Raw genomic sequence first — 56,474 nt, 5'->3', positions numbered from 1 at the left:
GTGTCGCTTCAGCGAAGCAGGGGCATGACAGCGTCCAAGAACTCGACCGAGTTCTGGTTCTCCTGAATGGTGATCTGCGTCAGCTCCAGCCGCTCGCGCCGCTCCTCGATGGCGTCGGCGATCTGCTGCGGCTCGCCCCGGAGTGTGAACGGGTTGTTCGCGAGGGACTGCTCGGGAATGTGGAACCACTCCTCGCAGATCCGGCGGTCCGCAGCCTCGACCTCGGCCTTGTTCTTGCACAGGACGGCATAGTTCACCTGCACGCCGACCTTGACGATGTTGCGTGGCCGTCCTGCCTTCTCTGTCTCGTCACGGAGCAGAGCGACGCGCGGAACGTACTCGTCGACCACCGCCCGACCGCGGGCCCCCTGTCCCTCGTTGTGCTGCTCGTTCATGAGAACCGGCGCGGGACCTGTCCGCTTGGCCCTCGGCAGGCCGATGAAGTCGACCTTGTCCGCGTACTTTGCGGCGAGCGACACCATCCGGTTGCCCGCAGCACCGACCAAGATCTGCGGCGGGGTCTCCGGGAGCGGGTTGAGAGAAAGGTCGACCGCCTCGAAGTAGCCACCTGTCACCGTTGCCTTGCGCTCCGGCCCGTAGAGCTGGGTGGCGATCTTCAGGACATCCTCCAGCCGCGACACACGGTCGCCGTCGCGGGGGAAGTCCATACCCATCGCGTTGAACTCCTCGTTGCTCCACCCGGCGCCGAGGCCGGCGGTGACCCGATCGCCGCCGGCGAACTGGGCGAGCTGGCTGAACTGCCGCAGCAGGAGAGCGGGGTGAAGCCACACCGCGTTCATCACGATCGTCTGAACCTCGAGCTTGCTTGAAAGGGCCGTGACGGCCGCAAGAGTCGTCAGCGGCTCGCCGATCGGAATCCCCTCCGCGCGCTCCCGGCGGTCTCCGAAGATGTGGTCCCAGAGGCTGATGCCAGCAGAACCTGCAGCTTCCAGCTGCCTAACGCGCTCAGCGAGCTGCGCGCTCGTCGACCGACCCGCGAAGTAGGTCAGTTCGGTGAAGATCTTCACGACATGTCCTTTCAGTGTGAAGTTGAGCGACAGTGTCGTCACTCGTGTGGGGTGGAAGATGCCGCCGCGCGCGTCGGAACCGCGCTGACGAGATGTGTACGGCGCAGAGAGCTCCGGACGCGAAAGATATTTGCCTTAGCTCGTGCGAGCGCTCGGGCGCGAAGCGCGACCCGAGTGCTTCCGGTCGGCTGCGCCGTGGGCGGCGAGGAATTGGGCGATGTATCGCTCAAACTCAGCGACTCGATCGATCTCGGGGTTGAGCAGCCACTGGAGTTGCAGCCCGTCGAGCACCGCGATGATCAGGCGAGCCGCCGACAGATCGTCCATAGAGGCATCCAGCTCGCCATCCTCGCGCGCCTGACGGAAATGACGAGCGATCGCCTCCTCGCTCGTGCGGTAGCGCTCGATGAAGAACTCATGCGCTGGATGCGCGGGGCTTGTCGACTCCGCGCTGAGCGTTACGTACAGACGAATGACGCCCTCCGTCGCGCTGTCGACAGCGACTACCTTGCGCAGATGGTCGAGGATGCCGAGACCTCGAACGTCGTCGGCGCTTGCGTTGATTGACTCTCGAAGAGCGAGCACCTCGAGGAGCAGCTCTTCCTTCGAGGGGAAGTAGTGAAGCAGGCCGGCCTTGCTGAGCCCGACCGCGGACGCGATCTCCTGGATCGACGAGCCACGGAAGCCGCCCAGCGAAAAGCTATCGAATGCGGCTGCGACGATCTCAGCACGTCGCTTCGCTGCGCCGGCGTAGGGGCCCCGAGGTCTGCTCATATCTGCAAGGTAGCGGAGCGCGGCACAAATTGCTACCGTTCGGTTGGTATAAATTCGAAATCCAGACGTCGATCGCAGATCAGACGTCGACGACGGGAGAAGACGATGCAGTTTCCTGACGACGTAGATCCGGCCACGCTGCGGTCCGGCCCGCAGTTGCGTTGGGCCGTGCTGGGTCCCGGGGAGATCGCGTCAGATATCACGCGTGCGTTGCACGCGCACACGAACCACCGCGTTGTCGCGGTCGGATCGCGGTCACTGGCGCGCGCGGAACGGTTTGGGCAGGCGCACGAGGTGGAGCACCGTTTCGGGTCGGCACTTGAGGCGATCGAGTGCAAGGAAGTCGATGCGGTCTACGTCGCGACTCCCAACTCGACCCATCTCGATCTTGCGACGTTGGCGTTGGATGCCGGAAAGCCCGTGCTGATCGAGAAGCCCCTCGTCCTGGACGGCGCTGAGGCGCGGCGTCTCGCCGCGAAGGCCGCAGATGCTCGGGTGTTCGCGATGGAGGCGATGTGGACACGGTATCTGCCGCAGTATCGGATGCTTGCGCAGTTGATGGAGGAAGGCGCATTCGGTGAGATCGGCTTGGCAACGGCCCACGTCGGATGGAACATGAGCGGAAAGTCGCCCGACGACAAGATCTTCGACCCGGGACTCGGTGGTGGCGTCGGACTGGACGCCGGGGTGTACGCCCTGTGGTTCACCCACTTCGTCCTGGGCTCCCCATCGCACAGTCGTGCGCTCGTCGCCCGCAACCGCACAGGTGTGGACGAGCAGATCTCCATCGCCTTGCAGTACGCCTCGGGTGCCGTAGGCGCCGCCACCGCAACGATGCGAGTGACGAACTCCGGCTTCGCGTCGCTCCAGGGCGATCGCGGCAGCGCAGAGGTCCTGGACTACTTCGTCTTTCCTGGGCGAATTCGGGTGCAACGAGGCGACGACGTGGCCGTGTGGGCGGACTCCTCAGGTCTGACCGGGCGGGATGGCCTGGTGTGGCAGGCCGTGGCCATGGCCTCATACCTGGACCACGGCCTGCTGGAGTCACCCTTGCACTCGCTCGCCGACTCCGTAGCCGTAGCCGACGTGCTGACCCATGCCCGCGAAGAGATCTCTCGATGAACAAGGAACCCACCATGCCCCAGATCGCCATGTCGGCCTTCAGCGTCCACAATCAGATCGGTCCGCTCCGGATCGCGATGCGGGACGGGAAGGGGGCCGTCGTCCCTCACGTCGAGGATGGACGTCCGCTCATCACGCTCGGCGAGTTCGCCCGCAGGGTGAAGGACGATCTCGGTCTGGGTCTCCTGGAGGTCTGCCAGATCCAGATCGCCGACGAGGATGCCGACGACGTCGTCGACTCGTTCGCGCGTGCACTGGAGGACCACGGCATCGGGATGTTGAACATGCCGCTCGACATCGGCGACCTTGCGGGGAGCGACCGACAGCTCGTTCGGGAAGACGTCGAGGCGCACTTGCCCTGGTTCGACCGCGCGCAGCGGTTGGGAAGCACGTACGTCCGCGTCAATGCGGGATCCCCGATCTCCGAGCTGCTCCCTCACCACGCGCAGCTCGTGGGTGCGCTGGACGAGCTTGCCGACGCCGCCGGCGCACGTGGAATGAAGCTCCTCATCGAGAACCACGGCGGAGCAAGCTCCGATCCTGAATTCCTCCTCGAGCTGGTAGGCCGGATCGGCAGCGATCGCCTAGGCATCCTCCTCGACCTCGGCAACTTCCTCCCGGTCCTGGACGTGCTGGCGAAGGATGGATTGGGGGCAGCACAGGTTCCGTCGGAGGTGCTTCGGCCAGCCATCGAGCAACTCGCGCCCAAGGCAGATCTGATGCACGCGAAGTGCTACGGCTTCGACGACAACGGCACGCCGACTGTGCTGGACACGGGCACGACGATGCAGATCGCGCTGTCGGCGGGATACGCCGGAGCTATCAGTGTGGAGTACGAGGGCAACGCCGCCGATCCGTGGCCTTCTGTGCGGCGCACGCTCGACGTGGTTCGTTCGGTAGCCAGGTCGCACTCTGTCGCAACGGCGTAGAGACCTGCGCCAAGCGGGAAGTCACACCCTGAGATCCTCAACGCCCGAGGAGAAGGAGGTCGCACGATGACGGTCTGCTACGCAGAACGCATCCAGGATCGGTGCGAATGGTGTACCGCTCACTTCGTCGAGACGAGCTCGCGAACGTGAAGCTCACGCCCCAATTCGGAGTGAGGGTGCTCAGCGGAATCGGTGAGGTTGCGCCGGGTGATGACCTCGTGACGCTGCTGACGGATGCCGCAGCGGGAAGCCTCGAGCACGGCGACATCCTCGTCGTGACGTCCAAGATCGTGTCAAAGGCAGAGGGACGTGTCGTCAGATCCAGTGATCGCGATCAGGCGATTGCTGGTGAGACGGTTCGAGTTGTTGCGACTGATTCTCGCCCTGATGGTTCGGTCAGAATCGTCGAGAACAAGCTCGGCATCGTCTGCGCTGCCGCTGGCGTCGATGCGAGCAACACGAGCGATGGGACCGTGCTGCTGCTTCCGCGAGATCCAGACCTGTCCGCCAGGAAGATCGCTGCGGGACTCCGTGAGCGCACAGGTCGACGAGTCGGTGTGATCGTCAGCGACACACTCGGCCGCCCATGGCGGGATGGCCAGACGGATATCGCAATCGGTGCGGCCGGGGTGCGCGTGCTCGACGACCTCCGTGGAGAAGTGGACGCGTCGGGCAAGCCCCTCGTCGCGACGGTGCGCTGCCTCGCCGATGAGATCGCCGCCGCCGGCGATCTCGTGAAGGGCAAGGCGGCGGGATTCCCCGTTGCCGTCGTCTCGGGTCTGGGACGCCTCGTAGGCAGTCTTGACTCGCCGGGGGCACGATCCATAGTCCGTTCCGCCGAGCACGACATGTTCCGACTCGGCACTCAGGAAGCTATGGACGAGGGCTTCGACCTGGGGTTCGCAGCGGGGCTCGCCTCTGCACGTCGGGCCGAGACGCAACTGAGCAGAGGAAACGAGCACTGAAAAGCTGGACGATCGTTGTGCCGGTCAAGGCGTTCGCCGACGCGAAGTCCCGGCTCGGACCGAGCGTCTCCGCGGTCGCACGATACGAACTGGCGCGAGCCTTCGCGCTCGATACCGTCGAGGTTGCGCGGACGGCGAGATCTGTCGACCGCGTGATCGTGGTGACAGGTCAGCCCGATCTGCGCTGCGACGTGCATCACGATGTGGAGGTACTCGACGAGCCGATCGGAGGTGGGCTCGCTGTCGCGATTGCCGCAGGGATCGAACACGCCCGCGGTCATGAAAGCCGTTCGATCGGCGTACTGCTGGGAGATCTGCCGAGTCTGCGCGCCGAGGATCTCGAAGACGCGCTCGCAGCCGCTCACGGGTTCCGGCGTGCGTTCGTTCGAGATGTCGACGGTACGGGCACCACGCTCGCCACAGCCGTGGGCGATTTGCCCTTCACACCGCATTTCGGTTCCGACTCCGCACTCCTTCATCTTCAAGCGGGGTACGTGGATCTCGCCAAGGTCGCCGCCGACAGCATCCACTCGCGGATCAGACTCGACGTCGACACAATGCTTTCGCTCGAGAACGCCCGGCGCCAGGGCCTTCGCCCCCAGACGGCTGCGGCAATCGATCACCTCAACGAGCGCATCACCTTGCCGGCCAGATCATAGAGATGGGCAGCTGGTCCGCGTTTCGGACGGTTGCCACGCAGCGCGGTTATCCCGGGGTTGTGCCGGCTAACCTCCCGCTGCGATCGAACCCAATTCGTGCAGAAGCGGCGGCTCGGCCCCTTCGCGGCGCACGGTAGCTCGCGCGACGGCAAGGGCGTATCCGGTTGCCTCGCGAGCTGCAGCGATCGTGATGTCGCAGCATCTGAGCCCCTCTACGCGACCTGCACGCCGAATCCCGTACAGGAGACCAGACATGAAGGCGTCCCCTGCTCCCACGGTGTCCACGACCGACGTCGGCAGAGCCGGGGAGGAGTAGGTCGTCCCCGCCACCGCAGCGACACACCCCTCCTGGCCACGAGTGAGAATGACGAGCGACACTCCGAGAGCGGCGTAGTGGGCCAACACGCGGTTCAACGGCATATCGGGGTGGAGCCATTCGGCATCCTCGTCACTCATCTTGAGCACGTCCACCATTCCCGCGAACGCGTGCACCTGCGCACGGGCGGACGAAGGATCGTCGATCAGCGAAGCTCGAATGTTCGGGTCATACGACAAGAGCGGACGGTTCGCCCCTTGCGCGGCCAACTCAGCGAACAACTCGAGGACGTGCGATGCTCCCGGCGCGAGAAGCGATGCGATCGAACCGGTATGAACGATCGATACGTCCGCGGGCACCACACCACCGGGCCAATCCCAGTTAATGTCGAATCGGTAGCGCGCGTTGCCAGCCGCATCAAGATCGGCTGTCGCCATCGATGAGCTGCCGCTGTGGACGGAGCCGTCCGAGAGGGCTACACCGGCGTCATCGAGCTCGCGCACCATCCTCGAGCCATTCGCGTCCAGGCCGATGCGAGTGCTCAGAACTGTGGGCACACCCAGGCGGGCCAATCCGAGCGCGACGTTCCGCGGACTGCCGCCACTTCGGGTCGTCGTGCGGCCGTCTGCTCGGAGAACATCGATCAGCGACTCGCCGACGACGAGAACTCTATCCGCGCTCATCGACAGCCACCTCGCCGCGATGGCGCGCATCCGACGCGTAGGTCTCGAGGATGTCGTCGCACACAGCCCGAATGGGCTTCTCGCGCAGCGCACCGGCAATCATTCGCTGGACCTGGACGAACTTTGGATCATCCCCGAGTTCGCCAAACGAGGAGAACGTCGAAGTGCCGCGTTCAGGCGACATGTCGATCGCATCTTCTTCCGCAAGGCGTCGCGCCCACGCACCGATGGTGAGGGCGGAGATCAGCCCTGGTCGTCCTGCGTCGAGGGCTTCCCGCAGTACGGGCAGCAGGAAGACCGAGATCCTATTGGCGGCATCCGCAGCGAGTCGATCTAGAGTGTCGACGACGTAGCCGTTGCGGAAGCGCGAAAGCAACTGCTCGCAGTACGCGTCATAGTCGATGCCGGGGATCATCTCCAGCGTAGGGATCGCCTCACACCGCCAGAACTTCCACAGCAGATCCGTCAGGAGCTCGTCCGCCGCCGCCTCGTGCACGAGCCGGTGGCCGGCGAGCAGGCCTATGTGGGCCAGTACCTGGTGACTGGCATTGAGCAGCCGAAGCTTCATCAGTTCGAACGGAACGACGTCGTCGACGATCTCCACGCCCGCTGACTCGTATTCGGGACGTTCGCACGAGGAATCCTCCAGGACCCACTGGAAGAACTCTTCGCTGCGAACCGGGCGCCCGTCCTCGAGGTCGTACTTCTGAACGAGTCGCGCGTGGTCAGCGGGGGTGGTCGCAGGTGTGATGCGATCGACCATCGAGTTGGGGAACTCGACGTGGGACGAGATCCACTCTGCGAAGTCGGGGTCCACCAGCGCAGCGAGCCCGATCGTCGCTTGACGCGCTACTTCGCCGTTCGAGCGGATGTTGTCGCACGAGAGGACTGAGAACGGCGCGATCCCTCGTCGCCTCCGACGGCGTAGCGCCGCCACGATGTAGCCGAATGCCGTTGTCGGATTCTCCGGGGACCGAGCATCCCTGACGACCGCCGGATGCGTGGGATCGAAGGTTCCTTCTGCGGGGCGCTGGAGATACCCGCCTTCAGTGATCGTCAGCGAAACGATCCGCGTTGCGGGATCGGTCAGTCTCTCCAACACGGCTTCGGGGTTCTCTGGCGCGAAGAGGAAGTCCACGATGGATCCCACGATTCGGACGGTCTCTCCCCCGTCGGGTGCCTTGGTGGTCAGCGAATAGAGGTGATCCTGATCACGCAGTGCGTCGCGCATCGCCTCATCCTGCGGCAGCAGCCCGACGCCGCAGATGCCCCATTCCAAATGCCCCGCGCTGAGCAAGTCGTCCACCACGATCGCCTGGTGTGCACGGTGGAAGTTTCCGACGCCGAAGTGAACGATTCCGATCCCGACTCGGTCGCGGTCGTATCTCGGGACGACGATCCGAGAGTCGAGGGTGTGCAGTGTTCTCGCTGCCAACGGTTGAGCGGTCGAAGTCACGGGTGATCCTCCGGATACATGGGCGGGTGTTGAACACGCAGTCTGAGGTCGGCGCACAGCCCGCTAACGACCAGCGAGCGCGCCGCCGACTCCGCCGGCGCTGAAACGCTGGCCGATGACGATGAACACCACCAGCGGGGGGATGATCATCAGAACGGCGCTCGCCATGACCGACGCCCAATCTGCCCCGCCGGTTTGGAAGAACTGCTGTATTGCCACCGGCATGGTCTTCACCGCGTCTGTCTTCAGGAACACAGTCGCCGCAAGATAGTCGTTCCACGACAGCAGAAAGCTGAAGACGGACGCAGAGAGAATGCCCGGCGCAGAGTTTCTCAGCACAATTCGGAAGAGCGCTTGCACTCGGGAGCAACCGTCCACCCACGCGGCCTCTTCCAGCGACACCGGAATGCTGTCGAAGTAGGACGCCATGGTCCACGTGACCACCGGGATCCCGGCCGCGACATAGACGATCGTCAGACCGAACAAGCTATCGACCAGGCCGAGTTGGGCAAAGAGCACAAAGAGGGGAATGACGAAGACAACCAGCGGAAGCGCTTGGATGACGAAGAGCGAGAATGAATACCCTCCGACTGCACGGGAGCGGCTCCGCGAGACGACGTACCCTCCGAAGGATCCGACCGCAACCGAGATCACAGTGGAGAGGCCACTCACGATGACGCTGTTCAGAAGCGAATTGGGTATGTACGTCTCCTGCAAGACGTAGCGAAAACTCTCCACGCTCCATCCCTGAATCGATGACGTTCCCGACGAGGACGGATGGAAAGCAAGCAGGAACACCACGGCCACAGGCAGGAGGAAGAGCACCGTAAGCACAAGGATCACGGCGAATCGGCCCCACCGACCTGCCTCGGCCCGGCGTCTGTTGGTCCCCGCGCCGTGGGATTGTCCTGCCGTACTCGACGACACCAAAGTCGCCGTATCGAGCGATGTCATGTTAGTGCGCCCTCCTGATGAGCCGGTAGAGGACGATAGAAAGGGTGACGAGCGCGAGTGACATGAGAATGCTCACAGCGATTCCGGGACCCGTGAAGAACTCGCGGAAGACGAGGAGGTACGAAAGCACGGGAAGCGTCGTGGTGGCACCCGCCGGACCACCTCCGGTGAGCAAGTACACCGAGCCGAAATCATTCACCGTGAAGATCGTCATCAGGAGCATGCTCACGTACGTCGGCTTCGCGATCAGGGGCCACGTGATGGAGATGAACTTTCGGAAGGATCCCGCGCCGTCCATCGTCGCAGCCTCATACAGTTCGCGATCGATCGCCTCGAGGGCCGCAGCCGACATGAGCATCATGAAGGGGTAGGCGATCCACACCCGAAAGATACACAAGGTGACGAGCGCCAAGGTCGGATCGGCGATGAAGAGCACTTCGCCCGCCCCGAGCCACCGGGCGATCGTCCGCGCTGGGCTCGAGGGGGTAGATACGAGCCATTGCCACGTTGCCGCGGAAACGACGACCGGAACCACCCACGGCAGCAGGAGAAAGACGCGGAGCACCTTTGCGCCTGGCAGCCCGGCCTTGAAGGTCAAGGCAAGGCAGAGCCCGAGGAGGGCGCTGCCGAGCACGCCGGCCGCGGTGAAGATGAGCGTCACCCGGGTCGCATCCCAGAAACGTTCGTCCTGAAGCACTCGAACGTAGTTCTGGGCACCGACGAAGTCGCCCTGTTGGAGAAGGTTTCCATCGTGAACCGACTGCCCGACGGCGAAGAGCAGTGGGTAGAGGTTGAGAAACACCAGCAACACAAGGGAAGGTGCGAGCAGCGCCGTCATCGTCAAGTCCGGCATCCGCCTCCGTCGTCGGATCGCTGTGCTGCGCCTGGCGACCTCGCGCACGGTCGGAGGTGCCGACAGAGTACTCAGGATTCCTCCTTGACCTGCTCGAGCGCGCGCTGGAGGGGCTCGCAGAGCTCGCGGGCCGTACCGCCGCCTTGGGCAACCTTCTGCGCCCATTCGGTCAGGGCCGGGCTGGCGTCGTAGCGCGCGGTCGCCGACGTGTAGACGGTCCCGAACTCCGACGTTGCGTTCTCACCGTAGAGTGTGCCCGCACGGTAGATGAACGGCGATGACTCTTCGATCGAGGCGGTGATCGACTTTCGCAGCGGAACGAGCTGGGTCACCCCCTGGTCCCAATACTCCTGGATCGCCGTCAAGTACCAGTCGACGAAGTCTTCGCTCGCCTTCTGACTGGGAGTGTTCGTGTACATCATGATCGACTGCACCGAGCCGCTGCATGCGTTGCTTCCGCTCGGACCGCTGATCGGTGGCATGATGTCGAAATCTTCGAGCGTCGCATCATCGACGAAGCCGTACGCGCCTGCATTCAGCACGGAGAGCGCCACGCTGCCGCGCCCGATCTCCGAGTAGAGGTTGTCCGAGGTGTACCCGACCATATCGGGGCGGATGATGCCGTCCTTCGCAAGGCTCAGGAGGAATTCGGTTCCCTCGAGGAACGCGTCACTGAGGCAGTTCACGTTGCCATCGCCGTCGATCACAGGTGCATCGTTGCTCAGAAGCACCGCAGTGAACTGCTTGTAGTTAAACGCGCCCGGCGTCGGAGCGACTCCGAAGCCGCTGATTCCTGCGGCCTTCAGCTTGAGCCCTACGCTGCGCAGTTCATCCCAGTCGGTCGGCGCTGCGACGCCGACAGACTCCAGCAGCGATGGCCGATACCAGTAGGCCAGCATGTCGTATGCCCACGGCATAGCGACGAGCACACCCTTGTACTTCAGGATGTCGAACACGCCGGGCTGGAAGTCATCCAACGTACCGTCGCGCTCGTACCGGGCATAGAGATCATCTGCGGGCGCGATCTGACCCTGGTCGTAGAACTGGTACGGCTGAGTGGACGCCCCCGAGCTGACCGCGGGACCGGTGCCGGATGCGATGGCGGAGCTGAACGTCTGGTACCAGCTTCCCCAGTCGACGGACTGGTAGGCGGCGCCAAAGGATCCTGACGCGGACTTGTATCCGTTGACGAGAGCGGTGCCAGCTGCCACATAGGCCGGCGGGCCCCACACGGTGTCCCAGAACTTGATCGTGCCGGAGCTTTCGGATTCCCCGCCGCCTCGTCCGGGCGCGCAAGCCGTCAGCAGTCCGAGTCCCGCCAGGGCTGTGCCGCCGATCAGCACCGCGCGCCGTGAAATCTCGTGCGTCATTCTTGTACTCCAATCATCGTTGATGGGTCGCGGAAGACGTCGCGCACATGAGCGCGACGAACCGACCCTCAGTGGTTTGTCCTGAGGTCTTGTGAGGTCGTTCCGGGCCTTAGCGCCCGATGGCAGAAATCTTCGCGATATACCTGTCGTACGCAGCGAGCATGTCGAGAGCCGGGTTCAGCAACCACTGCAGCTGTAAACCGTCGAGAAATGCGACCAACTCCTCCGCGGTACTCTGCGGGTCGATACTCACATCCAGCTCGCCATCGAGTCTTGCAATGAGGAGGTTCGAGGCGAAGAGATCGATTGTCTGCTTGTACCTCTCGACGAAGAAGTCGTGAGCCGGGTGTGCGGGGTCGGTTGCTTCCGCACTCATCGTCACGAACAGCGCGACGGCGCCCGGGGTCTCGCTGTTCCGCACGACGATGGCGCGGAGGTGGTCGAACAGACCAATGCCCTGGACCGATGGGGCAATGACGTTCAATCGCTCACGGTAGGCGAGCACTTCGAAGAGGAGATTCTCCTTGCTGCCGAAGTGATGCAGTATGCCCGCCTGCGTGAGACCCACGGTTTCCGCGATCTCCCTCAGCGACCCACCACGAAACCCGCGAGTGGCGAACACCTCCCACGCAGATTGGATCACGGCTTCGCGACGCTCTTCAGTGCCCGCGTAGCGCTTTCGCTTGGTCAGGTCGGTCGACATGTTGACAACAGTAGGAGAGTCTGAACGAGATGTCTACCGACCATTTAGTTTTCGTCAATCATCAGCCCCGTCAGCCGGAGGCTGCATCGCTCCAGCGGTTCACTATTCGGCGTGACGCCGCCAGATTGAAACTACTTGACAACCCCGCGCTGGTGTGATTGAGATATCTAGCACCCATTCAGCATTTGTGAGGTGGGTCCAGCTGTACGTACGCGTGGTTCCTTGCACACCCAGCCCACGGGCAACCGGCTCATAGAGGACCGGGAGAGAAATGATCACACTCGATGTTGCGCAGACTCTGATTGAGGTCGTTGCATCAAGCTCCATCACGCAAGCTGCACGCACGCGCGGATACAGCGCCGCCGCAGTGTCGCGTCAGATGTCGGAGTTGCAGCGCCGGCTTGGAGTGCCTTTGTTCGAGCGGGATGGACGGCGAATCCGGCCATTGCCGACCGCCATCACGCTTGCGGATCGCGCGAGCGCGATGGTCGCAGAAGCAAACGCATTCGACGACTACGTTCGTACCCTCTCCCCCGTACCGAGCACCGGCACACGTCCAGGCTCGGCGGTCGGCGGCGCGTTCGTCTCTCGGGACGGTATGCGACAGAGCGGCGGTCACCCGACCGGACCGGGGGGCCGCTCGTCCCGTCGGTCGGGAACCGCAGATGCTGCGTCCACGATGCAGGACATTGCCGATCGCGTAGGTGTCACCCGACAGCTCGTTTCCATGGTCCTGCGCGGCCTTCCCGGCCCGAGCGCTCTGACGCGTCAACGCGTATGGGTGGCGGCGCGCGAGTTGGGCTATCGGCAGTTGACCTGAGACAGCTCAGAACACATAAGCGATTCGAAGGAGACTCGAAATGGGAAATCTCACTGGTTGGCACGCACTAATCCTTCTGGCCGTGATCTTGCTGCTCTTCGGCGCGGCAAAGCTGCCGGCCCTGGCGAGGAGCTTCGGCCAATCCGCACGCATCTTCAAGAATGAGATCAAGCCTGCGGACGGCGGTGGCACCAACGCCGTGTCGGCCGACGCTCGTCCGTCAGCAGCCGTCGCCGCTCCCGCGCAGGGCACAACCTCGAACGCGAAGACGACCGACGCACCACGACCGACAGAGGCATGAGCCGTGGCAGTCGGAAGATCGGCGGCGTCGTCGGTTGCCGACAGGGACAAGCATCCGACGCGCCCATCCCGTCGCGGACAACTGCCACTTCTCGGGCACCTCACCGAGCTCCGCAAGCGCCTCACCATCTGCGCCGCCGCGATCATGATCGGCATGATCGCGGCATTCATCTTCACCGAACCGGTCATCACATTGCTGACGGAGCCGATCCGCAGAATTGATGCCAGCGCCAACGTCGACGTCGCCGCGCTGAACTTCGATTCCGTCACGTCCGCGTTCGACCTCCGCCTCCGAATGTCGTTCGTGATCGGACTAGTGGCTGCCGCTCCGATCTGGATAGCGCAGGTCTGGCTCTTCCTCGTACCCGCCCTCCACCCGCGAGAACGTCGGTACGCAATCGGATTCCTCGCGAGTGCGATTCCCCTGTTCTTCATCGGATGCGCCGTCGGACTCGTGATCACGCCGCACGCGATCGAGATGATGTCAACCTTCGTGCCCTCCGGCGGCGCGATGTTCTTCCAGGCTTCCCTCTATTACGACTTCGTGCTGAAACTCGTCTTCGTCGTAGGCATCGCGTTCGTCCTGCCGGTACTCCTTGTACTGCTCGACCTCGTTGGCGTCGTCGATTCTCGAAGCATCTTGAAGGGCTGGCGGATCGCGGTCGTGATCGCCGCCGCCTTCGCCGGCGTCGCTACGCCTGCAGCGGACGTGATCTCGATGTTCCTGCTCGCGGCCATCCTCGTGGTCTTGTACTTCGCTGCGGTGGGCGTGTCATTCCTGTTCGATCGTCGGCGAACCAAGCTCCACGCCGCATTCGAGTCGAATCCTTGACATCGAGGGAGAGCAATGTACTTCGGACTCACCATCGAGAAGGTGGCACTTCTAGCCGTCGTGGCCGGAGTGATCATCGGCCCCGATCGACTGCCCTCCTACGCGCGAAGGCTGGCCGAACTCGTCAAGTCGGTCCGCGGCTTCGTCAAGACAGCCTCCAGTCGGGTCCGCGAGGAGATGGGCGATGACTTCGATCACGTGGACTGGCAGAAGCTCGACCCACGGCAATATGATCCGCGCAGGATCATCCGCAGTGCCCTCCTCGAGGATTCCGCACCACCCCCCACGCCAGCCCCGGCCAAGACGGACACTGACAGCGGAACGACCCCATCGCAGCCGGCGCCGCCTACATCCCATCCGGGCGGTGTGAATGTACCGGAGCGGAGTCCGTGACGACTAAACTCGCGTCGGTTCGAACGCAGGCCTCAGCTACGCGACCACCGATGCCTGCCCGCACGCTGCTGAACGAGTGTTGCAAGGGCGGCGCGAGGTGGCCGGCCGGTGAGTCGCCTGACGTGAAGGCGTTAGTGTTCTCGCATCGTCGATTCAGGAGAGCAGAGTGTGAGCAGCCCCACCGGTGCCAAGCGGCCGAGCATGATCGATGTAGCTCGGGCGGCAGGGGTCGCCCATGTCACGGTCAGCAGAGTGCTCAATGAACCCGCGACTGTTCGGCCTCAGACACGCGAGAAGGTCCTCGCCGCCATCGATGCTCTCGGGTATCGCCGCAACGACGTCGCGCGGGCGCTGAAGAGCGGTCGCTCGACGACAATCGGCGTGGTGATTGCCGGCTCGGAGCTGTTCGAGCTGCCCCGGGTGCTGCGCGGCGTCGAGGAAGCTGCCCAGGATGCCGGGTACTGGGTGAACCTCGCGAGCTGGCAGGGTGGGTCGATCGAGCACCTGACCTCGGCGGTGGACAGACTTGCCGACCAGGGGGTGGCAGGCGTAACGGTCATCGCAGATCGCCCGGTCGCGGCGACGGCGCTGGAGCAGATGGCCAGCCGTATCCCGGTCTCGGTGGTGATGTCGGGCGACGTCCGCAATCCGGCGATCGGCTCCGTCGAGCTTGATCAGGAGCTCGGTGCGCGTAAGGCTACCGAGCATCTCCTCCGCTTCGGGCATCGCAGAATCGCGCACATCACGGGTCGGTTGGGCGTGTACGACGCACGGGCTCGGCTCGCCGGGTGGCAGACAGCGATGATCGATGCAGGGCTCGAGGCGAACGACCACGTCGAGGGTGATTTCACCGCGGCGTCCGGATTCTCGCGCGGGCGCGAACTGCTCGAACGCGCGGACCGCCCGACGGCAATCTTCGCAGGCAACGATCAGATGGCGATCGGCGTGTACTCGGCGGCATCCGATCTGGGGCTCTCGGTGCCGCATGACGTGTCTGTTGTGGGGTTCGACGACATGGCGGGCGCCGACTTCCTGACCCCGGCGCTGACGACGGTGCGGCAGGATTTCGTGGCGCTGGGGCGCACCGCGATCGAGGTGCTGCTGGCCGAGGTCGCGGGCGACCCGGCGAGACACCACCTCATTCCCACCTCGCTTGTCGAGCGGGCCAGCGTGGCGGCACCGTCGCGCTGAGGGAGAGGGTGCCAGTCAAACTCGTAGCGTCGCTGCGGGTTCCTGCGCACTGGCACGGCGGTGCTGGACGCGGCGGAAGGTCACCGGTGCTGCGCCCGGCGATCCGGCGTGACTGACACCGATCAGTACGCCCGTGAAGCCGCCGGCGGTCTCCGTGCTGAGTGCGACGTGTGGAAGTTCCGCGATCGGCTCGAACCCGATGGGGCCATCGATCCCGAGCGCGTACGACGTGCGCTCTCCGCGGATCGTCAGCCGCACCTCGCCTGACACCCGGCGACGCCCCAGTTCCCGCACCACCCCGTCGGCAGTGGCCGATGCGACCGCGACGAACCCGGTGTCGTCACGCTCCACTGCCAGCTGAGCGAAATGCCGACAGTTCTGGAACGCGACCACTCCCGGACGAGTGGTCGAGAGTGAGGCGGTGTCGAGGCTCGCAGTGAACTCGAAAGCGTGCGCGACCTGGCGTTGCGCCAGGAATGCCGGGCGCCCGGTCGCTGCCTCCGGTCCCTTCCCGGCGTCGAGCGTCACGGCGTCATCTCGCAGGATCGCCCCGATCGGGCCGCGGATACTGACCCACTCTGTGTCGATGTGCGATTGATCGGTGTCGGCGCGGGTGCTGGCGGCCGGTGCGAGCCCGACCGTGCCGAGGCCCGGCGCGAAGACGGGACCTGCGGCCGACCATTCCACAGGCGTGAGGAACGTCTCGCGCCCGAGCACGTGATGGCCATCGACCGGGCGCACCCCCAGAACCACGCTCCACGAGGCGCCGTCGGGAGTGTCGACGATGTCGGCGTGACCGACGTTCTGGACCGCCACGTCGGCGCCGAGGTGGCGGTGCGTGAGCAACGGGCTTCGCGGGTCGGTACGGTACGGGCCGCGGACGTCGGTCGCCCGGGCCGCGGTGACTGCGTGATTGCGTTCGGTGCCGCCCTCCGCGCCGATCAGCGTGTACACCCCGTCGTGCTTGTAGATATGTGGCGCCTCGCACCATTGTCCGGAGATCGCGCCATGCCAGAGGATCGTCGTCGGGCCGACGAGTGTGAGTGTGGCGGTGTCGAACTCTCGGAGGTAGATTTCGGCGGGACCCGTCGCCGCCACGTTCTGGGTGTCGCGGGCGGCGGTGAACCAGCACCGCCCGTCGTCGTCGAAGAACAGGGATGGATCTATCCCGTTCGCCTGCTCGAGGACCCGCGAGGTCCACGGCCCGCGGGGGTCCTGCGAGGTGCACACGTAGGTCTCGGCGCCGGTACGACCGCGCGCCATCGCGAACACGACGTAGAAGGTGCCGTCGTGCTCGCGGAGCGTGGGTGCCCAGACGGCATCGGCGTGGTCGAGGTCGTCGATGTCGATCCAGGAATCGTTCACGAGGACGTGCCCCACCAGCTCCCAGTGGATGAGGTCGGTGCTGCGGTGGATCGGGATGCCGGGGTGCAAGGCGAAGGTGGACGTTGCGACGAAGTACTCGTCGCCGACGCGGCAGATCGACGGGTCGGGATAGCACCCGGCAAGGATCGGGTTGGTGTCAAGCATCGGTGCTCCTCAGCCGGGCGAGATCAAGAGTTGACGAATGGCAACGTTTCCATCACTATAGACCCTGCTACCGAAAAGCTCGCAGGCAGATGGGATGCTCCACCTGTCGCATCGAAGGGGATGTCCAATGAACACACACAGCGAACGGCGACGCGGAGCACGCTTTGTGCGGGCTGCCGCCGTCGGCACTGTTGCACTGACCGCGCTGGCACTTGCCGGCTGCGCCTCGGGCGCTTCGGGCGACGAGGGCGGAGATGTCACTCTCCAGTTCTGGACCTGGTCGCTGAAGGAAGCCGACCCGGCCGCCCAGGCGATCATCGACCAGTACGAGGCCGAGAACCCCGGCGTCACCATCGAGCTCTCCGAGGTGGGAGGCACGCCGGAGACCTCGTCCAAGCTGCTCGCGGCCGACCGGGCGAACGACGTTCCAGACATCGTGCAGGTCGAGTATCGGGCGATCCCCTCGCTGGTCACCGCGGGAGTCATCAAGGACGTCACCGATCTGCTCGCTGCGGAGGACACGAACGTCGCGGACAACGTGTGGGCGCTCACCACTCTTGACGGTCAGCGCTACGGCGTGCCGCAGGATCTCGGCCCGATGATGCTCACCTATCGCGCCGACCTTTTCGAGCAGTACGGCGTCGAGCCGCCACAGACCTGGGCAGACTACGCCGCAGCCGCAGAGACGATCCACGCGCAGAACCCGGAGGCTTACCTCGCGAGCTTCTCGGCCACGCAGTTCGAGTTCTTCGCGGCGCAGGCCGCTCAGGCCGGCGCCGAATGGTGGTCGACCGACGGCGACGCGTGGTCGGTGGGCATCGACGGCGACGCGTCGCTGGAGACCGCCGACTACTGGCAAGACCTCGTCGACCGTGACCTGCTGAGCGTAGAGCCGCTCCTCACACCGGAGTGGAACGCCAAGGTCAACGACGGGCGCATCCTGAGTTGGGCGGCTGCAGCCTGGGCCCCCAGCGTGATCTACTCTGTCGCGCCTGACACTGCCGACAAGTGGGCATCCATCCCGCTGCCGCAATGGACGGAAGGCGATTCCGCCGTCCCCTTCCTGGGTGGATCGGCGTACCTCGTGCCGGAGAAGTCGGCGCACGCCGAGGCGGCGGCGAAGTTCGCCGCCTGGCTCGGCGCGAGCGACGAAGGGTCGGAGCTTCTGCTGACCCTCGACCTCTACCCGGCGGGAACCGCCGGCCGGGAAGCCACCCTCGAGAACGAGCCGCCGGCGCTGATGCCCGACCAGGCCGACTTCTGGCAGGTCGCGTACGACGTCGTCGACGACACGACCATTCCCATCACATGGGGCCCGAACGTGAACGTCGCCACGAGCAAGTTCAGCGACGCGCTGAGCGAGGCGGCGCTGAACGGCGGATCCTTCCGGGATGTCTACACCATGACCCAAGAAGTCGTGGTCGCCGACCTCGAGAAGTCCGGCTACACGGTCGAGTGATTCGCCGTGGGGGCGTGCCCGGCACGCTCCCACGGTCGAAGGAGAAATAATGTCTGCTCACACAGCGCCCGCCCGGCGGCGCAGCATCCGCGGTCGCGCGGTTGTGCCTTGGATGTTCGCGGCCCCGGCCGTCGTCCTGTTCGTGTTGTTTCTGGTGATCCCGATCGTCTACGCGATCTACCTCAGCTTCCGCGGAACATCGGTAACGGGCGGCGGTGCGTTCGGCCGCCGGGTCGAAGGATTCACCGGCTTCGCGAACTACGTCACCGCCGTTACAGATCCGCAGTTTCTGAACGGCTTTGGAAACGTTGCCATATATGGTGTGATCGCAATTCCCAGCGTTCTCGGGCTGGCGCTCCTGTTTGCCCTCCTGCTCGATGCACCGCGGTCGCGGTCGCGACGCTTCTCCCGGACTGCGATCTTCGTGCCGTATGCGGTCCCCGGGGTGATCGCGAGCCTGCTCTGGGGCTTCATCTACCTGCCCAGCACGAGCCCGATCAGCTACATCTCCCGCGAACTCGGGGGGAGCAGCATCCCATTCTTCGACTATCCGATCCTGTACTTCTCCATCGCGAACATCGCGCTGTGGACCGGTGTCGGGTTCAACATGATCATCATCTACACGTCGCTGCGCGCGATCCCGACCGAGATCTACGAGGCAGCGAGGATCGACGGCGCGAGTGAGATGACGATCGCGCTGCGCATCAAGATCCCCTTGGTGATCCCCGCGATCGTCCTGACCGGGCTGTTCTCCGTCATCGGCACTCTGCAGCTCTACAGCGAGCCGGCGACGCTGCGACCGCTGGCCAACACGATCACCACGACCTGGGTTCCGCTGATGTGGATCTACCAGGAAGCGTTCGTCAACGACAACCTCGGCGTGGCGTCGGCCGCGTCCGTAATGCTCGCCGTTCTGACGCTCGCGCTGTCGCTCGTCATCCTGCGCTTCTTCCAGCGCCGCACGTTCGGAGAGGCCGAATGAGCACGCAGATGCCCACCCGCGAACGCACGCACGAGAAGCCGTCGCGTGCCAAGCAGTTGCCCGCGCACCATGCGCGGGGACGTCGCCGTGGCCGCGGATTCTCGCCGCTGGCCACGACGGTGCTGCTGGTCGGAGCCGTCTACTGCCTCGTTCCCGTCCTGTGGGTGGTGATGGCGGCATCCAAGACCCCCAGCGAGTTGTTCACGACCTTCTCCTTCTTCCCAGGAACGGGTTTCGTCGACAACTTCGTCGCGCTCGCCACCTACGGCGGGGGCATCTACTGGCGTTGGGCGCTCAACAGCCTCCTGTACGCGGGGGTGGGCGCTCTGCTCTCGACCATCGTCTCGGCGATGGCGGGCTACGCGCTGGCAAAGTTCCGGTTCCGGGGCAGCGGAATCCTGTTCGGTGCGATCCTCGCGGGCGTGCTCGTCCCGGGCATCATCCTGGCCGTGCCTCAGTACCTACTGCTTGCGAGCGTCGGGCTCGCCGGAACCTATTGGTCCGTACTTCTGCCGTGCATCATCAACCCGTTCGGCATCTTCCTATGCCGCGTGTTCGCGCAGGCGGCGATCCCCACTGAGACGCTCGAAGCCGCGCGCATCGACGGAGCCGGCGAGATCCGCATCTTCGGGACAATCGTGCTCCCGATGATGATGCAGGGTCTCGTCACGGTGTTCCTGCTGCAGTTCGTGGGAATCTGGAACAACTTCCTGCTGCCGTTCATCATGCTCTCCGACCAGGATTACTACCCGCTCACGCTCGGCCTCTACACGTTCCTGTCGCGCGGCGCCGGCGACAGCGACCTCTACCCGCTGGTGATCATGGGATCCGCCGTCTCGGTGATCCCGCTGATCCTGCTCGTCATGTACCTGCAGCGATTCTGGCGGGCCGACCTGCTGGCCGGCGGTCTGAAGGGATGAAGTTCACCGACGGATTCTGGCAGCTTCGCCCGGGCGTGGAGGCTGTTTACGCACAGGAGGCGTACCACATGCTGCGCACCTCCCGCACACGCGACGGCGACGGCATCACGGTCACCGCGCCGACACGGCAGGTCACTCGGCGAGGGGACACCCTGAACACGCCAGTGCTGAGCGTCACCCTCTCAACGCCGGCGGACGGCGTGATCCGGGTACGCATCGTCCACCATAACGGCGGTACCTCGCAGCCGGGATTCCCGCTCCCGGCCCATGTGCCCACGACGCCCACGATCCACATGACCGATGCCGAGGGCACCCTCACTACTGGACCCCTTGCCGCGCGCATCGCGGCCGGCGCACCATGGAATCTGCAATTCGAGGTCGACGGGCAGCGGGTCACGGGGAGCGGCGCCAAAGCGCAGGCCTACGTGCGAGTCGCGGCGGATGCGGACGTGGATGACGGGATCGTCACCGCCGGCCCAGTGGCGGCATCCGGCTCCTACCTCCATGAGCAGCTGGAGCTGGGCGTGGGCGAGCTCGTCTACGGGCTGGGCGAACGATTCGGACCGCTCGTGAAAAACGGGCAGACCGTCGACATCTGGAACGCCGACGGCGGCACCTCCAGCGAGCAGGCGTACAAGAACGTGCCGTTCTACCTCACCAACCGCGGGTACGGCGTGCTGGTCAACGACCCCGGACACGTCTCGTTCGAGGTCGGCTCGGAGTCCGTCGAGCGCGTCCAGTTCTCCGTCGAGGGCGAGGTGCTGGAGTACTTCGTCTTCGCAGGACCCGAGCCGAAGGACGTGATCGCGCGGTACACCGCGCTGACCGGTCGGGCTCCCGTCGTGCCGGCGTGGTCGTACGGGCTCTGGCTGTCGACGTCGTTCACGACCGACTACGACGAAGCGACCGTGACCTCGTTCATCGACGAGATGGCCGCCCGCGAGCTGCCGGTCTCGGTCTTCCACTTCGACTGCTTCTGGATGCGCGAGTTCAACTGGTGCGACTTCGAGTGGGACCCGCAGGTCTTTCCCGACCCGGAAGGCATGCTCGCACGCCTGCACGACAAGGATCTCCGGGTGTGCGTGTGGATCAACCCCTACATCGCGCAGCGCTCGCCACTGTTCGCGGAAGCCGTCGCGCAGGGGTTCCTGGTCAGGCGGGCGGACGGCTCGGTGTGGCAGTGGGACATGTGGCAGGCAGGGATGGGTCTGGTGGACTTCACCAATCCCGACGCAACCGCGTGGTTCCAATCGAAGCTGCGGCGCCTCGTCGACCAGGGCGTGGATGCTTTCAAGACGGACTTCGGCGAGCGGATCCCGCTCGACGTCGTGTACTTCGACGGGTCCGAGCCCGACCGCATGCACAACCTGTACACCCAGCTGTACAACAAGGCGGTGCACGACGTCCTCGTCGAGTCCCGCGGCGCCCGCGACGCGGTGGTCTTCGCGCGCTCGGCGACCACTGGCGGCCAGTCGATGCCGGTGCATTGGGGCGGCGACAGCACGTCCAGCTTCGCGTCGATGGCGGAGACGCTGCGCGGCGGGCTCTCTCTCGCGCTGAGCGGCTTCGCGTTCTGGAGCCACGACATCGGGGGATTCGAGGGCACCCCGGACGTCGACGTCTACAAGCGCTGGACGGCGTTCGGGCTGCTGGGCAGCCACTCCCGCTTCCACGGCTCAAGGTCCTACCGTGTTCCGTGGATGTTCGACGAGGAGGCCGTCGACGTCACGCGCCGGTTCACCCAGCTGAAGATGCGGCTCATGCCGTACCTGTACCAGGTGGGGCTGGACGTAGTGACGACGGGCGCTCCTGTCATGCGCCCCATGCAGCTGGAGTTCCCCGGCAACCCTGCGGTCGACCACCTCGACCGGCAGTACATGCTCGGACCCGATATCCTCGTCGCGCCCGTCATGTCGGCATCGGGTGAGGCCACCTTCTATCTGCCGCCGGGGTCATGGACCCACCTGCTCACGGGCGAGGTCGTTGAGGGCGATGCATGGCGCACCGAGCGCCACGGCTTCGACAGCCTGCCGGTTTATGTGCGCCCCGGAACGGTGCTTCCGTGGGGCGCGCGCAACGACCGTCCCGACTACGACTACCTCGACGGTCTCATGTTCCGCGTCTTCCCGGGCGGGGAAGGCGTCGCCGCCGTGAAGGTCACCACACCCGACAACCGCAGCAAGACCTTCCGCATCGATCGGTCCCACGTGACCGAGACCGCCCCCGGCAAGGAGATCGCATGACCTCGACCCGCCCCGACTACCGCGACACCGGGCGGTTGTTCCCCGCAGACTTCGTGTTCGGCTCGGCCACGGCTTCGTACCAGATCGAAGGCGGGTTCGACGAGGACGGCCGCGGCCCGTCGATCTGGGACACGTTCAGCAAGACTCCGGGCAAAGTGTGGAACGGCGACACCGGGGACATCGCCTGCGACCACTACCACCGCTGGGAGTCCGACCTCGACCTGATGAAGGAGCTGGGACTCGACGCCTACCGCTTCTCGATCGCCTGGCCGCGAATCTTGCCGACGGGGCGCGGCGCGGTGAACCAGGCCGGGCTGGACTTCTACTCGCGCCTCATCGACGGGCTGCTCGCCCGCGGCATCCGTCCCATCGCGACGCTCTACCACTGGGATCTACCACAGCCTCTGGAGGATGCCGGCGGCTGGCCAGCGCGCGCGACCGCAGAGGCGTTCGCCGATTATGCAGAGGTCGTCGGGCGGGCCCTCGGGGACCGCGTGCACACGTGGACGACCCTCAACGAGCCATGGTGCTCGGCCTACCTCGGGTACGGCCAGGGCGGGCACGCACCGGGGCGTCATGAGCCGGCCGGCGCGCTCGCGGCGGTCCACCACCTCAATCTCGCCCACGGCCTGGGCGTCCAGGCACTGCGGGCGACGTCCACCGGCGATCCCGAGTACTCGGTCACGCTCAACTTCCACGTGCTACGGGGGCAGGGCGATGGCGCTCCGGAGGCGATGCGCCGCATCGACGCCCTCGCCAACCGGGCGTTCACGGGTCCTCTGCTGCGCGGCGAATACCCGGCCGACCTGCTGGCCGACACCGCCGAGGTCACCGACTGGTCGTTCGTGAGGGGCAGTGATCTCGCCGATATCCACCAGCCGATCGACGTACTCGGCGTCAACTACTACTCCACCGCAACCGTGCGCCTGTGGGACGGGATCTCACCGAAGCAGCAGAACGACGGGCACAAGGGCGCGGAGGGCGGCACGGCCTGGCCGGGAAGCGACCGGGTCGTGGAGTTCGTCGAGCAGCCCGGGCCCTACACCGAGATGGGCTGGAACATCGCCCCGGAGGGACTGGAGGAGCTCCTGCTATCGCTGAGCGAGCAGTTCCCCGGGCAGGCCCTCATGGTCACCGAGAACGGTGCGGCGTTCGACGACGTCGTGAGCCCCGACGGGGCGGTGCACGATCCTCTGCGGCTGGACTACCTCCAGCGTCATTTCGCCGCCGCTCACCGGGCCATGAGTCGTGGCGCGGATCTGCGTGGGTACTTCGTGTGGTCCTTGATGGATAACTTCGAATGGGGCTACGGATATGCGAAGCGGTTCGGCATCGTCCGCATCGACTTCGACACGCTTCAGCGCACGATCAAAGAGAGCGGTCGCTGGTACCAGGACCTGATGCGCACCCACGCGATCCCCAGTGTCGAAGACCACGCATGGTCGAAGCCTTCCGCCACGGAACGACTCGAGCAGCTCTCCTGAGTCGGACGAGACCTCAAGACACCGCGGCGCAGAACTGTCCGTTTGAGGTCCCCGATCGTGCGCGGGTCGACTGCGAACGATTGATCGGGTCGTCAGTGTCGCCCGACCACTCGTTGATATGCCGAGACACGCCAGATTGCCTCGTAGCCGCCAGTACCCACCCGTTCGGCGTAGGCCACCAGGCGAGCTGCGTCGTGTTCGTCCGCTTGGTGTCGCACAGGGGTGATCCCGAGCCGTCCGCCACACCTGCGGCGGCCGCGGTCGGTTCCGACAGCGATAGCGGCAGCGCGCTCGCCTCCACCGGCCTCGGCGTGAGCCTTGGCGGAGTTCCGCTGATCGCTGGGATCGCGGTGGCCGCCGGCTTGGTGATGCGCGCGCGGCGAGCGCGACAGGGACGCACCCTCACACCTGGGTGACTAGCCGCGAGACGCTTCGTAGCTCCGTGGCCCTGCCCCGACCGCAACGTTCGCGCGGTGGGGGCAGGGAGCCGAGCCGAAGGTCCGCTCCAGAGCCGACTCCCCGCACGGCGGCACTGCGCGTCGCCCAGCGCCTCAATGAGTCATCCGATCCACCCGCGTACGGCCCGCGCGTTCGCCGGTGCCGTCCCGAGTCGGTCACACTCCCCTGCTTCTTCGATGATCCTTCTCCCGAACACCGCGACACGGGCAGCATGCCGGGGTGCGAAAGTGCGGACAGATCCAAGTCAGTCGATCACCGTCATTCGATCCGTCGAGCACGGCCAGGGGCACCCGGTGGCCCAGTGTTCGCCCGTCGTTTTCGCCTCTCTTATCCGTCGTCGATAGAGGCGAGCCGCTGGATGCCTGGCAGCCAAACTCCCTCCGCTACGTCCCGCCCGATTCCGCCCACATCCCTGAGATGCAGCGGATGACGTGATGGCGTCGGGAGCCGAGTCCGAGCGAGTCCAAGGGCAGTTGTCGGAGATCCATCTCTCGCCGTACCTCGGTAGAGGGTTCGCCGAGAACGAGGAGGCCGGCAATAGGGCCAGTACGAAGTCGCCCAGAGGCATCGCGACTGGGGCCAATCCACACGACGCATCCGTTCCGGTCGGATACGCATTCTGCGACGAGCTCGAGCAGGGCTAGCACACGATGCGGACTCTCGGCGATTAACCGCGGTTCCGGAAGGACGCCGATGGTGATCGTCTGTCTCGTCCGTAAGGCCCGGGCCAAGGGATTCGGCCCCATATAGAGGAGCTCTTCGGCCGCGCGGATAACCTTCGCGCGGGTCGACGCAGAGACGTGCGGTGCGCCGTTCAAGGCCGCGGACGCGGTCGAGGCCGCGACGCCGGCGAGTTCTGCTACATCTGACAGACGCGGGCGTGCGGGCACACGCTTTCGCTGCGTCTCGAGTGAGACCGGCATAGGCGGGCGCTCTCACCGAACCGGATAGTCGACGTACGCGAACGCGGTGCTGTCCGGGGACCAGCTGTTCACGTTCAAGGTTCCCTGGCCCCCGAACATGCTGACCACGTCCCGCGGTTCGCCGCCGTCGGCGGGGATGAGCCTCAGCAGTACGTCGACGTCGGCAGGGTGGCTGACGGTGCCAGGGGCGTAGCTGATGTAGAGGGCCCACTTGCCGGTCGGGTCGAGGTGCGGGAACCAGTTGACCCGATCGTCGAAGGTGAGCTGCTCGCGCTGCCCTCCTTCCGCAGGCATCCTAAAGATCTGCGAGTGGCCCTCCACCGTGGCTTCCTCTTCGGAGTTGTAGTAGAGCCACTTCCCGTCAGGCGAGTACTCGGGTCCGTCAAATGGCACAAGACCTTCACTGAGGTAGCGATCGGGGCCGCCGACTGCGGGAATCGTCGCGAGGTTGCGGCGGCCCCGAGCGTCATCTCCCTCCGGTTCGACGGCGACGTAGGCGAGTGTCTGCGAATCCGGCGACAAGCCATGCAGCCAATACGTGTACCCCCGTTCTGCGGGATAGTCGTTGGAGATCTTCGTGGGCTCGCCACCGCCGATCGGAACGCTGTACAGGTGACCGGCGGCGCTGAAGTAGATAGTCTCACCGTCCCCGGACAGGACATGGTCGTTGTTGACACGGTCGATGCTTCCGGTGTCGACCCGGCGCATCTCCCCACCCTCGACCGGTACGGTGAACAGTCCGCCCTGGCTGTTCACAACGAGGGTGCGTCCGTCCGGCGTCCAGTTCGGTGCTTCGACCACGACGGATGCCTCGAGCACCACCCGATCCGTCCCATCGGTGAGGTCGTGGATCATGACCCTCGATGTCTGTCCGGGCTGGAGGTCGCTTCTTCCCGGGCTGCGTCCGATGATCATTTCTCGTCTCCTTGGTTTTGCTTGTCGGTCACAGGGTCCGCGCGAACGGGTCGAAGTCGACGGGCACGGGCGGCACTGGTGGCACCGAGCTGTTCACCGTGATGAAGGTGCCGGTGCGTGCGGATTCGTCCGCGGCGAGCAGGACCTCTAGAACGTGACGCCCGACCTCACCGGTCGCGATGTGCGGGCGCCCTTCCGCGATCGCCCTCACCATCTCCAGCAGTCCGAGCCCACGACCGGTGACGGCGCCTTCCTGCTCGACTTCGATCCATGGCTGCTCGTACGACACACCGTCGCGCAGCACGCCGAGCGGTTTCACATAAGCCGTGCGGCCGGTGAAGGTGTTCGGGTCGGGGATCACGAGGGAGCCCTCGGTGCCGTGGATCTCGACGACGCCGTGTCGCTCCAGCGCAGAGTCGAAGCTCAGCGTGCTGTGCGCCTGCTGGCCCGACTCGAAGACGGTAAGTGCCTGGAGGGTGGTCGGCACCTCGACGGGGAATCGCGCACCGGCGTTCGGACCGGTGTGGACCTCGCGCTCCGTGCGGGCTTTCATACCCACCGCCGCGACACGATCTACCGGGCCGAGCAGGCTCACAAGGGCTGTGACGTAGTACGGGCCCATATCGAACAGTGGCCCGGCACCCTGCGTAAAGAGGAACTGAGGGCCGGGATGCCACAGATCCGGGCCCTGCGTTTGGAACGAGGTCTCGGCGAACAGCGGTGTTCCGATGAGCCCACTTGAAATGGCGCGCTTCGCCGTCTGTAGCCCGGGACCGAGAACAGTGTCGGGTGCGGAGCCCACGCGGATTCCGGCTGCATCGGCGGCCCTGAGCAGTCCGTCGACGCCATCGAGTTCGAGACCGATCGGCTTCTCGGTCCACACGTGCTTGCCGGCCTCGATGGCCGCCATCGAGACGTCGATGTGCGCCGCGGGGATCGTGAGATTGACCACGACCTGCACCTCTGGATCCGCCAGGACGTCCTCCGCACTCCCCCACCGCGGAACATCGTGCTTGTCAGCCTGAGCGCGGGCACGGTCGACGTTCACGTCGCCGACGTTGACGACCTCCACGTCCGGGAACGACCTCAGGTTCTCCAGGTAGGTGTCGCTGATCACACCGCAGCCGATGATGCCGACGCTCACCGCGCTCACTGGACGAACCCGCCGTCCTTCAGGTACGCGAGGCTCGCCGCGACATCCTCGAAGACGTCACCGGGGGGATTGTCGTACTCGATCACCGCGAAGCCGATGGACCCCGAGCCGGCCTCGAGCGCCGCTGCCAGCGGAACGTCGCCGTCGCCCGCGTGCCTCTGATCCAGGGAATCCGACGAGAACGCCGGAGCGTCGGGAGCGAACGGATTGCTCGCCGGTACGACGCCGTCCTTGACGTGCACGGCGACGAGGCGCGAGCCGAGCCTCGACACGAGCTCGGGCACATCCTGGCCACCCGCGAGCGCCCAGAACAGGTCGAGCTCGATCTCAACGCGCTCGTCGGTGAGTTCCACGAATCGCTCGTACGCGCTCTGGCCGTCAAATGATGCGATGAACTCCTGCGCGTGGTTGTGATAGCCGACCCTGAGGCCGAAGCCCGCTGCGACCTCCGCTGCACGGTTGAGCCGCTCGGCGATGTCGGTGACGCCGTCGAGCGTCAGCCATCGGTCCGCTGTGACGAACGGGTCGATGACGGTTCCGATCCCGATCTTCGCTGCCGCCTCGAAGACGACCTCGGGTGCGGGAGTCGGGATCGAACCGTCAGGAGTCCAGAGCTCATCCGAGAGCAGCGGCGCGTGCCCGGTCGGCGATGCGAGCCCCGCGCCATCGAGGGCTCGGCGGATCTCTTCGGGGCGACGGACGAAGTCGAACGCCTCGATGTTCTCGAGTCCGAGGGCGGCCAGCTTCTCCAGCGAACCGTTCGGGTCGGCGGTGAATTCGGTCGCCAGCGAGTAGAGCTGGACGGATGCAGCGGGCAGGGCCATGGGGGTGTTCTTTCGTGTATCTCGGGCGGGCGGCTGTTCGAGGGTCATTCGACACCCGCGAATCCGGGCGAATACCAGTCCCCCGCTGGTACCTCGATCACGTGGAGGAGAAGGTTGTTCCGCGGAATCCCGACGGCCTCGAGCTCATCGGCGATCGCCGTGAGGGCTTTGCGCTTCGTCGCTGTCGAGGCGTAGCCGATGCCTGCGAGGATCTCGATGAAGATGATGTCCTCCCGCTCCGGCTCCGGATACGCGGTGCCGAAGACGAGTTCGCCCTTCTCGTGCAGGCGGAAGATCTGGAAGAGGTCGGTGGCGGGCATGTCGAAGCCCTTCACCATCCCTTCCAGGAGGGCGGCGCTCAGCTCGGGTAGGCGGTCGCGGTAGGTGCTGTGCAGGTCGACGCGCGCGTGGGGCATGGTGGTACTCCTTCGTATTGGTGGGTGTGACCGTCGACACGATGCGATCGACGGGTCGGTGGAATCAGCGGTCGGCGTCGACCCAATGCTCGGGCGCGGGCCGGAGGGCGTCGATGCGAGTCCAGAAGTCCTCAGGGATGCTGCTCGATGCGGCGTCCAGCGTCGACGTGATGCGCTCAGGTCGACTCATCCCGATCAGGGTGCAATCGACCAGTGGCTCGCGCATCGACGCTTGGATCGCTGCGGCGCCGAGTTCGATGCCGTACTCATCGCACAGGTCGACCATCGCCGAGATGGCGCGGAGGAGCACCGAAGAGACGGGGCGGTAGGCATAGGTGTCGCGCCCGGAGCGAGGAGCGGCGAGGATGCCCCCTCCGAACACTGCGGCGTTGAACACCGCCATCCCGCGGGACTTCGCGTCGGTGACGACGCGCTCCGCGCTGCGGTCGACGAGGGTGAGGCGGTTGTGGACGAGGAGCGCATCGAAGACACCCAGGTCCACGTAGCGCTGCATGGTCGGCGCGTGCCCCCCTGCGACTCCGATCGACCCGATCACCCCGGCGGACTTGAGCTCGAGGAGGGTTTCGACCGCACCGCCCGACCCCGCGATCTCCGCGAAGTCGAAGAACTCGGGATCGTGCAGGTGCACCAAGGGGAAGAAGTCCATGCCCAGCCGTTCGGCGCTCTCTTCGATCGAGCGCCGAACGCGATCGCCGGAGTAGTCACGGCCGCGGGCATCGACTTTCGTCACGACGAGGGTGTCGGTACTGCCGGTGTTCCTGATCGCCGCACCGATGCGCCGCTCGCTCTCGCCGTCGTTGTAGTTGTTCGACGTGTCGATCACCGCGATGGGACTGCGGAGGACTCCCTCGACCAGTTCCACGGCCCGATCCTTGGGCACCTCGTAGCCGAGCACCTCGGGCATGCTCGACAACGGCGCTCCGCCGAGTCCCAGCGCCGAGACTGTCAGTCCTGTGCCACCGGCCGGACGGAGCCATCGCGCCCCTCCCGGGGCGTACGGCGGCGCGAAAGTCGTGTGATCCTCGGGGGTCATGGCATCTCCTTGGTCAGCGCTTCCAGTTGTCATCCGACGGCGCTGGTTTCGGTCGGCGACTGGGATCCGGCCCGATCCCGCCGCATCGCTCCCAGTTGCTGGTGGATGACGAGGGTCGCGGCCCCGACGGCCGCGGCGTCTCGGCCGGACTCCGCGACACGCACCTCGGTGGGGTGTACGTTGCGTGCGAAGGCACGTGTGCGGAGCTCTTCGCGAACGGTGTCGGCGAACAACTCCCCCGCGTGGTCGAGCGCCGGCCCGGTGAGGACGATCCGCTCGAGATCGAGGATGTTCGTCACCGAGATCAGGGCGACGGCGAGCATCCGCGCCGCAGCGACGATCGCCGCCTGGGCGCCGTCGTCGCCGCTTGACGCTGCGATGGCGATGCATTCGTAGTCCGCCCACACGGCGTCGGGCTCGCCGGACAGCGACAGTCGAGCGGTGAGGACATCATCAGTGAGCGCGCCGGCAACGATGTTGCTCGGCGACGCGTAGAGCTCGAGGCACCCACGGCTGCCGCACGGGCACTCGCGACCGTGCGCGTCGACGATGACATGGCCGAGTTCGCCCACGTTCGATGTCGCGCCGCGATAGACATCGCCGCCGGTGACGAGTCCGAAGCCGATGCCCGCCGCGACGGTGACGACCGCCAGATCGCGGGCGGTGGGTGCACGGCTGATCCAGAACTCGCCGAGCGCGCCGCATGTGGAGTCGTTCTCGACCGAGACCCACATGCCGGTCGCGTCGGCGAAGTCGCTCTGGATGGCATGCCAGGCCCACTCTGCCCAGTCATCCGGATGCGTGCTCTGCTGGTACTTATTGATCTCCTGGCGTCCGGGGACGGCGATGCCGATTCCGAGAAGCGTGTCCCGCTTCACCTTGGCGGCCGTGAGGAGCGCGTCGATCGTGGTCAGCGCCTCCGCGATCACCTCGGCGCGGGTGCGGTGCACCATCCCGCCGGCCGATTCACTCTGTGCCACGACGCGACCGGAGAGGTCGGTGAGGACGTAGCGCGTGCGGTAGTTGCTGAGGTAGATGCCGACCGCGTGGCGGGCAGCCCGGTTCAGCTGCAGGAGCGTGGGTCGTTTTCCGCCAGTGGACGTGCCTCGCCCGGTCTCGGCGACCACCCCGTCGGCGATCAGCAGCTTGACGATCCGGGAGATCGACGCCTCGGTGAGTCCGGACTGAGCCGCGAGCTGCACGCGGCTGATGATCCCGGCGGACCGGATCAGATCCAGAACTGCGCCGCTGTTGTCATGCACCGCCATCGGTGACACCTCCATGTGTTCGTCATCCATGAGAACTTCGTTACGTACTGTATCTAAGTTTTGATTTTCGTGCTAGCTTTCCGATGCGGCGACAACCTGCCGCCAAATCTCAGAGGTGAGAAAGAAGGAGACGATGTTGTTTCACAGCATGGGAGGCCGCTCAACGAAGCGGCTCATGGCCGCCGCGGTTTTCGCCGGGACGGCGGCGCTCGTCCTGACTGGGTGCAGCGGTGGCGGGGGCGCCGCCCAGACGGGATCTGCGACCGAGGGATCCATCACGTGGTGGGGGTGGACGCCTGACACCAGCGTGGGCGAGGCGTATATCGCCGCCTTCAACGAGGAGTACCCCGACATCGAGGTCACCTACCGCAACTTCGAGAACGGCGATTACAAGGCGGCGCTCCGCGCCGGCCTGCAGTCGAACTCGGGCCCTGACGTCTTCGACATCGCCCTCGGCGGCGACGTGGCGGACTTCGCGACGTTCGGCGACTTCGGTCTCGACCTCCGCCCCGCGCTCGAAGAGCAACTCGGCAAGGACTGGGAGGATGCCTTCACCTTCTCGAACGACGGACTGACCCGCGAAGACGGCGCGGTCGCCGGCGTGTCGATGGGCGGCGTGGCCGCCGGCATGCTCTGGATCAACCAGACCATGTTCGACGATCTGGGCGTGACCGTTCCCACGACCTACGACGAGTGGGTCGCCGCGTGCGACACCTTCCGCGAAGCCGGCAAGGACTGCCTGGCGATGGGCGCACAGGGCGGCAGCGGCTTCACCACGGAGACCTGGCGCACGATCGTCAACAGCATCGAGCCCGGACTCTGGTACTCGGCACTCGAGGGTGACGCATCGTGGGACGAGCCCGCGTTCCAGGAAGGGCTGGAAGTGCTCCAGTCGATGAAGGAAGACGGCATCATCCGCGACGACGTCACGGGCCTGGCGCAGTACCCCGATGCCAACAACGCCTTCCTCTCTGAGCAGGCCGCGATGGTGCAGATGGGCACCTGGTACGCCCAGTATTCACGCGAGCAGAGCGCCGTCGCATCGATGGAGGCCGCCGGTGTGAGCAATCCCACACCGTTCGTCCAGCTGGCGGTCCCGTTCCCGGCCGTGGGCGGAAACACGCCGGAGATGTTCGGTGAACTCGACTACGGTCTCGCGGTAAACGCACGCTCCGACAGCACCGCCGCCGCCACCACCTTCGCACTGTGGCTCACCACTACCGAAGAGGGTGGGCAGCAGATCGCCAATGCGATCGACCTGATCCCCGGTCTCAAGGGCGTCGAACCCCAGTGGGACGAGCTCGGCCTCGTCGACCCGGACGTGCAGATCCCCGCGATCCAGCAGCTGTACGCGGACGCCGCGGAGATCACCGAGACCCGGAACACGCTGGTCACCCCTGCCCTCTCGCAGGCTCTCGACGCCGCCGTGGTGTCGGTGCTCGAGGGAAGCACGTCCCCTGCCGACGCCATCGCAACGCTCGTGGCGAGCCAAGGCTGACCACCCTCGCGAGAGGAAGGACGGACATGACTGACATGCTCACCAAAGGCGGTGCTGAGGCATCCGTTCCTTCGAGCGGTGCAGGGGCGCGATCGCAGGGTCGCGCCCCAGCAACCCGCCGGCGATCGTCGATGCGGGCGCCCGGATTCCCTTGGATCCTGCCCGCCCTCGTGGTCTCGAGTGGACTCGTCTACTTCTGCATCGGCTACAACGGCTGGGTCTCACTGCTCGACTGGAATGGCATCAGCCCGATCCAGACGTTCGTCGGCTTCGACAACTACCTCACCGCGTTCACGGACCCGATCTTCTGGGGAACCCTGCAGCACACGGTGATCTATTTCGTCGTCACCTTTGTCGCGCAAACGATCCTCGGGGTCGTGCTCGCCGTGCTCCTGCACTCGCGCGTGCGCTTGGCCGGCCTGTACAAGGTGATCATCTTCGTGCCCGTGGTGCTCGCCCCGGCGATCATGGCCCCGGTCTTCCGGATCATGTTCGCCGGCGACGGCCCGGTCAATATGTTCCTCGAGGCGATCGGCCTGGGCTTCCTCGCGCAGCCTTGGCTGGCACAGTCCAGCACCGCACTGGGGGTGCTCATGATCATGCAGATCTGGAACACCACCGGCATCTCGTTCATCCTGTTCTACGCCGCGATCAGCCAGGTCGAGCACGACGTCATCGAAGCGGCCCGGCTGGACGGAGCGGGCAACATCCGCATCATCTGGAGCATCATCGTCCCCTCGGTTCGCGGCACGATCGTGGCGCTGGCGATGCTGAGCGCGATCGGGACGCTGAAGCTGTTCGACATCCCGTACCTGGTCACCACCGGCGGCCCCAACTTCGCCACGGAGTTCCTCGGCACGTACATCTACCGCCAGGCCGTACCGCTCGGCGACGTGGGGTACGCCTCGGCGCTGTCGATCATCCTCCTCGTGCTGGCGCTCGGGATGGCGATCATCCTGAGCCTCCGCGGCAACGAGGAACGCCAAGCAAAGAAAGGAGCGGTGCGCTGATGCTCGAGGCACACACCCGAACCGGCAGGTTCACCCTCCAGGTGATCGTGACCGTGCTCGCGATCCCCTTCCTCATCCCGCTCGTCATCATGGTGCAGGGCTCGTTCGCGGGGCAGGGTTGGGGCAACTACGTCGCGGTCCTCTCGCTTCCGCAGCTGCCGAGCTTCTTCCTCAACAGCGCGATCATCTCGGTGCTCACCATCGCACTGGCGCTGCTGTGCACGCTGCTCGCCGCCTTCGGATTCGCGAAGCTGCAGATTCGAGGGAAGGAGTTCTTCTTCTGGCTACTCCTGGCGGCACTGACCCTCCCCGAGATCGTGCTGGTGACGCCGCTGTTCGTCACCGCCACAACCACCAATCTCTACAACACCTACTGGGCGGTGGTGCTGCCTTTGGCAGCCTTGCAGATTCCCTTCACCGTCCTCATCACGCGGACCTTCATGGCCGGCATCCCTGATGCGCTGATCGAGGCGGCGCGGATCGACGGGGCGAACACCTGGCGCGCCTTCTGGCACGTTGTGCTCCCTCTCACCCGCCCCATCGCCGCCGCGGTGATCGTGCTCACGCTCATCAGCGCATGGAACGCGTACCTGCTGCCGCTGATCTTCCTGCAGGATGCGAACTCGCAGGTCGTCACGCAGGTGCCGAGCTTCTTCCAGGGTCAGTACAACGACGACCAGACGAAGGTGCTCGCCTCGGCCGTGATCACGGCGATCCCGATCATCGTCGCCTACCTCTGCCTGCAGAAGCTCTTCGAGCGGGGCCTGTCGGCCGGCGCTCTGAAGTGAGAACCCGCTGCGGCCGGCCGACCAGTGCTGCCGGCCGCGGCGTCCAACCGAAAGTCGAAGGATTCCATGGCACGCACACTCGCGCAGGGACAGAGCTCCCGCATTCTCACCGTCGACGTCGAGACCGGCGATGTCCGCGTCGTCCACGAATCGACCGAGATCCTCTACGAGGCACCGAATTGGTCGCTGGACGGCTCCGCCCTCTACATCAACGGAGACGGGCACCTGTTCAGGCTCGGACTCGATGACGCCCGCGGCCCCGAGCGCATCGATCTCGGCGATCTACCCGAACTCAACAACGACCACGTGCTGGACCCCGACGGCACGCACGTCTTCATCTCGGCCAACGACTGGCACATCTACCGAGCACCACTTGCCGGCGGCGAAGCCACGCGCGTCACGAACGACAACGACGGCATGCTGCACTTCCTTCACGGGGTGAGCCCCGACGGCGCAACCCTCGCCTACATCGGGCTCGTCGCCCGCGAAGACGGTTCATGGTCGCCGCCGAACGTGTTCACGATCCCTTCCTCCGGCGGCAAGGATGTCCAGCTGACGGACGACGAGTTCCCTGACGACGGCTCGGAGTACTCCCCGGACGGTGAATGGATCTACTTCAACTCGGAGCGCGCTCGCACGCGACCGGGCCACGCACAGCTGTTCCGCATGCGGCCCGACGGAACCGGCGCCGAACAGCTGACAAGCGACGAGCGCGTGAACTGGTTCCCCCACGTCTCTCCCGATGGCACGAAGATCGCCTATGTGAGCTTTCCTCCGGGCACCGAGGGCCACCCGCCCGACCGTGATGTGATCGTCCGGATCCGCGACATCGACCAAAGCACGTCGCGCGATCTCCGGCACCTGTTCGGCGGGCAGGGCACGATGAATGTGCCGAGCTGGTCGCCCGACAGCACGCGGATCGCCTTCGTCGAGTACCCGGTGGCCGACGAGGATCCGGCATGATCCGCATCGGCATCCTCGGCGCAGCCGGCATCGCACCCCAGGCGCTCATCCGCCCGGTCAGGAGGCGTGCCGACATGGAGGTCGTGGCGATCGCGGCCCGCTCGCTCGACGCGGCCACTCGATTCGCCGAGGAACACAACATTCCCCGCGTTTTTCAGGGCTACCCGGCGCTGCTCGCCGCGGAGGACATCGATCTCGTCTACGTGGCCCTGCCGCCATCCGAGCATGCGCGGTGGTCGATCGCGGCGCTCGAGGCCGGCAAGCACGTGCTGTGCGAGAAGCCCATCACGATGGATGCCGCGGAGGCTCGTCACGCGGCAGCCGTCGCCGCGCGGACGGGCCGGCACCTCATCGAGGCCTTCCACGACCATTACCACCCGCTCACCGCGTCGGTCCGCGAAGTCGTGGACTCGGGAGCGCTCGGCTCGACCGTGTCCATCGTTGCCTCGTTCACCGCAGAAAACCCATACTCGCCGACGTCTATCAGGCATGTGCCGGAGTTGGGCGGCGGAGCGCTCATGGATCTCGGCTGCTACCCGGTGCACTGGCTGCGCGAGTTCGGGGGCGCCGAACCCGTCGTAATGAGCGCGACCCACGTGCCCAACGAGCTCGGCGCCGACATCACGATCGACGCCCGCGTCGCATTCGAGTCCGGCCCCCACGCCGGAGCCACGGGGTCGCTGCACGCGAGCATGGCGCCGGGCGTCTCGTTCAGCGCTCCCCTCGTCGTGACGGGCGAGCGGGGCACCCTGCACGTGGACAACCTCGTGCTCCCCCACCGTGGACACAGTGTGACGACCGTCATCGACGGAGTCACCCGCACCTGGACGGTCGCAGGCCAGGAGACCTACGACCACGAACTCGACGCCGTCGCGACAACGCTCCGCACCGGGATGGCGGCCGACACCGAGGGCGCAGACTTCATCGCCACCATGGAGGTCATCGACGCGATGTACGCCGCCGCCGGAGTCTCGCGGCCGCACAGAGGCATCCTCGCGTGAGCGCGGAGATCGCGCTGTTCGACGGGCGCAGCCTGGACGGCTGGTTCTCCGCGCCCCGCGTCTACGGGACCGTATTCCCCGGCGGCCCCGAGCTGCTGGACCTCTACCCGGCCATGCCCCGCGATTACAACGAGCGCGCCGCGCAGCATCCTGCGCACTGGAGCGTGGAGGACGGGGCCATCGTCGGGCGCCAGCCCGCCGATGCGCCGGGGTGGGGCGGCTACCTCGTTAGCGAGCGCACGTTCGGCTCCTTCGAGCTCGAACTCGAGATGAAACCGGACTGGCCCGCCGACACCGGTGTCATGATCCGTCGTCGACGCGACTCCTGGGAGGGCCTGCAGGTGCTGGTCGACCACCGCCAGTCCGGATCGATCGGCGGGTTCTACGGCAACGGCATCTCGGGCCTGCACGGGGTCCCGTTCAACATCGCCGCGCGGCTGGACTCCGATGGCCACGCTGTCGGGCTCGTCGAGGACGACCCGGAGACGACACGAGAACCCCTCACGCCAGCGAAGCGCGCGATGCTCACCAGGGCAGGTGATGTCGCGGCGTTCCTCGGCACCTGGCGGTGGAATGACTGGAACACGTTGCGCGTGCGCTGCGAAGGCACGCCGCCCCGCGTGACGACCTGGATCAACGACGTACTCATCGCGGAGATCGACACCTCGGCCATCGACTGGCCGAATTACGACGCACAGGCCGTGTGGTCCCTGCTCGGCGAGCGCGGTCACCTCGCACTCGAGGTGCATGACAACGACCCCGGCATGGGACAGGGACGTTGGGGGCGCGGCGCCGCGTGCCGATGGCGCGACATCCGACTGCAAGAGATCTGAGCGAACGACATGGATGAACTCACCCGTATCCGGATGCTAGAGCAAGTGCGCGCGGAGCGTGGCCTCCTCACCTTCCCCTCCCTCGATCGCACGACCGCACGCAGGCTCGGCGAGGCCGTGGCCGCGCTCGGCGAGCGGCAGAACATGCCGATCACGGTCGCCGTGCACCTGGGCGAGCAGCACGTCTACCACGCGGCGCTCGAAGGAACGACCGCCGCCAACGACGGCTGGGTCGAGCGCAAGCGCAACACGGTCCTGCACCACGAAGTCTCGAGCTTCGAAGTAGCCCTCACCACCCGCCTGGCGGGGCGGGAGACTTCCTGGCTCGACCCCGGCAGGTTCGCCGTCGCCAGCGGTGCTGTCCCGCTCTGGGTCGGCGAGCTCGTTGTCGGCACCGTCGCGCTGTCGGGGTTGGTCCAGGCGGAGGAATCAGATCACGTGGCCGTGATCCGCGGAATCACCGCGTATCGCCAGGTGGCGAGCTAGAGTCGGCCGAGCACTGGGAGGCATGTGTGACGCCAGCGCCTCGGCATCACAGCGAGAATCGCGGCGTCGTCCCAGCGATCCGCGTCTCCCTGCTGGCAGGGCCCCGCTGGCGCACCCTGGCTTGGCGGCCCGAACTTGAATTCGTGCTCATCGAGTCGTTCTGAACGGATCGAACCCGTCTTCGGCCGCTTGCGCCAAGTAGTCCAGTTGCGCCTTGACGTTTGCTTCCGCTGCGAAACGAGCTGACGGCTCGACATGCGCATACACACGGTCCGTCACCGCGGCGACGGTCAACGAGTGATCGTCCTCGACGTCGGCGAGATCGGCGACTGCATCCGACACGGCCTGCAGGCGTGCCAATCGATGTGCGGAATACGCGGCCAGTACGATCCCCAGATTAATGATCCGCGGCCCGTGAGCAGGAAGGCCGGCAAGTTCGCTGAACTCCTGCAAGCGGCGAAGCGAAGCCAAGTAGTCCCGCAACGACCCGTCTGGGGGAGCGATGATGGTCGTTCCTCGACCAAGAATCGTGTCGCCCGTGAGCACAGACCCGCGCGTTGCGACATCTTGGTGACGATCGAATGGCAGGTGGAAGCACACCGAGTCGGACGTGTGGCCGGGTGTGGCGACGACACGTATCTCTGTCCCCCCGGCATAGATCACCTCGCCGTCAAAGAGAGGGCTGTCACCGCTGCAGAGTGCCGCATCCGCGGCGCGCACCGGAGCGCCGGTTAACTCCTGGATGCGCGGCGCAAGCTCCGCATGATCGCGATGCCGGTGGGTCAGCAAGACCAGCTCCACCCCGGCCGATCCAGTCAGCCGACGCAGGTGCGTCGAATCAGCCGGTCCGGGATCGATGAGAACGGCCCCGGGAGCGGACGGCTCGCGCACTAGGTAGCTGTTGGTTCCCTCCAGAGTCATCGGCCCCGGGTTAGGTGCGAGCACTCGACGTGCAAGCATCGACCATTCTTCGAGCTCACCTGTCATGGTCACCTCCAACGAACAGTCAGGCGATCGGATGCCGGGACGAGCGGGCGGCAGCTGCGAGACTCAGTCTGTTCAACCCTTGATGACTGCGCCATCATCAATGAGATCGAGCAGCAGGTTCACGAGGGCGGCCGGAGCGGACACCATGGCATCGTGACACGTGTCGAGCACGCGGTAGTCGAAGCGAGGATCGACCTCGTGGCGATCACGTGGGAGGTCCAGTGGTACAGGAAACGGCAGCCGCCCGGTGCATTCGATGTATGCGCCCGGGTGGGACCAGGCAGTGCCGACGTCACGAGCCGCGTCGCTGAATGTCTTGATGGGCTGAGCGGTGATCCGAGGGTTCGCCCAGGCAATGTCATCCGGGTCGGTGAGTCCCCAGTAGCTCGCATCCGACACCGGGAGGTACCAGCCGTCACCCAGCTCCCTCACACGCGCTTCCGTCGCCGCGCGTCCTTCCGGCCCCATGAGGTCGAACACCGATTGACCCTCCGCCGGCACCAGAGCGTCGAGGTAGATCAGGCGGTGAACGCGATCCGCGATCTCGTTCATGGCGACGGTCGCGACCATTCCGCCATAACTGTGAGCGACGAGGACGGCGTCGGTGATGTCTTCGAACTGAAACACGTTCACGAGGTCTCGCGCGTGGACGTCGAGACCGACATCTGGCCGCGCCAGGTGCGACCGTTCCCCCAGTCCGGTGAGCGTCGGCGTGTAGACGTCGTGCCCGGCCGCGTGCAGCAGGGGCGTCACCTTGCGCCAGCACCACGCTCCGTGGCGGCCTCCGTGCAACAGAACAAATGGGTGCAACTCATCCACCGGTGACTCCATAGTCGGTCGTGTCGGTCATGCGCACCGGTCGCGAATGCGTCGCTGTTCGGCGATGGATCCACTCACGTCGCGTATTGCCAGCGGCGCCGCCAGGAGTCAGGCGACAACAAGTCGCCTTCGACCTACCTCAGCCCCTGCTGTTGGTTAACCTTATCTTCTTTGGCGATCGAGATGGCAACTCGACCCGGGCGGCGTTCCACGTCGCGGCGATCCAGCAACCGTTTCCCTGGCGCTGAGCGGGTGGGCCAGCAGCGTTGAATTGCCCGAAATCGACGTGACGATTCATCGAATCCCTCCCGCGCAACGTCTTTCTGGTATATAGTTAACCAAGCCGGAAGCCTCCGCGCGGGCATCGGTGCCATAACGCTCTCAAAGATGAGGACCACATGTTGCTTCCGCCCGACGCTTTCCGCGGCGTCATGCCTGCCCCGGCGGACGGACCACGCCGCAGCGTCGTCGTCGGCGCCTCGACCTCTGGCCTTTCCTCAGCACCTCGACCACCTTCCGGGCCGATCCCCTGGCGCGCTGGGCCTAGCCGTCTGCGTCCGACCCGCGGCGCACTCCGCGATCCATGGGTCACCTTTCACAGAGATGAGAGTCGAAGATGATCACGAACAACAGGGCGGGGGGACGCCCGCGGCGTCGCGACCGGAATCAGCCTGCCTCGACGGGCGCGTCGATCGACATTCCGGTGCTCGAGGTGCGGGCCGTCAGCAAATCGTTCGGACCGAATCGCGTCCTCAACGACATCTCACTGACCATCCAGTCGGGTGAGTTCGTCGGGCTCATGGGTCCGAACGGCGCCGGCAAGTCCACGCTGATCAAGATCATCGACGGCATGTACACGCCCGATTCGGGATCCGTGATGATCAACGGCGTCGACGCTAACCGGCATCCCGAACTCGTAGGAGTCGTCCACCAGGACCTCGGACTTGTCGAGAGTATGACGGTCCTCGAAAACCTCTGCCTCGGTCGCGAGCGGCAAACCCGCTCGCTTCTGCGGCGCCCGTGGCGCGAGTGGCGGTGGGCGACCGAGCAGCTCGCCGCGGTGGGGCTCTCCCGGATCAGCCCGGACCGCATGCTTAGCGAGCTCTCCCCCGGTGAGAAGACCCTCGTTGCGGTCGCTCGCCTGCTGGCGCGGGGCTCCCAACTCATCATCATCGACGAGTCCACTTCAACCCTGCCTCAACGGGAGGCGGATTGGCTCCTCGGCAAGATGCGGGCGACCACGACCGAGGGCAAGGCCGTGCTGATGGTGACACACAAACTCTCGGAGATCGTCCGTGAGGCCGACCGCCAGGTCGTCATCGCCGACGGCGTCGTCGCCTTCGATAGCCGGGACAACCTGTTGGGTGTCGACGAGCTGGCGCACCTCGTCAGCCCCAACGCCCGTGAGCACACGGAGGGGTCGGTCCGTCGTGCCGAGGCGAAGGCCGCCTTGGCGGCCGCCAGGAGCGGATCCGCAGATGCCGAGCCGGTGATCTCCTTCTCGGGTGTGTGGTCCAAGGCCTGCGGGCCCCTCGACTTCGATGTGAAGCCGGGCGAGGTGATTGGTGTGACGGGCTCCGTCGGGTCCGGTCTGTATGACATTGCGCACCTCGCGGCCGGTGACCTCAAACCCGCAGCGGGAAGCGTCACAGTGCGCCCCGGTACGCGAATCGCGTTTGTCCCTCCACACCGGGAGAGTCAGGCTGTCTTTCCCCAGCTCCCTGTTTTGTGGAACCTCACCGTGTCGTCGCTGTCGCACTGGCGCGGCAGGATGGGGTTGCTCTCGGAGTCGAAGGAATGGGACGCCGCGAACGTGGTCGCCGATCAGCTCGCGCTCGTGCCCAAAGGCCTGGACGGGCCGCAGGAGGTGCTCTCGGGCGGCAACCAGCAGAAGGTCGTCTTCGGCCGCGGCGTTCTCCAGAGGGCGCACTGCTTCATCCTGTGCGAGCCGACGCGCGGCGTGGATATCGCCGCCCGCCGGGAGATCTATGAACTCGTGCACGGTCTGCAGGCTTCCGGCGTTAGCGCAGTCGTGGTGAGTTCGGACGTCGAGGATCTTGTCCAACTCGCGGACCGAATCGCCGTCATCGAAGACGGCAAGCTGTCGCAGTTCTGGGACACCGACGAGCTCACCGCCGATCAAGTCCTCCGACTGTCCTAGCAACCCGCTCAAACAACCTCCGAGAAAGCGAAGCCTTCCCATGACCGACGACCGCAACGGCACACCCGTGGCCGTGGCTGACGATGTCGCGGCGGTGCCGCCATTGACGTTGGCGACTCCCACTGCGAACCGGGGGTTTTCCCTGCGTTCGCTGTTGACATCCAACTTCCTGTCGACGAACGCGACGCTGCTCGGCTTCCTGTTGCTGTTCTTCGTGATCTACCTGCCTTGGCTGGGTGGTGACTTCTTCGCGGCAGAACCACGCATGTTCGACCTGTTTCAAAGTGTCCCGGTGATCCTCATCAGCGTCGGGCTCATACCCTGCCTGGTGTGCAACCAGTTCGATCTCTCCGCTGCCGCCAACGCCTCCCTCGCGGTCATGCTCACAATCGGGCTGTCGCTCAGGCAGGGACTGCCGATGCCGTTGGTGATTGTGATCGTCCTCGTCGTCGGAGCGGTCGTCGGAGCGATCAATGCGTTCGTCGTGCTCCGCGCTCGGATCACGGCGTTCATCGCGACGCTCGCGGTCGCCGGCGTGCTCGACGGCGTCGCGCTGATCTACTCCGGAGGCTCGAGCATCACACCTCAGGCCGGCGGACCCCAGTTGCCGGAGTGGTTCCCCAAGGTGCTCGGCAGCTTCCAGGTCAAGGCCCCATTCGTGCTCACCTGCGTCGTGCTCGCGGTGCTTGCACTGTCGGCGGCGTTCGTGCTCCATGAGTACGCGTCGCGACTGGGGCGCCGCGGCCGTCTCGTCCGCTACATCGGGTTCCCGGTGATCGCAGCTCTCCTGGTGCTGGTCTTCGCACTCGGACTCCCCCAGCTGATCAACTGGCAGATTCTGATCATGCTCGTGCTTGCCTGGGTCGTCTGGGTCGCGTTGCGCTACACCGTCGTCGGGCGGTCGATGTTCGCCATCGGCGGCAACCCCGCCGCCGCGCGTCTCGCCGGACTGCGGGTTCGATCGATCTCCGCCATCGGCTTCCTCGTGTCCGGGATCATGTCGTCTGCCGCAGGGATCTTCGTCGCCGCGAACCTGAGCACTGGTTCACCGCAGGTGGCCAACGGCTATCTGCTGCCGGCCTACGCCGCCGTGTTCCTGTCAACGGTGCTGTTCTCGCGAGGAAGGTTCAACGTCTGGGGCACCGTGGCCGGCGCCCTCTTCCTCGTGTACGTCGGCATCGGACTCGCCATCGGCGGATTCCCGTTCGCCTGGAGCAACGTGATCAACGGCATCGTGCTCCTCCTAGCGGTCGGTGTCTCCGGTGCGTTCCTGTGGAGGTCGTCGCGGTAGCGACTGCCCACCACGATGAAGGGGTCCGAGAAAGCTCGGACCCCTTCATTCGTGGGCACACGACGCCGCTTCAGCGCGCGGTGCCGCTCACAGGGCGAGGTTCAGCAGCGATGCGGGATTGGCACTGCACATGATCGCGAGCTCGCGCTCCGGGACACCGCCGTTCCTCCACAGCAGTTCCAAGAAGTTGCGCAGCCCGGGGACGGGCCGCACGGGTGGCTCGTCGATCCAGCCGAGATCGCTGGAAAGAATGCAACGGCGGGATTCGATGGCCTCGATCATCGCGGCCAGGGCCTCGGGTGATTTGCCGGCCCCACCAATCGCGCCGTGCTCGCCGCAGCCGAGGGCGACGAACTCGATGTATGCCCCCAGATCGGCGAGCTCGACGCACTGCGCCTTGGACAGGTTCGGTCCGGCGAACGCCTCACCCGCGTGTGTGACGACCACCTTTCCGCGCGCGGCGAATTCCTTGACGATCGCGTGATGCTCGTCAGCCGTGATGTGGCCGGTGGCAAGCACTGCGTCGTGCTGACGTACCAGATCGAAGATCTCGTGCACTTCGGCCTTGATAGCGCCGTCCTCATCGAGAACCGGGATCGGCGGAGGATCGAACCACTCCCAGCCGGGCGCGGAGATGCCCTGGGCGCTGTTGACCGTCGGCAGCCACACGATCTTGGCGCCCATGTGCAGGGCAGAGTCCACCGCTGCGACGTTCAGGCCGCCGCTGATGTGGTCGAGGCAGATTCCGCCGAAGACCTGGAAGTCGGGATGCAACTCCGACAGCGTGGCAGCGACGGCGGGCGACGCGAAGCCGTGCGGCTTCAGCACCAGGGCGGCCTGGCCGCTGTCGATCGCTTCGCGCACGCTTACCAGGGCCGAGGTTCCCGAGGAGTTGTCCAGTCCGTGCTCAGCCAGCTGTGTCCCCATCGAGTCGGGGGAAAAGTGGCAGTGCATGTCAATCGAGTTCTGCACTTGCAGCGCCACGTCGCCTCCTTCAGGGCGTCGGATCGGCCGTCGTCGTCAACGATCGATGAGCCGCTGAAGCTCGGCAGGATAACGTTCCCCGACGAGGGTGATCTCATCCGCCGATTCCTGGATCGTGCGGAGGTCTTCCTCCGAAAGCTCGACGTCAGCGGCGCCGAGGTTCTCCTCGAGTCGCGAGATCTTCGAGGTGCCCGGTATGGGCACGATCCACGGCTTCTGCGCCAGCAGCCACGCCAGCGCAATCTGCGCAGGCGTCGCATGCATCCGCGTCGCGACCATGGTGACGATGTCGACGAGCCCCTGGTTCGCGGCCCGAGCCTCCACTGAGAAGCGGGGCATGGTCGAGCGGATGTCGCCGGAGAGGTCGGCGTCTTTTGCGATCTTGCCGGTGAGGAAGCCCTTGCCGAGCGGGCTGAAAGGAACGAAGCCGACCCCCAACTCGTCGAGGGTGGGGAGGATACGCTCTTCGGGTTCACGCCACCACAGCGAGTACTCACTCTGCACCGCCGCCAGTGGGAGCACGGCGTGTGCGCGCCGGATGGTCGATTCTCCCACCTCGGACAGACCGAACTGGCGGGCCTTCCCCTCGGCGATCAGGTCGGCGACCGTGCCGGCGACGTCCTCAATGGGAACGTCGGGGTCAAGACGGTGCTGGAACAGCAGGTCGATCGTCTCGACCCGCAGCCGACTGAGTGATCCTTCGACGGCGCGGCGAATGTCTGCAGGGCGGCTCGAGAGGCCCGCGGCCTTGCCGTCGGGACCGATGTCGAACCCGAACTTCGTAGCGATCTGGACTTGGTCGGGGAAAGGGGCGAGCGCCTCGCCGACCAGCTCCTCGTTGTGGTACGGGCCGTAGAACTCGGCCGTATCGAAGAAGGTGACGCCGCGCTCGACGGCCGTTCTGATGACGCCGATCATTTCCTGCCGGTCGGCGGACTCGTTGCCGAGGGTGAGACCCATGCACCCAAGTCCCAGCGCGGAAACTTCGAGGCTCGCGCCCAGGACTCGTCTCTCCATGCGGGCGTTCCTAACTTATGCATGATTGCGGGGTGAGACTCGAGCGTAGCTGCAAGGCGAACCTATGTCAATGGTTGACCCTTGTCAGGGGCGTGATCATCGAACGCCCCCGGCGCAGCTCCCGATTTTGCCAGAACGTCAATCTCCGCAGTCGAGAACCCGGCCTCCCGGAGCACCTCGCGCGTGTGCTCACCGTAGCTCGGCGCCGCCCATGTCGGGAGGATCCGCTCACTCCAGACGACCGGATGCCGCACCTCGCGGATGTCGCCGACGACAGGATGGGTGACTTGCTGCAGCAGCCGTGGGGAGAGCTGATCACCCCGAACTAGTGAATCGAGGGTCGCGACTGGCGAGCACGGGATGTCTCGCGCGCGCAGTAGTTCGATCCACTCGGTAGTGGGCTTGTCCGCCAGGTGCGTCGCTACGAGCCTGTACAAGTCGTCGATGTGCTGCGTGCGACTGGCCAGATCGGTGAGGCGCGGGTCGCGTCGCCAGAGTTCGGACTGGCCGACGAGCTCGAGGAAGTTCTTCCAGTGCGCGTCGGTGTAGACGACGCAGCACAGGTAGCCGTCGGCGGTTTGGTACGGCCTCCGATGTGCGGATGTGAGCCTCGGGTACTTCATACCGCCCCGGGCGGGGGTAAACGTCTCCCCGTAGAGGTGATCGGCGAGCACAAGGCTGGCCATCGTCTCGAGCATCGGGATCTCGAGCCGCTGTCCGCGCCCGGTGCGCTCTCGACTGTACAGGGCGGCAGAGATCACGCCGAAGGCGACGACGCCGACCGTGCGGTCCGCGATCGCCAGCGGCACGAAAGCCGGCGCATCGTCGCGGCCGAGGAGCTCCGCGATGCCGCTGGCTGCCTGGATGATGTCGTCGTAGGCCGCGAACTCGGCGTTCGGACCGTCTTGCGCGAACCCGACGATCTGGGCGTAGACGATGGACGGATTGCGCGCCCGGAGCTCGTTGTAGCCGAGCCCGAGCCGTGCGGTCGCAGCAGGACGGAAGCTGCTGAGGTAGACGTCGGTGGTAGCCGCGATGCGCAGCAGCGCCTCGCGACCATCCGGTGTCTTCAGATCTAGCCCCACACTGCGCTTGTTGCGATTGAGCGCGAGGAAGGCCGATCCGAGCCCGGCCTCGTGGCCGGGACCGATCTGACGCGTCACGTCGCCCGATGGCGGCTCGACCTTGATGACGTCTGCCCCGAGATCGGCCAGGTACTGCGAGGCGAAAGGCCCGGCGAACACCGTTGTCGTATCGAGGACGCGTACGCCCGACAGCGGACCCGCTTTCTGGTCCGGGTCAGAACCGCGCTCGCCGGATGCCACGCCTACACCTCCCGCGTCGGCGACACCCGTCCCTGCTGGCGACTCCATGTCATCACCCGGCGAACCCCCGACTCGTCACTCGCCAGTGTCCGACATCGCGACCACGGTGGAATCCGGGTTCGCGGCCTGGCTGTGTGTTGCCGTAATGTGCTGCCGCATCCGCCGTTCTGCGAGTTCCCCATCCTGAGCTTCGATCGCCGCGAGGATCTCGCCATGCACGGCGATCACAGCAGCGCGGGTTGCCGGGGTGTCGTACTCGTCGACCGTCGTTGAAACCGCGACGCCGTATGAGATCGCCTCAAGCGCTGGGATGAGCAGATCGTTGTGACTCGCGAACGCAACGGCTATGTGCCACTTGATGTTGGCGCGAGAGAAGGTCTGGAAACTGTCGGAGGCTTTGATCAGTGCCTCATGCAGCTGGTGGAGCCGCTCCAGGTCGCTGTCGGTGCGATAGACGGCGGCGAGGCGCGCCAGGGCGGGCTCGAGGACCGAGCGGGTCTCGTGCAGCGTACGCAAGGGCAGCTGCCGGCCGCGGATGAACTGACTGAGGCTGACCGTGAGGCTCTCGCGGCCGGGGAGGGTCACAAAGTTTCCGCCGAATCGGCCGGGCTTGGTCTCGACGAGACCTTCGCTGGATAGCGTCTTCAGCGCCTCCCGCACCGCCCCGCGGGTGAGTCCCGACTGGTCGACGAGTTCACGCTCCGAGGGCAGCGGCGAGCCTTCCCCGATCTCGCCGCTCAAAATCGCCTCACGCAACTGAGAGGCGAGCAGGGCGTGCGGCTTGGGTGCGAGCACCCGATCGATCACGGGCGACGTCGACTCGCTGTCGGTTTTCTCCACGATGCTCCGTCCGCGTACGCGATGAATGTCGAGCGCGCAGCGCTGTTTGCTCGCCGCCCGGCCATGGTCAATCAAACCACGAACCCACTGTGCATTGGCGGGTTAGGTTTGGCGTGGCGTAGAACCGTAATCGCCAACGATTAACCGTTGTCTGTGCTAGCGTGACCAGCATTGGCGCTGGCCGCGATGATGCGGCGGGGACGTCGGGATCCCGGAAGAGGTGTGATCGCAGTGACGACCCTCACCTTGTTCCGAGTTGGCAGGACGTTCGCCGACCTCGTACCGATGGATGCTGCCGCGAGCGCTTGGGGAAACGGTGACACCATGCGCGGAATGGCTGTGTCCGCGGCGCTCGCCCGTGCAGCGCGCCGCCACGTGCTCGACATCGACGACCGATGGACTGCGGCGCGGTGGTCGGTGGACTTCGGCCGGCCCGCCCCAATGGCCGAGATCCGCACGAGCGCAAGAACCGTGCGGCAGGGGCGTCGACTATTGCTCGTCGACGTGGAGATGGAGCAGAGCGATGGAACGGTGGTCGCCTGGGGCCGTGGGGCGTTCGTGCGACCGAGCATCGCGGCATCTGGGCACGTCTGGGAGCCCCCACCGTGGCGCGCGGTGCCGCCGGCGACCCTGTTCCCGGACGAGAACCGGCTGTACTGGAGCGACGGCGTCGGCTGGTCAAGTGACCCGGATGACCACCGCGGCGCGACACGGAAGGGGATCTGGCAGCGCCGCTTCGAGATCGTCGCGTCGGAGCCTACTCATCCCTTCCCTTTCGTCGCCGCAGTCGCCGATATCTCGAGCGTGGCCACCCAGTGGGGTGAGCGCGGGGTGCAGCACATCAACCTCGACCTCTCATTGCATGTCGCCCGGCTCCCCGAGGAGACCCCGGAGGGGATCGGGATCGTCGCGATCCACCGGGCTTCGCATGGAGGCCAGGCGATCGGAACGGCCGAGCTGCGTGACACGAAGGGGTCGATAGGCACCGCCGCGGTCTCAGCCATCCAGAACGAGACCCAGGTCACCCCCGATCAGCTGCGCTCAATACACCCGCGTCAGCAGGTCCGTCGATAATCTCACCCTCCTCCGTATGGTTAATTATTTGATGTCTCGAGCTGTTACCGATACATTCAATCCGACGCGTTGGCTCAACGACTCGATGACGAACGGGAGAGAGATGACGGACGACATCTACGTGCAGCTGGCACGAGAGAAGCCGATCGCCCCGGTGCTCGGGGGCGTCTACGCGACCCTTGTGCAGGCACACGATCAGCGGGAAGAGGAATACAACCGCTGGTATGAAGACGACCACTTCATCACTGGTGGCACCAGCGGGCCCTGGATCTTCGCTGGCCGTCGCTTCATGCAGGCCGGGCTACCGGTGCATCGCGACGGGTCGAACGCCCCGGCCGAGGCCGGCTCGTTCATCACGCTCTACTTCGCCCTCGGCGGCCACGTCGAGGACTCGGCGCGCTGGATCCGCGAGATGTGGCATTCCCTCGAGGGGGAGGGCCGCGGCGCGCAGAACCGGAGGCATCTGTACTCGACCATGCACGAGGTGGCGGTCGAGCGGATCTTCGATCCCGAGCCAATGAAGTCCATCCACGCCCTCCACTTCCCCTACGGCTCGATGGCCGTCGAGTTCTACGACGCGGAGGATGCCGGCGACCGCGAACGACTGATCGATTGGCTGAGGGAGGAACTCACCGAGGGCCATCGCGACTCTTCAGGCCAGTGCCTCGGGCTGGTGCCAGCGCCGCTCGAAGATGACCGCCTGGGAAAGTTCGGTTGGGGCACCGACATCCTTCCACGTCGCGTTTGCGTGCTGTGGTTCCTGCACGATTCGGCGCCGGCCCAGTGGCCAGCAGGCTTCGCCGACCACGCGGCGCAGGCCGAGCGCACCGGATTCGCGAGGTTGTCGTATCAGGCCATGTTCCTGCCCACGCGGCCGGGAACCACGACGCCGCTGGCCGGCATCTGAACGCAACGAGGAGTTCACCATGATCAAACGGGCTATCGTCGTCGGAGCGAACGGCGGGATCGGCGGAGCCACGGTGAGTCGCCTCGCCGCCACGGGCTTCGAAGTCCACGCCGTGGGACGCCGCGCCGAGATCGTGGACTCCCCGCCTGCCGGGGCCGCCCGAGGCCATGTCTGCGACGTCGCGAATCCGGATCAGGTGAGGGACGCCTGCCAGGCGGTCCTCAAGGACGGGCCGGTGTCGGTTCTCGTCAACACCGCCGCGGTGATCTCCCGGCAGACCGCCGAGGAGTGCTCGCTCGACGACTTCGAGCGCACCATGGCTGTCAACGTCCGAGCGCCGTGGCTGTTTGCCCGGGAGCTACTGCCGGCGATGCGCGACGAACGCGACGGTGTGATCATCAACATGATCTCGACAGCAGGCATCACTCCGCCGAAGTCGCGCTTCGCGTACAGCACCTCGAAGGCTGCGCTGCGTCAGTTGACCCGCTCGATCGCGACCGACTACGGCCAGTACGGCATCCGCGCGAACATCATCTGCCCAGGGCCGGTCGAGACAGAGATGTGGCGGTCCATGCAGCCCACCGACGTGTCAGACGACGACTACCTGCGTCTCACCGTAAAAGGGCTCGCCCTCCCCCGCATCGGCACGGCGGACGAGGTGGCGTCCCTCGTCGAGTACCTGGCCTCAGATGGCGCCGCGTTCATCACCGGTGCGACGATCGCCGTCGACGGCGGCCGCACACTGCACTAACAACAGGTACATCTGAGGCGACAGCTCGTCATCGGTTAATAATTGTATAAATGCGCCGGTTCCGATACCGTGAAGGAGAGCCGCGGCGCAGATGCCACGGCAGGATTCACAGCAACGACGAAGGAGCGGTCGGCGTGCGAGTGGGCGATGAGGCTACCGCGGACACCGCCCGACCCGCATCCGTCATCCGCGCTCACGCACCCGCGAGCCGCGTCATCGCGGCGCGTACCCTCACCGCCGCTGAGCGTGCAGGCGCACGAGACCCGGGGCCGGTCGCTCCGGCCGAAACAGACGAGGAGAGCAAATGAATTCCCACCTGGATTTGCCGCAGACGAGTCGGGCGGCCGTCGTCACGGCCTTCAACCAGCCGCTCGAACTCTGGGACCTCCCCCTGCCCGAGTTGGAGCGAGGAGCCCTCCTCGTCAAGATCGACGCGGCCACCATCTGCGGCAGCGACGTGCATCTGTGGGACTCGTCGCTGACCAACATCCGCCCGATCAATCTGCCCGTGCTCCCGGGTCATGAGATGTCGGGATCCATCGTCGCGTTCGGCGAGGGCGACCTGCGCCGCGACTCGGCAGGTACGGGGCTCGAACTCGGCGACCGGATCGTCTTCACGCAGGCCCGATGCGGCAAGTGCTTCCAGTGCGCGATCGCGCTCCAGCCGAACCTCTGCGAGAACCGCCTGCCGTATGGCGACAACTGCGAGAAGTACCCCTACCTCGTCGGCAGCTTCTCGGAGTACTGCTACGTCTATCCGACCTCGCGGCGCATCAAGGTGCCCGACTCGGTGAAGTCGGAGTGGGCTTCGGCGGCCAGCTGCGCGCTGCGCACCGTGGTCAACTCGTTCGAGCGCACCGGTCCCATCGAGCCCTGGCAGACGGTGGTCATCCAGGGCTCCGGCCCGCTCGGACTGTTCGCGACCGCGATGGCGAGCCGTCTCGGCGTCGGACGGATCATCGTCGTCGGCGACCCGGCCGACCGCCTGAAGGTCGCGACGCAGTGGGGCGCGACCGAAGTCGTCTCGGTCAGTGCGAACCCGGATCCCGAGGCCCGTGTCGAGGCCGTCCGTGCACTCACCGGAGGGATCGGAGCCGACCTCGTCATGGAGTTCTCCGGAGCGCGCACCGCGGTGCCCGAGGGCATCAAGATGCTGCGCCGCGGCGGTCGCTACACCGTCGTCGGTCAGGTCGGCGCACACGAGGCGTCGATCCAGCCGACCGACATTCAGCGCGGCCACCTGTCGATCATCGGTTCGTTCTCGGCGACCGAGTCGCACTACTGGAAGGCGCTGAAGTTCCTGGAGATCACCCAGGACGAGTTCGACTTCGACCTCATGTTCACCAGGAAGTACTCGCTCGACGACGTGACTCAGGCGTACACCGACATGCGCGCGTTCGAGGTCATCAAGCCGGTTCTCGTCCCGTGAGCGCCGGTCGGCACGCGAAGGAGACGTCATGACAGGCATCCCGGCAGACGAGAGCCCCATCGCCGACTATCGGGGGATGCTCGACTTCAGCGGGCAGGTGCACGTCGTGCTCGGCGCAGGGCAGGGCATCGGGCGCCAGACGGCGCACGCGCTCGCCGGCGCCGGGGCAACGGTGGTCTGCGTCGACCGCAAGCCCGAACTGGCCGAGCGCATCGCCGACGCGGTGGGTGGATCGGCGTGGGGCGGAGACGCCACCCAGGACGAGGTCGTGCGCGACCTGATGGATGCGGTGATCGAGCGCCACGGCCGGCTGGACGGCGTCGTCGACATCATCGGCGTCGCTAAGTACGGCGGGCTGCTCGACATGACGCTCGATGACTGGGCGTGGCACCGGCGGGTCGCGATGAACCATGCGATCCTCGCCGTCCGCTACGGCGTGCCGAAGATGAGCGACGGCGGCAGCTTCACGTTCGTCGCGTCGGTGAACGGCCTGTTCGGCTCGCCGAACCTCGGACCATACAGCTCCGAGAAGGCCGCCATGCTGTCGCTCGTGCGCACCGCGGCCGTGGAGTTCGGGGACCGCGGAATCCGGTTCAATGCGGTCGCCCCCGGAATGATCCGCACTCCGCAGCAGGAGGCGAACCCGGCGTGGACGCCGGAGCTCGTCCAGATCAACGTCGACAACACCCCGCTGCGCAAGCTGGGGAAGCCGTCGGATGTCGCGAGCGTGCTGCTGTTCCTGGCGTCGCCGATGGCGGGCCACATCACAGGACAGACGATCGTCATCGACGGCGGGCTGAGCATCGCGAACTCCGTCGTCGTACCAGGCAGAGAGAAATGAGCGAGGTCGGAATGAGCGAGACGGAGCACCGCGCAGCCGGCACCTCCCCCGCCGCCCCGCTGGCGGGCGTGCGCATCCTCGACGCCGCGACGCTGCTGGCGGGCCCTACCGCGGCGACGTTGCTGTCCGAGTACGGGGCGTCGATCATCAAGATCGAGCAGCCGCGCATCGGCGACACGATGCGCACCTTCCCGCCCTACCGCGGCGACGTCTCGTTGCTGTGGAAGGTGATCGGCAGGAACCGGCAGAGCGTGACCCTCGACCTGCGCAGCGACCGCGGCCGCGACATCCTCAAGCAGCTCGCTCGGCAGAGCGACATCGTGGTGGTGAACTATCGACCCGAGACGATGGCGAAATGGGGCATCGACTTCGACGACCTAGTCGCGGTGAACCCGAGGATCATCATGCTGCACCTCACGGCGTACGGGCGCACGGGGCCGTACGCCCAGAAGCCAGGATTCGCCAGGGTGGCCGAGGCCTTCGCCGGGCTGACGCACCGCACCGGCTTCCCGGGGCAGGAGCCCTCCCAGTCCGGCTACCCCATGCTCGGCGACGGGATCGCCGGTCTGTACGGGGCGTTCGCGATCATGCTCGCGATCCGTCAGCGGGATCTGACGGGCGAGCCGCAGCTGATCGACCTCGGTCTGTACGAGCCCCTCCTGCGGCTCATGGAGGATCAGATCGCTGCGTACGACGAGGACGGCACGGTTCTGGGGCGTATCGGCAATGCGAACCCGATGATCAGCCCGAACGGGCTCTTCCCCACCCGGGACGGGCGCTACGTCTCGATCCCTGCGTCGACGCAGCCGATCTGGCTTCGCCTGGTGGCCCTGATGGGTCAGGAGCAGCTCCTGAAATACGACACCAACAAGATCCGCCTCGAACACCGTGCCGAGGTGGACGCCCGGGTCACCGAGTGGACCATGTCGCACGATCTGAAGGAGCTCGTCGAGCTGTGCGCCGAGGCGGGGATCGCCTGCGGGCCGGTGTACTCGGCGGCGGAAATCGCTGAAGATCCCCACCTGGCATATCGCGAGTCGCTGATCTCGCTCGACGACGAGCAGACGGGGCGACCTGTGCGGATGGCGTCTCCGGCCGGGCGGTTCTCCGGCTTCGAGGCCGAAGTGCGCGAGACCGGTCCGGAGCTCGGCGCGCATACGGACGACGTGCTGAAGAACGTCCTGGAGCTCGGCGACGCCGAGATCGCCGAGCTGCGCACGTCGGGAATCATCTGACGGCGGCTCCGCTGACGGCAAGATCGAGAAAGGTAGGAGACAGATGATCCTCGATTCGCAGGTGCACTCGTGGTACACGGATCGGCCGTCACGGCCCTGGATCCCGGAGTACCGCGTCGCCCATCGGGAGAAGCCCTCCTATCTCCAGCACGCGGGGCAGACCAACAGCCCGGAGATGGCGCTCGCGGAGATGGCTGAGGCCGGCGTCGACGGTGCCCTGCTCACACCGATCGGCGTGTACGGCGTCGACATGGAGCTGGAGCTCGAAGCTTCGCAGCACCATCCCGATAACTTCCAGACCATCGCCCTGGTCGACCACCTCGCCGAGGACGTGCACGCCACGCTGGCCGCCGGCAAGGCGCGCGGGCTCCGCGGCGTGCGCATTCTCGGCCTGCGTGAGCCGGACCGCGTGGCGCGCAACGAGTTCGACCGCCTGCTCGACTCACTCCGCGACCTCGGGCTGGTGGCGACCTTCTCGATGGCGCACCCCGTCGACCCGAAGCTGATGGAGCTGATCCGCCGCTACCCCGAGATCTTCTTCTATGTCGACCACCTCGGCACCGGCTACGCGCCGCCGATCCTCGGCTGGCGGCCGCCGCAGCCATTCGAGCACCTGGCCACGGTGCTCGAGCTCGCGCGCTCGGTGCCGAACCTCGGGCTGAAGCTGTCTGGTGCCCCGTCACTGTCGGCGGAGGAGTTCCCGTTCCGCGACATCTGGGACCCGGTGGTGCAGCTGGTGCGCGCCTTCGGGCCGGACCGCGTCTCGTGGGGCAGCGACTACACCCGCGTTGCACCGCTCAGCAATTACTGGGAAGGCGTGCGCTATCTCGCCGAGATCCCCGGCTTCGGCGAGGAGGAGCTGCAGCTGATGTACGCGCAGACCCTCATCGAGCGCACCGGGTGGAACCCGGCGCCGACCATCGTGAGGAAGTGACGTGCCGACGCTGAACGGAACAGTCGACCCGGCCTTCGCCGGAGTGCGCGACCTCCTGCAGAGAAATCTCGACTCCGGGGCGGAGGTCGGTGCGAGCCTCTATGTCAACATCCACGGTGAGGACATCATCGACCTCTGGGGCGGATGGCATGACGAGGAGCACTCCGCGCCGTGGGGCGAGCACTCGATCGTCAACGTGTTCTCGGCGACGAAGACCGTCACCAGCCTCGCCGTGCTGCTGCTCGTCGAACGCGGTCTGGTGGACGTCAACGCCCCCGTCGCCGACTACTGGCCGGAGTTCGCAGAGAGCGGCAAGGGCCGCATCCTGGTCCGCCACCTCCTCAGCCACACCGCCGGCGTGTCGGGCTGGGAGCAGCCCTTCGTGTTCGAAGACGCCTTCGATATCGAGTCCGCGACGGCGAAGCTCGCCCGCCACCCCGGGTGGTGGGAGCCGGGCACTCTGTCCTGCTATCACGCGAGCACGTACGGGCATCTGACATCCGAGCTGATACGCAGGGTCACCGGGCTGAGCGCGGCCGGGTTCATCGAGCGCGAGCTGGCGACCCCCCTCGAGGCCGACTTCCTCATCGACACGACACCCGCGGATGACCAGCGGATCGCGACCGTGTACCCGCTGCCCGAGGGTCCGGCCCCACAGTCCGCAACCGCCGAGGGCGTGCCGACGTTCTCCGAGTCGATCAACGCGATGACGCGCGCCGGATCGTTCAGCGCGAACATCCAGGTCGATCCGAAGGAGCTGTTCAACTCGCGGCGGTGGCGGGGCGCCGGATTCGCCGGCAGCGGCGGTCACACCAACGCTCGCGGCCTCGGGCGAATCCTCACCGTCATCGGCAACCGCGGCGTGAGCCGGGGCATCCGGATGCTGTCGCCGGAGACGATCGACCTGATCTTCCAGGCGCAGGCGATAGGGATCGACGCCTACTATCGGAAGCCGATCCGATGGGGCATCGGGTATGCGCTGTCGTCAGAGGGCGGCAACCGTCGCGGCCCACTGCCTTTCCTCCGCGCGGACAGCCAGACGTGCTTCTGGTACGGCACCGGCGGCGCGGTGGGACTCGTCGACGTGCAGCGCGGACTCACGATGGCCTACGTCATGAACAGGTGTCAGGAAGGCAAGGACTCCTTGAACGGTGTCTACTACAACGCGGTCTACGACTGCCTCTCGGCCTGACCGATGACCGCTCACGTCGACAGAGAACGCGCGCTCAAGCTCGAGATCGCTCCCCTGACTTTCGAGATGGAGCGCGGGCGGCTGCGCTTCTTCGCCGAGACGATCGGCCTCACGAACCCCATCTACCTCGACCGCGAGGCGGCGCAGCGAGCCGGGCACCGGGACGTCGTCGTGCCCCCGACATTCCTCAGCAACAGTCTCGAACTGCAGATCCCGAACCCGCTCTCCTGGCTCATCGACCTCGGGATCGAGCTGGACAGGACGACGCATGCCGAGCAGGCCTTCACATACCACGCCCTGGCGTACGCCGGCGACGTGCTGACCTTCCGTCGCCGGGTGGTCGACGTGTACACCAAGCGGGAGGGCGCGCTGGAGTTCGTGGTGAAGCAGACCGACGTCGTCCGCTCCGACGGTACGCCGATCCTGGAGGCCCGCTGCACGATCGGGGTCATCCACAAGGCTCGGAAATGAGGATGCCGTGAGCTACGACGATTACGAACTGCTCGACGTCACCGTCGACGGACGCGTGGCGACGTGCGTCATCTCCCATCCGCCGATGAATCTCCTGGTCCCCCGGATGATGGCCGAGCTCGACCGGTTCACGGAAGAGGTCGCCGCCGACGAGGAGCCGCTCGTGCTCGTCCTCAAGAGCGCGACCCCCGGGTTCTTCATCTGCCACGCCCCGTATGAGAACCTCGATCTGCTCGCCGGCGCGAAGGTGCCGGAGTCGCCCGACGAGGTGTCGCTGAACCGCGTCCACGTCATCTGCAACCGGCTCCGGGAGATGGACAAGGTGACCATCGCGCAGATCGAGGGTCGTGCCACCGGCGGCGGGGCGACGATCGCGATGGCGTGCGATCTGCGCTATGGCGTGGTCGGGCAGGCCGTCTTCAACAGTTTCGGCGTCCCGATGGCCACGGGCCTCGGCGGCGGCGCGACGCAGTACCTGCCGCGACTCATTGGGCGATCGCGTGCGATGGAGGTCATCCTCGCCGGGCTGGATCTCGACGCGGCGACGGCCGAGTCGTGGGGGTATCTGACGCGGGCGTTCGTCCCGGAGGAGATCGACGGCCACGTGCGGCGCATTGCAGGACGCATCGCGTCCGCCGCGGCGCCGGTGGTGCGCAACA

The 56,474-nt window shown here is 65.9% G+C and carries 55 protein-coding genes (1 of these 55 only partly in view); 33 read left to right on the top strand and 22 right to left on the bottom strand.

What is annotated here, in order from left to right; translation table 11 throughout:
- Positions 1-8 precede the first annotated feature (8 nt).
- Positions 9-1,028, bottom strand: coding sequence for an LLM class flavin-dependent oxidoreductase (locus tag AC3A46_RS06130; RefSeq protein ID WP_487664316.1), 1,020 nt, complete (start codon positions 1,026-1,028; stop codon positions 9-11).
- Between the two features lie 135 nt (positions 1,029-1,163).
- Positions 1,164-1,802: a TetR/AcrR family transcriptional regulator gene (locus AC3A46_RS06125; RefSeq protein WP_487664315.1), complete on the bottom strand. Its 639-nt coding sequence runs from the start codon at positions 1,800-1,802 to the stop codon at positions 1,164-1,166.
- A gap of 105 nt (positions 1,803-1,907) precedes the next feature.
- Here AC3A46_RS06125 and AC3A46_RS06120 point away from each other — a divergent pair, with 105 nt between their 5' ends.
- From AC3A46_RS06120 to cofC, 4 genes are all read left to right on the top strand, one after another.
- Positions 1,908-2,924 (top strand): Gfo/Idh/MocA family protein, encoded by a 1,017-nt coding sequence (locus AC3A46_RS06120; protein WP_487664314.1) that lies wholly within the window; start codon positions 1,908-1,910, stop codon positions 2,922-2,924.
- Positions 2,925-2,938: 14 nt separating this feature from the next.
- Entirely contained in the window at positions 2,939-3,853 is a 915-nt protein-coding gene (locus tag AC3A46_RS06115) for a sugar phosphate isomerase/epimerase family protein (RefSeq protein ID WP_487664313.1), read from the top strand.
- 146 nt (positions 3,854-3,999) lie between these two features.
- Positions 4,000-4,818, top strand: a complete 819-nt coding sequence (cofE, locus tag AC3A46_RS06110) for a coenzyme F420-0:L-glutamate ligase (protein WP_487664312.1) — start codon at positions 4,000-4,002, stop codon at positions 4,816-4,818.
- Between the two features lie 17 nt (positions 4,819-4,835).
- Entirely contained in the window at positions 4,836-5,477 is a 642-nt protein-coding gene (cofC, locus tag AC3A46_RS06105; RefSeq protein WP_487664311.1) for a 2-phospho-L-lactate guanylyltransferase, read from the top strand.
- A gap of 66 nt (positions 5,478-5,543) precedes the next feature.
- On the opposite strand, the gene AC3A46_RS06100 is transcribed toward cofC, so the two are convergent.
- From AC3A46_RS06100 to AC3A46_RS06075, 6 genes are all read right to left on the bottom strand, one after another.
- On the bottom strand, positions 5,544-6,506 hold the full coding sequence (locus tag AC3A46_RS06100) for a PfkB family carbohydrate kinase (RefSeq protein ID WP_487664310.1): 963 nt from the start codon (positions 6,504-6,506) through the stop codon (positions 5,544-5,546).
- Entirely contained in the window at positions 6,463-7,932 is a 1,470-nt protein-coding gene (locus AC3A46_RS06095; protein ID WP_487664309.1) for a mannitol dehydrogenase family protein, read from the bottom strand. The genes AC3A46_RS06100 and AC3A46_RS06095 overlap by 44 nt, the downstream gene beginning before the upstream one ends.
- A gap of 63 nt (positions 7,933-7,995) precedes the next feature.
- Positions 7,996-8,886 (bottom strand): carbohydrate ABC transporter permease, encoded by an 891-nt coding sequence (locus AC3A46_RS06090; RefSeq protein WP_487664308.1) that lies wholly within the window; start codon positions 8,884-8,886, stop codon positions 7,996-7,998.
- A gap of 1 nt (position 8,887) precedes the next feature.
- Positions 8,888-9,739 (bottom strand): carbohydrate ABC transporter permease, encoded by an 852-nt coding sequence (locus AC3A46_RS06085; protein ID WP_487664307.1) that lies wholly within the window; start codon positions 9,737-9,739, stop codon positions 8,888-8,890.
- 71 nt (positions 9,740-9,810) lie between these two features.
- Positions 9,811-11,109, bottom strand: a complete 1,299-nt coding sequence (locus AC3A46_RS06080; protein ID WP_487664306.1) for an ABC transporter substrate-binding protein — start codon at positions 11,107-11,109, stop codon at positions 9,811-9,813.
- A 109-nt stretch (positions 11,110-11,218) separates the two neighbouring features.
- Positions 11,219-11,812: a TetR/AcrR family transcriptional regulator gene (locus tag AC3A46_RS06075; protein WP_487664305.1), complete on the bottom strand. Its 594-nt coding sequence runs from the start codon at positions 11,810-11,812 to the stop codon at positions 11,219-11,221.
- Positions 11,813-12,083: 271 nt separating this feature from the next.
- On the opposite strand from AC3A46_RS06075, the gene AC3A46_RS06070 reads away from it, so the two are divergent.
- The 5 genes from AC3A46_RS06070 to AC3A46_RS06050 all read left to right on the top strand — a co-directional run bounded on the left by AC3A46_RS06070 (position 12,084) and on the right by AC3A46_RS06050 (position 15,348).
- Positions 12,084-12,632: a LysR family transcriptional regulator gene (locus AC3A46_RS06070; RefSeq protein WP_487664304.1), complete on the top strand. Its 549-nt coding sequence runs from the start codon at positions 12,084-12,086 to the stop codon at positions 12,630-12,632.
- Positions 12,633-12,672: 40 nt separating this feature from the next.
- The gene (locus AC3A46_RS06065) at positions 12,673-12,933 is read left to right on the top strand and encodes a twin-arginine translocase TatA/TatE family subunit (protein WP_487664303.1); all 261 of its coding nucleotides are present in this window, start codon (positions 12,673-12,675) and stop codon (positions 12,931-12,933) included.
- A 3-nt stretch (positions 12,934-12,936) separates the two neighbouring features.
- Positions 12,937-13,764, top strand: coding sequence for a twin-arginine translocase subunit TatC (gene tatC / locus AC3A46_RS06060; protein WP_487664302.1), 828 nt, complete (start codon positions 12,937-12,939; stop codon positions 13,762-13,764).
- 15 nt (positions 13,765-13,779) lie between these two features.
- The gene (locus AC3A46_RS06055; protein ID WP_487664301.1) at positions 13,780-14,157 is read left to right on the top strand and encodes a twin-arginine translocase TatA/TatE family subunit; all 378 of its coding nucleotides are present in this window, start codon (positions 13,780-13,782) and stop codon (positions 14,155-14,157) included.
- Positions 14,158-14,325: 168 nt separating this feature from the next.
- Positions 14,326-15,348 (top strand): LacI family DNA-binding transcriptional regulator, encoded by a 1,023-nt coding sequence (locus AC3A46_RS06050; protein ID WP_487664300.1) that lies wholly within the window; start codon positions 14,326-14,328, stop codon positions 15,346-15,348.
- A gap of 15 nt (positions 15,349-15,363) precedes the next feature.
- Here AC3A46_RS06050 and AC3A46_RS06045 read toward each other — a convergent pair whose 3' ends face one another.
- The gene (locus tag AC3A46_RS06045) at positions 15,364-16,878 is read right to left on the bottom strand and encodes a glycoside hydrolase family 43 protein (RefSeq protein ID WP_487664299.1); all 1,515 of its coding nucleotides are present in this window, start codon (positions 16,876-16,878) and stop codon (positions 15,364-15,366) included.
- Positions 16,879-17,005: 127 nt separating this feature from the next.
- Here AC3A46_RS06045 and AC3A46_RS06040 point away from each other — a divergent pair, with 127 nt between their 5' ends.
- The 5 genes from AC3A46_RS06040 to AC3A46_RS06020 are packed head-to-tail and all read left to right on the top strand — an operon-like array spanning position 17,006 to position 23,966.
- The gene (locus AC3A46_RS06040; protein WP_487664298.1) at positions 17,006-18,337 is read left to right on the top strand and encodes an ABC transporter substrate-binding protein; all 1,332 of its coding nucleotides are present in this window, start codon (positions 17,006-17,008) and stop codon (positions 18,335-18,337) included.
- Between the two features lie 49 nt (positions 18,338-18,386).
- Positions 18,387-19,319: a carbohydrate ABC transporter permease gene (locus tag AC3A46_RS06035; RefSeq protein ID WP_487664297.1), complete on the top strand. Its 933-nt coding sequence runs from the start codon at positions 18,387-18,389 to the stop codon at positions 19,317-19,319.
- Positions 19,316-20,239, top strand: coding sequence for a carbohydrate ABC transporter permease (locus AC3A46_RS06030; RefSeq protein ID WP_487664296.1), 924 nt, complete (start codon positions 19,316-19,318; stop codon positions 20,237-20,239). The genes AC3A46_RS06035 and AC3A46_RS06030 overlap by 4 nt, the downstream gene beginning before the upstream one ends.
- A complete protein-coding gene (yicI, locus tag AC3A46_RS06025) occupies positions 20,236-22,482 on the top strand; it encodes an alpha-xylosidase (protein ID WP_487664295.1) in 2,247 nt (748 codons plus the stop codon). The genes AC3A46_RS06030 and yicI overlap by 4 nt, the downstream gene beginning before the upstream one ends.
- Positions 22,479-23,966: a GH1 family beta-glucosidase gene (locus AC3A46_RS06020; protein ID WP_487664294.1), complete on the top strand. Its 1,488-nt coding sequence runs from the start codon at positions 22,479-22,481 to the stop codon at positions 23,964-23,966. Before yicI ends, AC3A46_RS06020 begins: the two co-directional genes overlap by 4 nt.
- An 842-nt stretch (positions 23,967-24,808) precedes the next feature.
- On the opposite strand, the gene AC3A46_RS06015 is transcribed toward AC3A46_RS06020, so the two are convergent.
- The 7 genes from AC3A46_RS06015 to AC3A46_RS05985 all read right to left on the bottom strand — a co-directional run bounded on the left by AC3A46_RS06015 (position 24,809) and on the right by AC3A46_RS05985 (position 31,008).
- The gene (locus AC3A46_RS06015) at positions 24,809-25,348 is read right to left on the bottom strand and encodes a LacI family DNA-binding transcriptional regulator (protein WP_487664293.1); all 540 of its coding nucleotides are present in this window, start codon (positions 25,346-25,348) and stop codon (positions 24,809-24,811) included.
- Positions 25,349-25,360: 12 nt separating this feature from the next.
- Positions 25,361-26,263: a TolB family protein gene (locus tag AC3A46_RS06010; RefSeq protein ID WP_487664292.1), complete on the bottom strand. Its 903-nt coding sequence runs from the start codon at positions 26,261-26,263 to the stop codon at positions 25,361-25,363.
- A 28-nt stretch (positions 26,264-26,291) separates the two neighbouring features.
- Entirely contained in the window at positions 26,292-27,416 is a 1,125-nt protein-coding gene (locus AC3A46_RS06005) for a Gfo/Idh/MocA family protein (RefSeq protein ID WP_487664291.1), read from the bottom strand.
- Entirely contained in the window at positions 27,413-28,240 is an 828-nt protein-coding gene (locus AC3A46_RS06000; protein ID WP_487664290.1) for a sugar phosphate isomerase/epimerase family protein, read from the bottom strand. Before AC3A46_RS06000 ends, AC3A46_RS06005 begins: the two co-directional genes overlap by 4 nt.
- A gap of 44 nt (positions 28,241-28,284) precedes the next feature.
- Complete coding sequence (locus AC3A46_RS05995; RefSeq protein ID WP_487664289.1) at positions 28,285-28,656, bottom strand: tautomerase family protein; 372 nt, start codon at positions 28,654-28,656, stop codon at positions 28,285-28,287.
- 64 nt (positions 28,657-28,720) lie between these two features.
- Complete coding sequence (locus AC3A46_RS05990; protein ID WP_487664288.1) at positions 28,721-29,710, bottom strand: aldo/keto reductase; 990 nt, start codon at positions 29,708-29,710, stop codon at positions 28,721-28,723.
- 29 nt (positions 29,711-29,739) lie between these two features.
- Positions 29,740-31,008 (bottom strand): ROK family transcriptional regulator, encoded by a 1,269-nt coding sequence (locus AC3A46_RS05985; RefSeq protein WP_487664287.1) that lies wholly within the window; start codon positions 31,006-31,008, stop codon positions 29,740-29,742.
- A 145-nt stretch (positions 31,009-31,153) separates the two neighbouring features.
- Here AC3A46_RS05985 and AC3A46_RS05980 point away from each other — a divergent pair, with 145 nt between their 5' ends.
- The 7 genes from AC3A46_RS05980 to AC3A46_RS05950 all read left to right on the top strand — a co-directional run bounded on the left by AC3A46_RS05980 (position 31,154) and on the right by AC3A46_RS05950 (position 37,557).
- Positions 31,154-32,476, top strand: coding sequence for an ABC transporter substrate-binding protein (locus AC3A46_RS05980; RefSeq protein WP_487664286.1), 1,323 nt, complete (start codon positions 31,154-31,156; stop codon positions 32,474-32,476).
- Between the two features lie 131 nt (positions 32,477-32,607).
- Positions 32,608-33,486, top strand: a complete 879-nt coding sequence (locus AC3A46_RS05975) for a carbohydrate ABC transporter permease (protein WP_487664285.1) — start codon at positions 32,608-32,610, stop codon at positions 33,484-33,486.
- The gene (locus AC3A46_RS05970) at positions 33,486-34,274 is read left to right on the top strand and encodes a carbohydrate ABC transporter permease (RefSeq protein WP_487664284.1); all 789 of its coding nucleotides are present in this window, start codon (positions 33,486-33,488) and stop codon (positions 34,272-34,274) included. Before AC3A46_RS05975 ends, AC3A46_RS05970 begins: the two co-directional genes overlap by 1 nt.
- Positions 34,275-34,340: 66 nt before the next feature.
- Positions 34,341-35,237: a TolB family protein gene (locus tag AC3A46_RS05965; protein WP_487664283.1), complete on the top strand. Its 897-nt coding sequence runs from the start codon at positions 34,341-34,343 to the stop codon at positions 35,235-35,237.
- Complete coding sequence (locus tag AC3A46_RS05960) at positions 35,234-36,238, top strand: Gfo/Idh/MocA family protein (protein ID WP_487664282.1); 1,005 nt, start codon at positions 35,234-35,236, stop codon at positions 36,236-36,238. Before AC3A46_RS05965 ends, AC3A46_RS05960 begins: the two co-directional genes overlap by 4 nt.
- Positions 36,235-37,071: a 3-keto-disaccharide hydrolase gene (locus AC3A46_RS05955; protein WP_487664281.1), complete on the top strand. Its 837-nt coding sequence runs from the start codon at positions 36,235-36,237 to the stop codon at positions 37,069-37,071. The genes AC3A46_RS05960 and AC3A46_RS05955 overlap by 4 nt, the downstream gene beginning before the upstream one ends.
- Before the next feature lie 33 nt (positions 37,072-37,104).
- Positions 37,105-37,557, top strand: coding sequence for a heme-binding protein (locus AC3A46_RS05950; protein ID WP_487664280.1), 453 nt, complete (start codon positions 37,105-37,107; stop codon positions 37,555-37,557).
- 147 nt (positions 37,558-37,704) lie between these two features.
- Here AC3A46_RS05950 and AC3A46_RS05945 read toward each other — a convergent pair whose 3' ends face one another.
- A complete protein-coding gene (locus AC3A46_RS05945; RefSeq protein WP_487664279.1) occupies positions 37,705-38,544 on the bottom strand; it encodes an MBL fold metallo-hydrolase in 840 nt (279 codons plus the stop codon).
- Positions 38,545-38,616: 72 nt separating this feature from the next.
- Positions 38,617-39,363 (bottom strand): alpha/beta fold hydrolase, encoded by a 747-nt coding sequence (locus AC3A46_RS05940; RefSeq protein ID WP_487664278.1) that lies wholly within the window; start codon positions 39,361-39,363, stop codon positions 38,617-38,619.
- 616 nt (positions 39,364-39,979) lie between these two features.
- Here AC3A46_RS05940 and AC3A46_RS05935 point away from each other — a divergent pair.
- Positions 39,980-41,524 carry an ATP-binding cassette domain-containing protein gene (locus AC3A46_RS05935; RefSeq protein WP_487664277.1) on the top strand — a complete coding sequence of 515 codons (1,545 nt, stop codon included), beginning with the start codon at positions 39,980-39,982 and terminating at the stop codon, positions 41,522-41,524.
- 154 nt (positions 41,525-41,678) lie between these two features.
- Positions 41,679-42,815, top strand: coding sequence for an ABC transporter permease (locus AC3A46_RS05930; RefSeq protein ID WP_487664276.1), 1,137 nt, complete (start codon positions 41,679-41,681; stop codon positions 42,813-42,815).
- An 87-nt stretch (positions 42,816-42,902) separates the two neighbouring features.
- Here AC3A46_RS05930 and AC3A46_RS05925 read toward each other — a convergent pair whose 3' ends face one another.
- From AC3A46_RS05925 to AC3A46_RS05910, 4 genes are all read right to left on the bottom strand, one after another.
- A complete protein-coding gene (locus AC3A46_RS05925; RefSeq protein ID WP_487664275.1) occupies positions 42,903-43,799 on the bottom strand; it encodes a DUF6282 family protein in 897 nt (298 codons plus the stop codon).
- A gap of 36 nt (positions 43,800-43,835) precedes the next feature.
- A complete protein-coding gene (locus tag AC3A46_RS05920) occupies positions 43,836-44,816 on the bottom strand; it encodes an aldo/keto reductase (protein WP_487664274.1) in 981 nt (326 codons plus the stop codon).
- A gap of 62 nt (positions 44,817-44,878) precedes the next feature.
- Entirely contained in the window at positions 44,879-46,141 is a 1,263-nt protein-coding gene (locus AC3A46_RS05915; RefSeq protein ID WP_487664273.1) for a CaiB/BaiF CoA transferase family protein, read from the bottom strand.
- 75 nt (positions 46,142-46,216) lie between these two features.
- Complete coding sequence (locus tag AC3A46_RS05910; RefSeq protein WP_487664272.1) at positions 46,217-46,981, bottom strand: FadR/GntR family transcriptional regulator; 765 nt, start codon at positions 46,979-46,981, stop codon at positions 46,217-46,219.
- A 186-nt stretch (positions 46,982-47,167) separates the two neighbouring features.
- Here AC3A46_RS05910 and AC3A46_RS05905 point away from each other — a divergent pair, with 186 nt between their 5' ends.
- The 10 genes from AC3A46_RS05905 to AC3A46_RS05860 all read left to right on the top strand — a co-directional run.
- Positions 47,168-48,055 carry an acyl-CoA thioesterase domain-containing protein gene (locus AC3A46_RS05905; protein ID WP_487664369.1) on the top strand — a complete coding sequence of 296 codons (888 nt, stop codon included), beginning with the start codon at positions 47,168-47,170 and terminating at the stop codon, positions 48,053-48,055.
- Between the two features lie 103 nt (positions 48,056-48,158).
- Positions 48,159-48,962 carry a hypothetical protein gene (locus AC3A46_RS05900; RefSeq protein ID WP_487664271.1) on the top strand — a complete coding sequence of 268 codons (804 nt, stop codon included), beginning with the start codon at positions 48,159-48,161 and terminating at the stop codon, positions 48,960-48,962.
- A 19-nt stretch (positions 48,963-48,981) separates the two neighbouring features.
- Positions 48,982-49,713 (top strand): SDR family NAD(P)-dependent oxidoreductase, encoded by a 732-nt coding sequence (locus AC3A46_RS05895; RefSeq protein ID WP_487664270.1) that lies wholly within the window; start codon positions 48,982-48,984, stop codon positions 49,711-49,713.
- 304 nt (positions 49,714-50,017) lie between these two features.
- Entirely contained in the window at positions 50,018-51,142 is a 1,125-nt protein-coding gene (locus tag AC3A46_RS05890) for a zinc-binding dehydrogenase (protein WP_487664269.1), read from the top strand.
- Positions 51,143-51,170: 28 nt separating this feature from the next.
- Positions 51,171-51,983 carry an SDR family NAD(P)-dependent oxidoreductase gene (locus tag AC3A46_RS05885; RefSeq protein WP_487664268.1) on the top strand — a complete coding sequence of 271 codons (813 nt, stop codon included), beginning with the start codon at positions 51,171-51,173 and terminating at the stop codon, positions 51,981-51,983.
- Positions 51,980-53,218 (top strand): CaiB/BaiF CoA transferase family protein, encoded by a 1,239-nt coding sequence (locus AC3A46_RS05880; RefSeq protein ID WP_487664267.1) that lies wholly within the window; start codon positions 51,980-51,982, stop codon positions 53,216-53,218. Before AC3A46_RS05885 ends, AC3A46_RS05880 begins: the two co-directional genes overlap by 4 nt.
- A 43-nt stretch (positions 53,219-53,261) precedes the next feature.
- Complete coding sequence (locus tag AC3A46_RS05875) at positions 53,262-54,152, top strand: amidohydrolase family protein (RefSeq protein WP_487664266.1); 891 nt, start codon at positions 53,262-53,264, stop codon at positions 54,150-54,152.
- Position 54,153: 1 nt separating this feature from the next.
- Positions 54,154-55,344, top strand: a complete 1,191-nt coding sequence (locus AC3A46_RS05870; protein ID WP_487664265.1) for a serine hydrolase domain-containing protein — start codon at positions 54,154-54,156, stop codon at positions 55,342-55,344.
- Between the two features lie 3 nt (positions 55,345-55,347).
- The gene (locus AC3A46_RS05865; protein ID WP_487664264.1) at positions 55,348-55,815 is read left to right on the top strand and encodes a MaoC family dehydratase N-terminal domain-containing protein; all 468 of its coding nucleotides are present in this window, start codon (positions 55,348-55,350) and stop codon (positions 55,813-55,815) included.
- A gap of 7 nt (positions 55,816-55,822) precedes the next feature.
- Positions 55,823-56,474: the 5' portion of an enoyl-CoA hydratase/isomerase family protein gene (locus AC3A46_RS05860; protein WP_487664263.1), read on the top strand. Its footprint extends 272 nt past the window's final position; only the first 652 of its 924 coding nucleotides appear in the window; the start codon lies at positions 55,823-55,825; its stop codon lies beyond the right edge, outside the window.

This window comes from Microbacterium sp. Soil_C_42, from assembly GCF_057656735.1.
This window is presented reverse-complemented; position numbering and strand designations above follow the sequence as displayed.

Bases quoted from the DNA above. Each gene is read 5' to 3' on its own strand.
- AC3A46_RS05875 (WP_487664266.1), top strand. From the start codon at position 53,262: ATGATCCTCGATTCGCAGGTGCACTCGTGGTACACGGATCGGCCGTCA.
- yicI (WP_487664295.1), top strand. From the start codon at position 20,236: ATGAAGTTCACCGACGGATTCTGGCAGCTTCGCCCGGGCGTGGAGGCT.
- AC3A46_RS05965 (WP_487664283.1), top strand. From the start codon at position 34,341: ATGGCACGCACACTCGCGCAGGGACAGAGCTCCCGCATTCTCACCGTC.
- AC3A46_RS05990 (WP_487664288.1), bottom strand. From the start codon at position 29,710: ATGACCCCCGAGGATCACACGACTTTCGCGCCGCCGTACGCCCCGGGA.
- AC3A46_RS05975 (WP_487664285.1), top strand. From the start codon at position 32,608: ATGCGGGCGCCCGGATTCCCTTGGATCCTGCCCGCCCTCGTGGTCTCG.
- AC3A46_RS06015 (WP_487664293.1), bottom strand. From the start codon at position 25,348: ATGCCGGTCTCACTCGAGACGCAGCGAAAGCGTGTGCCCGCACGCCCG.
- AC3A46_RS05920 (WP_487664274.1), bottom strand. From the start codon at position 44,816: ATGGAGAGACGAGTCCTGGGCGCGAGCCTCGAAGTTTCCGCGCTGGGA.
- AC3A46_RS05890 (WP_487664269.1), top strand. From the start codon at position 50,018: ATGAATTCCCACCTGGATTTGCCGCAGACGAGTCGGGCGGCCGTCGTC.
- AC3A46_RS05945 (WP_487664279.1), bottom strand. From the start codon at position 38,544: ATGACAGGTGAGCTCGAAGAATGGTCGATGCTTGCACGTCGAGTGCTC.
- AC3A46_RS05995 (WP_487664289.1), bottom strand. From the start codon at position 28,656: ATGCCCCACGCGCGCGTCGACCTGCACAGCACCTACCGCGACCGCCTA.
- AC3A46_RS05900 (WP_487664271.1), top strand. From the start codon at position 48,159: ATGACGGACGACATCTACGTGCAGCTGGCACGAGAGAAGCCGATCGCC.
- AC3A46_RS06070 (WP_487664304.1), top strand. From the start codon at position 12,084: ATGATCACACTCGATGTTGCGCAGACTCTGATTGAGGTCGTTGCATCA.
- AC3A46_RS06030 (WP_487664296.1), top strand. From the start codon at position 19,316: ATGAGCACGCAGATGCCCACCCGCGAACGCACGCACGAGAAGCCGTCG.
- AC3A46_RS06075 (WP_487664305.1), bottom strand. From the start codon at position 11,812: ATGTCGACCGACCTGACCAAGCGAAAGCGCTACGCGGGCACTGAAGAG.
- AC3A46_RS05970 (WP_487664284.1), top strand. From the start codon at position 33,486: ATGCTCGAGGCACACACCCGAACCGGCAGGTTCACCCTCCAGGTGATC.
- AC3A46_RS06080 (WP_487664306.1), bottom strand. From the start codon at position 11,109: ATGACGCACGAGATTTCACGGCGCGCGGTGCTGATCGGCGGCACAGCC.
- AC3A46_RS05950 (WP_487664280.1), top strand. From the start codon at position 37,105: ATGCTAGAGCAAGTGCGCGCGGAGCGTGGCCTCCTCACCTTCCCCTCC.
- AC3A46_RS06010 (WP_487664292.1), bottom strand. From the start codon at position 26,263: ATGATCATCGGACGCAGCCCGGGAAGAAGCGACCTCCAGCCCGGACAG.
- AC3A46_RS06040 (WP_487664298.1), top strand. From the start codon at position 17,006: ATGAACACACACAGCGAACGGCGACGCGGAGCACGCTTTGTGCGGGCT.
- AC3A46_RS06125 (WP_487664315.1), bottom strand. From the start codon at position 1,802: ATGAGCAGACCTCGGGGCCCCTACGCCGGCGCAGCGAAGCGACGTGCT.
- AC3A46_RS06055 (WP_487664301.1), top strand. From the start codon at position 13,780: ATGTACTTCGGACTCACCATCGAGAAGGTGGCACTTCTAGCCGTCGTG.
- AC3A46_RS05935 (WP_487664277.1), top strand. From the start codon at position 39,980: ATGATCACGAACAACAGGGCGGGGGGACGCCCGCGGCGTCGCGACCGG.
- AC3A46_RS06120 (WP_487664314.1), top strand. From the start codon at position 1,908: ATGCAGTTTCCTGACGACGTAGATCCGGCCACGCTGCGGTCCGGCCCG.
- AC3A46_RS06035 (WP_487664297.1), top strand. From the start codon at position 18,387: ATGTCTGCTCACACAGCGCCCGCCCGGCGGCGCAGCATCCGCGGTCGC.
- AC3A46_RS05980 (WP_487664286.1), top strand. From the start codon at position 31,154: ATGGCCGCCGCGGTTTTCGCCGGGACGGCGGCGCTCGTCCTGACTGGG.
- AC3A46_RS06100 (WP_487664310.1), bottom strand. From the start codon at position 6,506: ATGCGCGCCATCGCGGCGAGGTGGCTGTCGATGAGCGCGGATAGAGTT.
- AC3A46_RS06020 (WP_487664294.1), top strand. From the start codon at position 22,479: ATGACCTCGACCCGCCCCGACTACCGCGACACCGGGCGGTTGTTCCCC.
- AC3A46_RS05985 (WP_487664287.1), bottom strand. From the start codon at position 31,008: ATGGATGACGAACACATGGAGGTGTCACCGATGGCGGTGCATGACAAC.
- AC3A46_RS05865 (WP_487664264.1), top strand. From the start codon at position 55,348: ATGACCGCTCACGTCGACAGAGAACGCGCGCTCAAGCTCGAGATCGCT.
- AC3A46_RS06115 (WP_487664313.1), top strand. From the start codon at position 2,939: ATGCCCCAGATCGCCATGTCGGCCTTCAGCGTCCACAATCAGATCGGT.
- AC3A46_RS05885 (WP_487664268.1), top strand. From the start codon at position 51,171: ATGACAGGCATCCCGGCAGACGAGAGCCCCATCGCCGACTATCGGGGG.
- AC3A46_RS06085 (WP_487664307.1), bottom strand. From the start codon at position 9,739: ATGCCGGACTTGACGATGACGGCGCTGCTCGCACCTTCCCTTGTGTTG.
- AC3A46_RS05880 (WP_487664267.1), top strand. From the start codon at position 51,980: ATGAGCGAGGTCGGAATGAGCGAGACGGAGCACCGCGCAGCCGGCACC.
- AC3A46_RS05905 (WP_487664369.1), top strand. From the start codon at position 47,168: ATGATGCGGCGGGGACGTCGGGATCCCGGAAGAGGTGTGATCGCAGTG.
- AC3A46_RS05895 (WP_487664270.1), top strand. From the start codon at position 48,982: ATGATCAAACGGGCTATCGTCGTCGGAGCGAACGGCGGGATCGGCGGA.
- AC3A46_RS05960 (WP_487664282.1), top strand. From the start codon at position 35,234: ATGATCCGCATCGGCATCCTCGGCGCAGCCGGCATCGCACCCCAGGCG.
- AC3A46_RS06090 (WP_487664308.1), bottom strand. From the start codon at position 8,886: ATGACATCGCTCGATACGGCGACTTTGGTGTCGTCGAGTACGGCAGGA.
- AC3A46_RS06000 (WP_487664290.1), bottom strand. From the start codon at position 28,240: ATGGCCCTGCCCGCTGCATCCGTCCAGCTCTACTCGCTGGCGACCGAA.
- AC3A46_RS06045 (WP_487664299.1), bottom strand. From the start codon at position 16,878: ATGCTTGACACCAACCCGATCCTTGCCGGGTGCTATCCCGACCCGTCG.
- AC3A46_RS06065 (WP_487664303.1), top strand. From the start codon at position 12,673: ATGGGAAATCTCACTGGTTGGCACGCACTAATCCTTCTGGCCGTGATC.